This window comes from Paraburkholderia sp. CNPSo 3076 (assembly GCF_026343935.1).
Lineage (GTDB): Bacteria > Pseudomonadota > Gammaproteobacteria > Burkholderiales > Burkholderiaceae > Paraburkholderia > Paraburkholderia nodosa.
Genome location: NZ_JAPMAL010000028.1, coordinates 56,714 through 114,384, shown reverse-complemented (window position 1 = coordinate 114,384; position 57,671 = coordinate 56,714). Strand labels below are relative to the sequence as shown.

Genomic DNA, 57,671 nt, shown 5'->3' with positions numbered 1-57,671 from the left:
CGCACCGCGCCCGCACGCCTCATGCGAACACGCGCAAATGCTCGGGCGCGAATTCGAGTGCGACCGGCTGGCCGGGCGCGAAGCCGTCGAGCGCCTCGGTGCCGAGCGGCACCTTCACGAAGCACTCGTCCTGCTGTGGCAGGCCACAGCGCATGCGCACGTGGTCGCCGAAATAGATGAGGCCGCGCGCTTCTCCGGCCAGCGAATTTGCGCCATTGCCCTTCGAGCCGTTCGCGAGCTTCATGCGCTCGGGGCGAATGCACGCGATGGCCGCGGCCCCCGCCTGCGCACCCGCCACGTTGCGGCCGGTGAGACGCGTGCCGTCGGCGAGATGCATTTCGCAGTACTCGCCATCCACAGCGGCAATGGTGCCGCGCAGCCGGTTGCTGTCGCCGATGAAGTTCGCCACGAACTCGTTGCAGGGCGACTCGTAGAGCCGGTCCACGCTGTCGAGCTGCTGCACGATGCCCTTGTCGAACACGGCCACGCGGTCCGACATCGTGAGCGCCTCGCCCTGATCGTGCGTCACGTAGACGAACGTGACGCCGAGCTTTTCATGCAGCGACTTCAGTTCGTACTGCATGTGTTCGCGCAACTGCTTGTCGAGCGCGCCGAGCGGCTCGTCCATGAGCACGAGCTTGGGCTGGAACACGAGCGCGCGGGCGAGCGCGATGCGCTGCTGCTGGCCGCCCGAAAGCTGCGCGGGATAGCGCTTCGCGAAGCCTTCCATGCGCACCATCTTGAGCGCGTCGTTCACGCGCTGCGCGCGCTCGGCGGTGGGCACCTTGCGCACGCCTAGCGGATAAGCGACATTCTGCTCGACCGTGAGATGCGGAAAGAGCGCGTAATTCTGGAACACCATGCCTATGTCGCGCTTGTGCGGCGGCACATTGTTGAGCAGCTTGCCGTCGAGGCGGATCTCGCCGCCGGTGGGAAACTCGAAGCCGGCGAGCATCATCAGGCAGGTGGTCTTGCCCGAGCCGGACGGGCCGAGCAGCGTCAGAAACTCACCTTGATAAATATCAAGGTCAAGTTGTTTGACGACCAGCGTTTCGCCGTCATAGGTCTTGCGCACGCCGCGAAAGCTGACGATCACATCCGAGGTCTTCATCCGCCCTGTCTCCTTTGCATACTCTTTTTCCCGGCCGGCCCTTCTGACGCGATTAAATAAATCCTGGCGCAGGCGTTAACCGAAACTGACGTGCGAATTACTATAGATGGTCCCGGCTCTATTCAATGGAGCCATTTCATTATTACCGATGGAACCACTTAGCCATGGTGATCCTGTCCGAATGGCTCGCGGCGCAGCTCGACAAGGAAAGCGCCGAGCCCGCCTACCGTCAGCTGCTGCAGCTCATGCAGCAGGCCATCCTGACGGGCCGGCTCGCGCCCGGCACCAAGCTGCCCAGCTCGCGCACGCTCGCGGGCGACCTCGGCGTGGCGCGCAACACCGTGCTGCACGTCTACGACCAGCTGAGCGCCGAGGGTTACGTGATCTCGACCACCGGCAGCGGCACCTATGTCGCGGACACGCGCCCCGACTCGGCCGCCGTGAGCACGCCGACGCCAGCCGCCGCCGCCGACGACGAGGACGACGACGCGAGCGGCGCCTCCCCGCGCGGCGACATGTCGATGCGCGGCCAACGGCTCATCGACGAGGCGGGCGTGTCCGCCAGGCAGTGGGGCGCCTTTATGCCGGGCGTGCCCGACGTGGCCGAGTTTCCGGCGCGCACGTGGAGCCGCTTGCAGGCCCGGTTATGGAAATCGGCGAATCATGGTTTGCTGACCTACGCGCCCGGCGGCGGCTACCGTCCGCTGCGGCGCGCGCTTTCGGACTATCTGCGCGTGGCGCGCTCGGTGCGCTGCACGCCGGACCAGATCATCATCACTACGGGTATTCACCAGTCCATCGATCTCGCCGTGCGGCTGCTCGCCGACCACGGCGACACGGCGTGGGTCGAAGAGCCGTGCTACTGGGGCGCGCGCAGTGTGTTGCAGTCCTCGGGATTGAAGCTCGCGCCCATTCCCGTCGACGACGAAGGGCTCAATCCGCGTGAGCAGGACCTGCGCGACCCGCCGCGTATCGCGCTCGTCACGCCTTCACATCAATACCCGCTCGGTATGGTGATGAGCCTCGCGCGCCGCCGCACGCTGCTCGAATACGCGCGCCAGCACAAGGTGTGGATCATCGAGGACGACTACGACAGCGAGTTCCGCTACGGCAGCCGGCCGCTCGCCTCGCTGCAGGGTCTCGACGAGTCGGACCGCGTGATCTACGTGGGCAGCCTCGGCAAGCTGCTGTTTCCGGGCCTGCGCATCGGCTACATGGTCGTGCCCGAGCGGCTCGCGGCCACGTTCCGCACGGGCGTGGCGGAGCTGTATCGCGAAGGCCAGCTCATGCAGCAGGCCGTGCTCGCCGAATTCATCATGGATGGCTATCTCACTTCGCACGTGCGCCGCATGCGCACGCTCTATGGCGAGCGGCGCCAGCTGCTGATCGACGCGGTCACGCGCCACTTCGGCGATGCGCTGCCCGTCATGGGCGACGAAGCGGGTCTGCACTTCGTGCTCGGCCTGCCCGACCACACCGACGATCGCGCCATCGCTGCGGCCGCCTACGACGCGGGCGTGATCGTGCGCCCGCTCGCGGCCTACTACAGCGTGCGCCAGGACCGCAAAGGATTGCTAACGGGTTACGCGTGCGTGCCGCACGAGGAAATCGCGCCGGCCTTTGCGACGCTCGCGCAGGTCATCGAGGAACATGCGTTTGCGAACCCGAAAAAGCTGCGGCGCGCCGGTTAGACCCAAGCGCGCCGCTGCATCGAATCGCGTCTTTGCATAGAAGCGCGCCGCTTATTTCAGACCGAAATCCACCCGCGTCGTCGCGCCCTTGTCTTCGATGCCCTTGGCGTCCAGCTTCGGCGCCACGATGAACACGCGGCTCGGATCGACCTTGCCTTCGAAGTACTGCTGCACCGCTTGCGCACGGTCCTGAGCGAGGTTGCGCAAGGTGGCGTCGTCAACGGGTGCGTGGTCGGCTAGCGCCTGCTTCATGTCGTCCACGGGCAGCGTCTTCGTGAGGCCGATCATGTTGTGCGGCTTCTTGAAGTCCGCATCCTTATAGGCCTTGGCGAGGTACTTCTCGTACTCCTTGTCGTCCACCTTGACCTGCGAGGTATCCACGCTCTCGCCGTTGCCCACCGTGTCCTTCACCTTCTGAAGCCGCACGAGGCGATCCACGTACTGCTCGCGCAGCGCGGGCGTGTCCACGGCCGGATCGACGCGGCCGATCAGATCGATCTTGATCGAAGGCTTGTCGTCGAGCGCCTTCATGATCGTGTCGAGCTTCTTCTGGTCGGCATCGGTCAGCGTTGCCGTGCCGGCCGCGAATTCGACATAGCCCAGGTCTTCGCCGCCGCCGCCGAATGCGTTGGCGAGCAGCGTGAACGGCGCGGTCACGGCCTTCGCGATGAGGTTGAGCACCGCCTTCCAGATCAGGCCGCCCAGGCTGAACTCGGGGTTCGAGAGCGAGCCCGACACCGGAATGTTCACGTCGATCTCACCCTTGCGGTTCTTGAGCAGCGAGATCGCGAGCCGCACCGGCAGCTTGGTGGCCGTGTCGTTGTCGATGTGATCGCCGAACGTGAGCTGGTCGATGAAGATATGGTTGTTCGCCGTGAGCTGGTCGTTCGCGAGCTGGTAATGCAGATCGACGTTGAGCTTGCCCTTCGTGATCGGATAGCCCGCGTACTTCGCCGAATACGGCGTGAGGTTCGTAAGCTCGATATCGTGCGCGCTCGCCGTGAGGTCGAGCGACGGCTTCTCGATGAGCGGGTTCACCGTGCCCTTGATCGAGAGCGGACCGTTCGCCGCGAGCTTCGCGGAAACGTCCACCGGCGCGGGCGTCGTCGACTGCGTGCCGAACGCGCCCACCGTGCCGTGGATCTGCACGAGATCGGCGGTGTAGTTCGGCTTGATGAAGTTGTCGGTGTAGTTCACGCGGCCGTCCTGCAGCACGAGCTCGCCGAAGTGCAGGCGCACGGGGTTCTTCGGCGCCTGTGCGGCCACGACCGTGGCAGGCGCGGAAGCGGGCGCGGGTGCGGAAGCCGTCTGCACGGGTGCGCTCGCCGCCTGCGGCGTGAGCGGCACGGGCTCGTGCGCGCCTGGCTTGCCGCTCGTGTCCTGCGTAAGCGACTGCGCCGCGCCGGTTTGATGCGCGACCACGTCCTTGAGATTGAGCTTGCCTTGCGCGTCGAGCAGCACGCGGCCATAGAAGCCGGCGAAGGTCACGCGGCTCGCGTCCACGTCGGTGCCGCGCGCGTCGTCGTAGTTCGCCTTCAGGTTCGTGAGCGCGAGCGAGCGCCAGCCCGCGAACGGGCCGGACGTGGCCTTGTCGAGCATGCGCACGTCCACGAGCGCCGCGTCGCCGCGATAGTTCGCCTTGAGCGCCTTGCCCTGCTCGACCGAAAGCTGCCCGTTCATGTTGAGCAGCGCGCTCGCGATCACCGCGTTGAGCTGATTGCCGAAGTAAGGCTCGAACGCGGCGGCGTCGAGCTGGTTTGCGTCGATCTTCAACTGCGCCGTGAGCGGCGTCGGGTTGATCTTGCCGCTCAGCGCGAGTGTGCCCCTACGATTGACGGTCGCCTTCAGGTCGATCGGCAGCGGGTGCCTCAGGTCGTCGCTGATCTGCTGGATCTTCAGGTCGAACGGCGTGATCGCGAGCTTCACCGGGCGCGGCGTCGAGCTGTCCGTGAAATTGATCGTGCCGTTGTTCAGCGTGAAAGCGTCGATTGTGTATCGCCAGGCCGGCCCTTCCTGCACCGACTTTTGGGCCGCGTGAATCGCCGTGCGCTCGGGCGCCGCCTGATGCGTGGAGGCGAGTTGCGCCAGGTCGAGCTTGCCGTCCTTCTGGCGCTCGGCGTTCACCACGAGACCGGTCACGTCCACCGAAGCGATCTGCGCCTTGCGCGCGTTGAGGTCGATCCCGCTCACCTGCACCGTGCCCTGGGCGAGCGCAATGGCAGGCGCCTTCGCGCCGCGCGCCGCGAGCTTGAGCGATTCGAGGCCGAGCGTGCTCTGGCCGACCTGCACGACGGCAGGCTGCTGCGCCCAGTCGGCCTTGAGCGTGGACGTGAGATTGAGCTTGCCGTCCAGAATCTGCGCGCCGCTCAGGTTGTCGATATACGGTTGCGCCTGCGGCAGACTCACGCGCTCGAGCGCGATGTTGGCTTCGGCGTTCTTGCCCGCGAGGCTCACCGTGCCCGACGCCTTGATCGTGCCGCCGTCGTTCGCGTTGGTCGCGAACGTGAACGGCGCGCCCGCTTTGGCGGTCGTCGAGAAATTAGTAAGCGTGGTCGAAAGCTGCGTGAGCTCGACGTTCACCGGCCGCGCCGGCACATCGTCAGCGACGTGCACGGTGCCGTTCGTGAGCGCGAACTGGCGGATCGAAACATCGAGCGGCGCGGGCTTCGCTTCCTCGGCCGCCGCCTGCGCGCTCCGGGCACCCGAGGCGCCCGAGGCCGGCGCGGCGCTCGCGGCCTTGCCGGCGGCCGGCGCATTTTGCGCGGCCGGCGCGCCCATTAACTTCTCGACGCTCAGCATGCCTTGCTTGTCGCGCGCGACCCACACGGTGGGCGCGTCAAGATGGATGTCGTCGAAGCGATAGACATTGCTGAACGGTTCGAGCGAAGCCGCCGCCACGTGCAGGCTGCGCGCGCCGAAGAACGGCGCGTTGGCGTTGTCGGTCGAGTCGAAGTCGTTCAGGTCGGTCGTGCCCGTCACACGCAGCGCGGGCTTCTCGCCCGACATCACGAAATCGAGCTTGAGGTTGGTCGAGAGCTTGCCGCTCTTCACCGTGACGGGCAGCTTCGTCGGCGCGTAGGTGAGGAGCTTCGGCACGTCGAGGTCGGTCAGGCGCAGCTCCACTTCCGACTCGCGCGTCGCGGAAAAGGGCTTGGTCCTGCCGTCGATGGCGAGCGTGCTCGCCCCGTCGATGCGCGCGCGCAGCATTGGCTGAACGAAGATATCGGTCTTGGAAGGCAGCGTGGCGATAAACGGAATGCCGAGCGACCAGCGGTCGATCACGTGCTTTTCGTTGAGCACGCGATCGTCGAAGGTGATCTGGCCGTTCTCGATGCGGATGTTCGAAACCGAAAATTGCGTGGGCTTGCTGCTGGGCTTCGAGGGCGTCGAGAACTTCTCGATGAGGTCCGAGAAGTTGAAGTGCTGCGCGTCGAGCCGCACGATCGTGGCGCGCGGCGAGTCGAGCCGCAGTTCGTCGACGATGGGCGCCGCGCGAAAAATCGACGACCACGACGCCTGCACGACGGCGCGCGAGACATCGAAGAAGTCGCCGTTGCCGCCGCGCTCGCCGATATGCACGCGGTCCGCTTCGAGACGCAGCGTGTACGGATTGAGCGCGATGCGGCCGATCGTGACGGGCCGGTCGAGCTGCTTGCTCAACTGCTGCTCGGCAACGTGGCGAATGATCGGCGGCGCGGCGAAGAAGCCGACCAGGCCGAACACAATCAGAAAGATGACGACGCCCGTGAGGATGCGCCGGGTGCGGGGCGCACGCGCGACCGCGCGCACCGATTGCAAGGAAGAGTTGAGCGACGCTTTGTTGAGGCTTGCCATGCTTGCTTGCGGATGAGGCGGCAACAGGCCCGCCGCGGGATGTGGGTCTGATGTCGGAAATCCGGGGATGCCGACAGCCGGAAGTATAGGTCCGATAGAAGATCGGACGGCGGGAAAACGCCGCCCGCGGCGCAGGTATTGCGCAACAAGAAGTAACAGCGCAAAGGCGATGGCCCGGCGATTGCGGGGGGCCGTCGCGCGTGTTGCGCAATGCATGAAATGCGGGCGGAAAAGCCGGGCGTGGCGCTTGAGCGGGCTTATGCGGCGCAAAAAAAGCGTTGGCGGGACAGCGGCCCGCCAACGCCTGGTTCAGCCCGGTTCAGCGATTACTGCCGCTCGACGGCGGGCGGCTGCCAGCTGCCATCGGTCGCCTGCGGCTTCGCGGCGTAGAGGCGCATCACGAGGCGGAAGTCGCCATGCGGCGCCGGCACCCAGTTCGCGCCGCCGCGCGGCCGCTCGGCGCTCACGTGCACGTCGAGCGAGCCGTCGCGGTTGCGCCGTGCGCCGCTGCGGTCGCCGAACGCCACGCGCACGGGCGCGTCGGCATCGAGCGCGCCGTCGGTCGTATAGGCCGTGATCGACCAGAAGCCGCGCACCGGCGGCAACTGCTTGGCCGTGAAGTGGATCGTGTAGCGGTTCGCGCCGTTGAGCGCATGACCGTCGCTGTCCTGGCTCACGCGGGCGCGCACTTCGTCGCGGGTCGTCGGCAGACCCGGCGACGTGTACGCCGCATAGGCGCGCAGCGAGTAGTCGGGGCCGTAGTTGCCCGCATCGTCGCCCACCCAGAGCCAGCCGTTGCCTGCCAGCAGGTTGGCCGGCGGCGTCGCGGCGCGCGTGCGGCCATCGGCGAGACCCGCCTTGACGACTGCGGCGTCCTTCGCGCCCGTGGGCAACTGCGCCGGGTCGCCCGGGTGCACGCCAATGTCGCCGAGAATCTTGAGCGCGTGCGCGTCGTCCGCCGTGGGCGGATTGTCTTCCAGCGCCTGGGCGAGCCGGTCGAAGAAACCGTTCGCGTCGAGCGCCGCGACCTGGGCGGACGGCGTGCCCGGCGCGACCGGATCGCCGCTCTGCGTGGCGCCGGTCGGCTCGTTGCCGCGGCCGCGGCGAGCGCCGGCCTTGCCGCGCGCGCCGCGCTCGTCCCACCCGGAAAGCGCCGTGACCTGCAGGCCGTGCTGCAGCAGCCGCACAGCCGCGAGGTCGCCGCCGCCGCGCGTCTGGATGCGCGCGAGGAACCACACGTAGCGCGTCGACACATCGACGCGCTTCACGCGCGCGGGCAGCGTGCCCTTCCAGCCGGCCGGAACAAATGCAATCGTTTGCGCTTTCAGACCGCTGACACGTTCGCCGGTCTGCGCGGCGGCTGTCGACCAGACGACGTTCGTCCACATGTCGAGCGCGCGCGCGTCCATGTAGCGGCCGTGCGTATCGGGCAGCGTGACGAGCACCGGCTCGCTCGAAACGTCGAGCCAGCCGCTGGAAGTCAGCGTGTCGAGGTTGGGTTCGGGCGGGCTCGAAGCCCCGACGGGCGGCAGCGACTGCGCGTGGCGCAGCGTGTTCGGCGCGGCCTGGCCGGGCGCGCTGCCGGTGGCGGCTTCGCGCGCCACGTCCATCAGCACGAGCGGATAGCCAAACACATAGGAGTCGGAGACTTCGTCCTTCATCCAGCCGTTGCTCTTCGGCGCAACGTCGCCCGGCGCCGAGGCGCATCCGGCGATCAGGGCAAGACAGGCAAGCGCGGAGCAGCTACGGTACGTAGAGAATGCTCGATGTATTGTTGTCATTTGTTGGTTGTATTCGGTGCGGGCGGTCCATGAAGTGACGTCGACCGGCTGGCCACTCCGCGCGCGGGCCCCCCCAGGGCCGTGGTCAAATGCGCGCGGCAAGGCGCCAATGCCGCCGGTTGGTATCGTATCGCTCGCGCCTGGGCCTGAAAAGCCTGCAGCGTGGAAAATTGCGTTACAGCTCGAGAGCTTGCTCTCAGGACTTCCCTCTGAAACGAAAGGGGCGTAATGTCGCGCCCCTTGACCTTCCCATGATGGGAACGTAGATACTGCCTAACATCGATGACAGCCAGTGCTCGCACCCCATCATGAATGAACCCCTCGTAGCAGAGCGCACCGATACCGCCGTGGCCGAACTCGAGGTCCACGGCATGACGTGCGCCTCGTGCGCCATGCGCGTCGAGAAAGCGCTTGCCAAGGTTCCGGGCGTCACGCGCGCCTCGGTCAACCTCGCCACGGAAAAGGCCACCGTCGAGGCCAGCGGCGGCGTCGTGCCCGCCGCGCTCGTCGCCGCCGTCGAAAAGGCCGGCTATGAAGCCGTGCCCGTCGCCACGGAAGCCGCCACGCTCGCCATCGGCGGGATGACTTGCGCTTCATGCGCGAACCGCGTCGAGAAGGCGCTCGCGCGCGTGCCCGGCGTGGCTGGCGTAAGCGTGAACCTCGCCACCGAACAGGCCACCGTCAACACGCGCTCGCCGCTCACGGGCGAATTGCAGGACCTGCTCGTCGCCGCCGTCAAGAAGGCCGGCTATGAAGCCACGCCGCTCGCCGCCGACGAAGACGCCGCCACCCCGGCGAAAGGTGCCGCCGCCAGCGACGAGGCGCGCCGCGAATGGCGCGCCGTGCTGATTTCGGCGGTGCTCACGGCTCCGCTCGTGCTGCCGATGTTCGGCCACTGGCTCGGCTTCGACTGGATGCTGCCCGCCGCGGCGCAGCTGACGCTGGCGAGCGTCGTGCAGTTCGTGTTCGGCGCGCGCTTCTACCGCGCCGCATGGAAGGCCGTGCGCGCCGGCGCGGGCAACATGGATCTGCTGGTCGCGCTCGGCACTTCGGCCGCGTATGGCGTGAGCGTCTATGCGATGCTCGCGCACCCCGGCGACATGGCCCATCTGTACTTCGAGGCCTCGGCGGTGGTCATCACGCTGGTGCGCTTCGGCAAGTGGCTCGAAGCCCGCGCGAAGCGCCAGACCACCGACGCGATCCGCGCCCTCAACGCGCTGCGGCCGGATCGCGCGCGCATCCGCGTCGATGGCGCAAATGGCGCCAACGCAGAGGAGCGCGAAGTCCCGCTCGCCCAGGTTCGCGTGGGCACCGTGGTGGTCGTGCGCCCCGGCGAGCGCCTCCCCGTGGACGGCGTCGTGCTCGAAGGCCGCAGCCACATCGACGAATCGCTCATCACGGGCGAAAGCCTGCCGGTGCCGAAAGCGCCCGACGATCCCGTCACGGCCGGCTCGATCAACGGCGAAGGCGCGATCGCCGTGCGCACCACGGCCATCGGCGCGGAAACCACGCTCGCGCGCATCATTCGCCTCGTGGAAAGCGCACAGGCCGAAAAGGCGCCGATCCAGCGTCTCGTCGACCGCGTGAGCGCCGTGTTCGTCCCCGCGATTCTCGTGATCGCGGCCATCACGCTGGGCGGCTGGCTGTTCGCGGGCGCGAGCGCCGAAACGGCGATCCTCAATGCCGTGGCCGTGCTCGTGATCGCCTGCCCGTGCGCGCTCGGCCTTGCCACGCCTGCCGCGATCATGGCCGGGACCGGCGTGGCCGCGCGCCACGGCGTGCTCATCAAGGACGCCGAAGCATTGGAGACCGCCCACAACGTGAGCGTGGTCGCCTTCGACAAGACCGGCACGCTCACGCTCGGCCAGCCCTCGCTCACCGCGTTCGAAGCGGCCGAGGGGCTCGCGCGCGGCGAAGCGCTCGCGCTCGCCGCCGCCGTGCAGCGGCACAGCGATCACCCGCTCGCGAAAGCCGTGGTGCAGGCGTATGAAGCACAGGCAAAAGCCCAGGCGCCAGGCGCCTTGGCTGTCGCCGCCCATGCGCGCGCGGTGCCAGGGCGCGGCGTGGAGGCCGAAGTGAACGGCCGGCGCCTCGCAATCGGCAGCGGCCGCTGGCTCGACGAACTGGCGCTCGCCGTACCGCCCACGCTCGCGGCCCGCGCGCGTTCGCTCGAAGAGGCGGGCAATACGGTGTCGTGGCTATTCGAGCCGCACGGCGGCGGCGTCGTCGCCCTGCTCGCTTTCGGCGACACCGTGAAGCCCACGGCGCGCGAAGCCATTGCGCGCCTCGAGGCGATGGGCGTGCGCAGCGTGCTCGTGACTGGCGACAACGCGGGCAGCGCGGCAGCCGTGGCCGCGCAGCTCGGCATCGGCGAAGTCCACGCGCAGGTGCTGCCCGACGACAAGGCGCGCACGATCCGCGACCTCAAGATCAAGAGCGGCGGCATCGTCGCGATGGCCGGCGACGGCATCAACGACGCTCCGGCGCTCGCCGCCGCCGACATCGGCATCGCCATGGCCACGGGCACCGACGTCGCCATGCACGCGGCAGGCATCACGCTCATGCGCGGCGACCCGGCGCTCGTTGCCGCCGCAATCGATATTTCGCGGCGCACGTGGCGCAAGATCCAGCAGAACCTGTTCTGGGCGTTCGTCTACAACCTGATCGGGATTCCGCTCGCCGCCTTCGGCCTGCTCAACCCCATGCTCGCGGGCGCAGCCATGGCGTTTTCCAGCGTGAGCGTCGTGACCAACGCGCTGCTGCTCAGAACGTGGCAGGCCCGCCGCTAACGCAGAAATTCACGGCGCGACGTATCGCGCGAAACATAACGAAAGGGCGCTTCATGCGCCCTTTTCCTTGTGGCGGCGTTATTTTTGGATTCCGAAATATCCCACAATCTGCACACCGAAACGGCTGACCGACCGGTAATCTTTACGTGACTGTAAGGTTTTTCACACCTGCCCCTAAAGGATCGCGCGCGCGCGCCGTAATGCGTCATGCCAGCGCCTCGAAGGCGCAGGTTCCTTCCTCACAAGCTCTATTACGGAACCGATTTCATGCTTTCACGCTTATCAGGCCGCGCGAGCGTCGGCGTACGCCTCGCCTTGCTATCGTGCGTGCTCGTCGCAGCGATATTTGCCGCCTTCACGTGGGCGATCACGCATTCGGCGGCGACCCAGGTCGGCGAACAGGTGCGCACGCGCATTGCCGAAAAGGACCAGTCGGTCGCCTCGTCGATCTCGCTCATCGACGGCGCGCTCGCAGCCGAAGTCGACCGTGCCATGCAGCTCTTCGAGAGCTTCCTGCCCGGCGCCTTCGCGCTCGACGCGACGCAAACGGTCGACATTGGCGGCAAGGCCACGCCGGTCTTCAAGTCCGGCGACCACGTGCTGAACCTGGACTTCACGATCCCCGACCAGTTTCTCGCGCGCAGCGGCGAAATCGCCACCGTTTTCGCGCGCAGCGGCGACGACTTCGTGCGCGTGACCACGTCGCTCAAGAAGCAGGACGGTTCGCGTGCGATCGGCACGCTGCTCGACCGCAAGGGCCCCGCGTATGGCCCGATCATGGCCAACCGCACCTACACCGGCCTCGCGCAGTTATTCGGCAAGCAGTACATCACGCAGTACAAGCCGATTCTCGACGCGAGCGGCCACGTGATCGGCGCGCTTTTCGTCGGCGTGGACGTGGGCGCGCAGATCGACGCGCTCAAGAGCGAGATCGCCAAGCTCAAGATCGGCGAGAGCGGCTATTACTTCGTGATGGACGCGTCGAACGGCCCGACGCGCGGCACCTTCCTCGTCCACCCGAGCGCCGTCGGCAAGCACTACGACGACGCCGACGCGCCCTGGTCGCGCATGCTCGAAGCGCGCGAAGGCACGCTCGACTACACCTCCGCCGACTCGACACGCAGCGAGGGCGACGCGCGCGCGAAGTTCGTCTCGTTCGTGAGCGTGCCGCAGTGGCAATGGCTCGTGGGCGGCGTCGCCGTGCGCGACGAGATCATGGCGGAAGTGAACGCCACGCGCGACCGCTTCGCGGCCATCGGCCTCGTGCTGGTCGCGCTCTTCGCGGCGCTGTCGATCTACGCGGCGCGCCGCCTCGTGAGCCGGCCGCTCGACGCCGCCGCGCAAGCCGCCGGCCAGCTCGCCGCGGGCGACCTCACGGTGCGCATCGGCAACAACAGCCGCAACGGCATCGGACATGGCGATGCAGCGAACGCGCAAGGCACGGCGGCCGCCGACGAGATCGGCCGCCTCACGCGCGCCATCGACGGCATCGGCGTAGGCCTCGCGCAGATCGTCGCGCAGGTGCGCAGCGCCACGGCGCAGATGAGCGAGGACACCTCGCGCATCGCGCAAGGCAGCGGCGAGATCGCTTCGCGTATCGCGAGCCAGGCGAGCAGCCTGGAGGAGACGGCGGCGAGCATGGAAGAGCTCACCTCCACCGTGCAGCAGAACGCCGACCACGCGACGCGCGCCAACACCGTGGTGACGAGCGCAGCCGAAGCCGCGCTCGACGGCGGGCGCGCCGTGAGCCGCGTCGTGGAAACGATGAACGACATCAGCCGCGCGTCGCAGAAGATCGCCGAGATCACTGGCGTGATCGACGGCATCGCATTCCAGACCAACATCCTCGCGCTCAATGCGGCCGTGGAAGCGGCGCGGGCGGGCGAGCACGGCAAGGGCTTCGCGGTGGTCGCGAGCGAAGTGCGCGCGCTCGCGCAGCGCAGCGCGGCGGCCGCGAAGGAAATCTCGGCGCTGATCACCGAATCGTCGTCGACGGTCGAGACGGGCTACCGTATCGCCGGTGAAGCGAGCACGACCATGCGCGGCATCGTTGCGCGCGTCGATGAAGTGCGCTCGATCATCGGCGAGATCAGCACAGCCTCGCGCGAACAGTCGGGCGGCATCGAGCAGGTGAATATCGCGGTTTCGCAGATCGGCGCGGCGACGCAGCAGAACGCCGCGCTCGTGGGCGACGCCGAGCGCGCCGCCGCCGCGCTCAACGAGCATGCGGCAGCGCTCGCCGAACTCGTTTCCGTATTCAAGGTGCGCGAGTAACGCACGTGTAGCACCTTCAGGGCATGATGCGCAGTGCCCAACAAATAAAAAAGGCAGCGTCGCAAGACGCTGCCTTTTTTATTAACGGCGCGAGGCCGCGCTCATTGCCCCTGCGGCTGCGCCGCGGGCGGCGTGTAGCTCGCGCTCGCGCCCGGCGTATCAGGGTCCGCCTCGTCGGGCGTCGGGGTCGGCGCAAGCGCAGGCGCCTGCGCCGGATACGAAGGCTGCGGGGCAAGCGCCGCCGGCGCGCTGGACGGCCCGATGATCGGCGGCAGGCCCATGATCGCGCGCGCGGCGGACTCTGCGGCCGCCGCCGAAGCGGCAGACGGCGCCGATGCCTCCGCAGGTGCCGATGCCCCCGCCGCCGAAGCCACAGCAGGCACAGAGGCCGGTGCCGGCGCGCTCACGCGCGGCGGCGGCGCATGCCGCACCGGCGGGGCCGGAGGCGGCGCTTCGTGCTTGCCGAACAGCTTGTCCATCCACGCGCGCAGCTTCTCGCGGAAGGCTTCGAACGCGCCCGGCGTCACCTCGGTGTCGAAGCGCGCACGCGGATCCACGAGGCGCGAGCGCAACGCACGCTGGAAGAAGTCGCCGACGATCGGCAGCGCGCTGCGCGCGCCCTGCCCCCAGTAGTCGTCGAGCGTCACGCGGCCGTCGTCGAAGCCCACCCACGCGCCCGCCACGAGTTGCGGGTCCATCAGGATGAACCAGCCGTCCGTATTGCCCTGGGTCGTGCCGGTCTTGCCCGCCACGTCGCCACGAATGCCGAAACGTGTGCGGATGGCCGAGCCCGTGCCGCGGTTCACGACGTCGCGCATCGTGTCGAGCAGCGTGCGGTCCGCCTCCGCTGAAAGCGCCCGCTCGGGCGAAGCGCTCTCGAACTGCGCGAGCACGTTGCCCTTGCGGTCCTCGATGCTCGTGACCATGCGCGGTTCGAGATACTCGCCGTCGTTGGCGATGGTGCTGTACGCGGAGACCATCTCCTTCAACGTGACCGGGCTCGTGCCGAGCGCAAGCGACGGCACCGGGTCGAGCTGGCTGTCGCGCACGCCCATCGCGCGCGCGAGCCGCGCAACCTTGTCCGGGCCCACCGTCTGCATGAGCTGCGCGGTGATGCGGTTGCGCGAGAACGCGATCGCGTCGCGCAGTGTCATCGGGCGATTGCTGGGCGGCACGTCGTCGGTCGGCTTCCAGATTTCGCCGCCCGCCAGCGGAATCTCCACCGGCTGGTCGATGAACGTGTCGCTCGGCTTCGCGCCCGCCGCGTAGGCCGCGCCGTACACGAACGGCTTGAACGTCGAGCCGGGCTGACGGCGCGCCTGCTGCACGTGGTCGAACGGCTCGTCGGTAAAGTCGCGGCTGCCCACCCACGCCTTGATCTGCCCGTTGCGCGGGTCGATGGCGAGGAAGCCCGCCTCCACCGCGGTCTTGCTCTTGCAGAGGTTGCGCATGAAGGTGCGGTCGCCAGCGAGCTGCTTGAGCGCGTCGGCGTCGTTCGCGCCCGCGTCGCGTGCGCTCTTGTAGTCCTGCGTTTCGCGCATGAAGGTCGCGAACAGGTCGTTGCCGGCCACGCAGCCGTTGCGCCCGCTCCATGCGCCGTTGGCGATGCCCTGCAGCTGGTTCGTATGCTGGCGCAGCGCGGCGGTTGCCATCTGCTGGAGGCGCGAATCGATCGTGGTGCGCACCACGAGGCCATCCGAATAGATGTTGTAGTCGTTGCGGTCGGCCCACGAAATCAGCCATTTGCGCAGTTGCAGCGCGAAGTGCGGTGCGGGGCCGGGCGGCTCGGTCTGACGCTCGAAGTCGAGGCGCAGCGGCTTCTTCGAGAGCGCGGCGTACTGCGCCTCGCTGAGCTTGCCGTACTTCACCATCTGGCCGAGCACGGTGTTGCGCCGGGCGAGCGCGCGCTCAGGGTTGATCACCGGGTTGTAATAGGCGTTGCCCTTGAGCATGCCGGTGAGCGTCGCGGCTTGCAGAATGTCGAGCTGATCCGCCGAAACGCCGAAGTAGGTGCGCGCCGCCATCTCGATGCCGTAGGCGTTGTAGAGGAACGGCACCGTGTTCAGATACGTCTCGAGAATCTGCTGCTTGCTATACACCGCCTCGATCTTGAACGCCGTGATCGCTTCCTTGATCTTGCGCGTGAGCGTGGGCGCGCGGCCGATTTCATCGGGATAGAGATTGCGCGCGAGCTGCTGCGTAATGGTCGAGCCGCCCTGGCGCTCGCCCGAGAACGTGTGCAATGCCGCGCCCGCCGTGCGCTTGAAGTCGATGCCGTGGTGCTCGTAGAAGCGGTGATCCTCGGTGGAAATCAGCGCATCGACCATGTGCGGCGAGATCTGCGCGAGCGGCACCCATTCGCGGTTCGAGGGCTTGAACTCGGCGAGCACCTTGCCGTCGGCGGACAGAATCTGGGCCGGTTCGTCCACACGCGCCTTGCGGATGTCGCCAATGCCCGGCGTGAACGGAATCAGCACGAGCACGTAGAGCAAGACGAGCGCCGGCAACGCGCCAATGGTCATGAGCACGCCGCGCCGCGTGGGATGCCGCAGATGATGGAGCGCACGCGCCCCCAGCGGGCGAACAAACCCGCCCAGCCGCGCGGCAGCGGGCTTCAGGCGGGACAACGACATCGCGATTCGATCGCGGATCAACGGCACGTAACGCTTCACGCGGCAGGTAGGGTCGGCTGGCAAAGCGTGAATCGTACCAAACTCGCAAGGCCGCTCCTGCTTCCCGCCAGGTGCAAGCCCTCGATCGCCTGAGTCGATGCCTGACTCGATTTATGACAGGGAGATGAAATCATCCTTCCAGATCGAGGAAGAATCCTCTCCAGTCACAGCCGGTTTTTCCGGAGTCTTTCCCTCCCTACACTCCTGTCGCTGTTGCACACGCCACGAAACAACAACGCTACAGGAACCGCGAATGAAGAACCCCCTCTCGCTCACCACCGCTGCCGCCGTGCTCGGCGCACTCGGCACGCTCGCCGCGCCCGCGGCCCACGCGCAAAGCTCGGTCACGCTCTACGGCCTGATCGACGCCGGCATCATGTACACGAATAACGTCGCGAGCGGCAAGTCGGGCGGCGCGCTCTGGCAGGCAACGAGCGGCAACGTGAACGGCAGCCGCTTCGGCGTGCGCGGCAGCGAGGACCTGGGCGGCGGCCTGCATGCGGTCTTCGTGCTCGAAAACGGCTTCAACGTGCAGAACGGCAAGCTGGGCCAGGACGGCCGCATGTTCGGCCGCCAGGCCTACGTGGGCCTCGCGAGCGACCAGTTCGGCTCGCTCACGCTCGGCCGCCAGTACGACTCGCTCGTCGACTTCGTCGCGCCGCTCTCTGCCACGGCGGGCACCTTCGGCGACACGGGCTTCGCGCATCCGTTCGACAACGACAACCTGAACCACTCGCTGCGCATGAGCAACGCCGTCAAGTTCACGAGCAACACGTATAGCGGCCTGAAGTTCGGCGCGTTGTACGCGTTCTCGAACCAGACCGACTTCGCCGTGAACCGCGCCTACAGCTTCGGCGCGAGCTACACCAACGGGCCGCTCGCCATCGCGGCCGGTTATCTGCAGCTGAACGGCACCCAGGGCGCGACGGCGAGCAGCCCGGGCGCGGTGGATCTCGCGGAATCGACGGCCAACGGCAAGGGTGGCTTCGCACTCGGCGCCGACCGCCTGCGTTCGTTCGGCGGCGGCATCAACTACACGTTCGGGCCGGCTACGGCAGGCTTCGTGTTCACGCGTAGCGAGTACGCGGGCACCATCTCGTTCGGCTCGCAGGGCGGCGACATGAGCTTCAACAATTACGAAGTGAACGGGAAGTATCAGTTGAACCCGGCGTGGAGCCTGGGCCTCGCCTACACCTTCACGGATGGCCACGTGAGCAACACGACCACCTTCGGCGCCGATCCGAAGTGGAACCAGGTGGACGCACAGGTCGTGTACCGCCTCTCGAAGCGCACCGACCTCTACGGCGAGGCCATGTACCAGCACGCCTCGGGACACAACTACGTGGCGTTCATCAACACGGCGGGCGGCGCGTCTACGACGGCCAATCAGGTGGTGGGGACGGTAGGCTTGCGCGCCCGCTTCTGATCACGCTTCCGGTCACAACAGGAGCGATAGCGCGATCGATACCCACACGGCAACCGCGCCGCAGAGAAAGGCGCGGCGCGCCATCAGGAAGCGCGACTCGTCGTTGGGTTTCGCGGGCGAGGTGGCGAGCCAGGGCACACTGCCGAGGCACGCGAAGCCCGCGAGCGCGATGCCGACGACCACCCGGTCGCCGATGCGCCAGGCCGAAGGCTCGTGCAGCCCCCAGTAGGCCAGCGCGATCATGCCGATCGAAAACATCGTGGAGGCGGCAGAACTGAGCGCCACCACCGATCCCGTCGGAGATTGCATGGATTGCCTCCCTGCGCGCCTCGCGCTGTCGGGCCATTATCGGCGGGCGGGCGGGACGCGGCAACGCCGCGACCCGTTCATCCCGAAGCGCGCAGCGGCTTACGCGCTCGGCCGCACCATCTGGAACATCTCGCCGATCTGCGCGTAGTCGGCGCGATAGCCCGCGCGCATCACGGGCTGGGCGGCGTGCGTGTCGAACAGGCCGTCCTTCAGGAATTCCTCGCGAATGTGCACACCCACCACCTGCCCCAGCGCGAGCCAGTTGTTCATCGGCGCGCCGTCCAGCGTGTTGAGCCGCACGACCTGCAGCAGCTTGCATTCGAGCGCGGCCGGCGACTCCGCCACGTGCGGCACCGCGACGCTGCGGCCCGGCGCGGCCGTGAGGCCCGCGAGCGCGAATTCGTCAATATCGGCAGCGACCGGCGCGGAGGTGCGGTTCATCTGCGGCGCCAGCGCCTTTGAGGTGAAATTCCAGACGAACTCACCGGTCTCTTCGATGTTGCTGATGCTGTCCTTGCGGCCTTCGCTGCAGAACCCGATGATCGGCGGAAATGTGGCGAACGCGCCGAAGAAGCTGTAGGGCGCGAGATTGAGCGCGCCGCTTTTCGCGCGGCTGGCGATCCAGCCGATCATGCGCGGCGCGACGATCGCCTTGAACGGATCGTGCGGCAGGCCATGGCCTTGGGCGGGATCGTAGAAGTAGGTATTGGACATGATGAGGCGTAGCGATTTCGATGCGGCATCACTATGACACGAGCCGCGCGCGGCTGCCGTCACGCCAGAGGCTTGCAACCGCCCCAAAACGCAGCAAGGCCGGCTCTCTTGCGAGAGCCGGCCTTGCTTGAAGACCTGGCGGTCTGACCGGAGAAACGCGTTGGACGGCACGCGCCGTCCGAAGCGCTTCAGCTTCGATCAGTCACGCGGCATGCCGAACGGCATGTAGTGCGAGCGGCGAACGCGCTCGGCTTCGCGGTGACGCGCTTCGTACGAGTATTCCGAATCCATCGGCAGATACGGCGACGCGAAGAGGTCGCTCACCTTTTGGAACAGGGCAAAGATGAAGCTCATGGCGACTCCCAGTTAGGCTGCAATTCAGGGTTTTCCCTAGGACAGAACGAATTATAGGGTTTTCCCTAGGGCAACGCTAGTGCAGCGCAGCAAAAAAACTGCGACGCGCCGTCGCACGGGGTCGAGCGCATTCGATGCGTTGCAACAAAGCAACGCATCGAGTTTTCGGATACAGGGGCGGGATCGCGGGGCGAAGCCGGTCAGCGCGTGGCTTTCTGGGCGCTTTTCGCGTGAGCCGCACGCGCGGCATGCGCCGCTGCATGGCGTGCGGGGGCGGGCGATGCCTTGGCGGGCGCCGCCCTGGACGACACGCGTGCTGGCGCCGCCGGGGTTTCCGCGGGAGCGGCAGCGGCCGCGGTGGCAGCGGCGGTTTGCGCGGCAACGCGCTGCGACAGCTCGTCGAGCGTCGACTGCTGCTTCAGGATGAACTGCTCGAGGCGGGCCTCGTCGGCGCGGGATTCGTTTGCGAGGCTATCGAGCCGCACCGACTGCGCGATCCCGAAACCGACCGATGCGAGCACCGCCACCGAAGCGGCGGCGACCACCCACTTTTGTTGGCGCGACGAGGCGACCGCCATGCGGCGCTGCTCGGCGAGCGCGCCCTGGAGCGCGTCGAGGCGCTGCGTCAGCGCGTCCGGCTCAGTGGCCGTCTGAGCCGCTTCGGGAGCGAACCCAGTGGGTTCCACGCGCTCAGCAGAGTCGGCGGCAAACGACGGCTCGGCAACAAAGGCTGCGGCTGCCGGGTCCTGCACCGCCCCAATGCCCGGCGCCACCGCTTCGGCCACGGCAGACGCCGCGGCACGTTTCGCCCGCGGCGCGCGGCGCGCAGTCGTTGCACCCGCAACGGGGCTCGCCGCGCCGGCCTCCTCGGCGAGCGCGGCCATCGCTCGAGCAGGCTCGGCGCTTTCGAAGCCGCTCAGCGTTCCCTGGCGCACAGCGGCATCCGCTTCGGCCACGGCGGCGAGGTCCTCGCCGGCAAGCGCGTGCGGAGCATCGGATTCGACAGCAGGCGGGGATTCAGTCACGTTGGACGACGCAGACGTCGCGCGGGGCTGCCACGGCGCGTTGCGTTCGGGATGCGAAGAGCTCAAGGATGCGGTATCTGCGTAATCAGCCATGGGTCAGCGATGCGGTTCGCGTCGCGCGCCGGCCGGTCACGGCCGCTTGGCGACGTCCTCGTGTTCTGGTTCGAACGCGCATTGTCGCACGCCGGAACGCGCCGCCAGGGGCTCTGCCCCGACTTACCCAGCCGGCATCGACCAACGCCTTGCGCAGTCAACCCGGTGCGCCGTCCTCGCGAAATTCCTTCACGTCGGGCAAGCGGCGCAGCGTCGCGCAAATACGCGAGCGCGCTGCGGCAGACTGGAATGTCCCGCGCAGTTTGCGAATGCGTACAATCGCCGGCATTGCTCATTTGAAGTGACGCGCTCCGCCGCACCTTTTCGCCATGAACACACCTACGAGCGCAGCCAGCCTGCGCGAGCATTTCGACCGCGTCGTCCTGCCGATGTGGCGCGGCCCGGGCTTCAATGCCGAACTGCGCCTGCCCTACGAGGCGCTCGATGCGGCCGGCGCGCAGCCGCTGCCCGTCATGCGCTACCGCGCGATGGCATGCGCCCGCCAGCTCTTCGTCTTCTCCCAGGCCGGCGACGCCGCGCACGCGCAAACGCTCTTCGAAACGCTGCGCCACACTTATCGGGACCCGAAGCACGGCGGATGGTTCTATAGCGTCGACGCAGCCGGCGCGCCGCTCGACACCACCAAGGACCTCTACACGCACGCCTTCGTGGTGTTCGCAACCGCGGCCTACGGCCAGCGCTTCGGCGCGGCCGAAGCGCTCGACGTCGCGCGCGAAACGTCCTCGCTGATCGTCGACCGCTTCGCGGCCCGCGACGGCCTGCTGAATGCGGCGCTCGACGTTTCCTTTGCGAGCGTCACCGGCGGCCCGCTGCAGAATCCGCTCATGCACCTCACCGAAGCCTGGCTCGCCGCGAGCGAGGCGACCGGCGACAGCGCGTTCGACACGGCGATCACGCGTCTCGTCGAGGCGCTCGCGCGCGGCTTCCTGCACGCGCCGACGGGCTGTATCGCCGAATTGCCGATCGGCGCGGCGGATAACCGCCTCGAGCCCGGACATCAGTTCGAATGGTTCTGGCTGGCAACGCGCGCGGGCGCCCGGTTGGGCGCGTCGGGACTGGACGAGGCGCTCGCGCGCGCCTTCGCCTTTGCGCAGGAGCACGGCGTGGACCCGGAAACGGGAGCCGTGGCGGCCGCGCTCGACGAGCACGGTCATGTGACTGATGCGACGCAGCGCATCTGGGCGCAGACGGAATACTTGCGCGCGCTCGCCACGCACGGCGACGCCGCGGTGCGCGCCGCGCTCGCGCCGCAGATCGGGCGCTTCGCGCCGCGCTTTCTCACGCCGCAGGGCTGGGTGGAATGCCGCAGCGCAAACGGCGACGTGGCGCGCGCGGACATGCCGTCCACGACGCCGTATCACCTCTTGACCGCCTATCAGGGCATGGGCGTCTGAGGCGCAACCACGCGAAGCGCCGACGCAGGCGGGCGCAAGCCCGCCCACGTGGCGCCCGGACCGCTCAAGTCGCTTAGGCCGCCAGCACCGCCGGCGAAATCTCGAACGCGGCCACGGCCTCGGAAAGCTGGCGCGTCTGCTGATGCAGCGAAGCCGCGGCAGCCGCGGCTTCCTCGACGAGCGCCGCGTTCTGCTGGGTCATCTGGTCCATCTGCGAGACGGCCTGATTCACCTGGTCAATGCCCGAGCTCTGCTCGAGCGACGAGGCGCTGATCCCCGCCATCATCTGCGTAGCCCGCGAGATCGAGTTCGACACCTCGCGCATCGACTCGCCCGCGCGCTCCACCAGTTCCGAGCCGCCGCGGATCTGCGAAACCGACTCGCTGATCAGCGTCTTGATCTCCTTGGCCGACTGCGCGCTGCGCTGCGCGAGTCCACGCACCTCGCCCGCCACGACCGCGAAACCCCGGCCCTGCTCACCCGCGCGCGCCGCTTCCACGGCCGCGTTGAGCGCGAGAATGTTGGTCTGGAACGCGATGCCGTCGATCACGCCGATGATCTCCGCGATCTTGTCCGAGCTTTGCGCAATGCCGCGCATGCGCTCGACTACCTCGCCCACCACGGCGCCGCCGCGCGCAGTCGCGTCGAGCGCCGCCTCCGCCAGCGCGTTCGCCTCGCGCGCGTTGTCGGCTGTGTTGCGCACGGTGCCCGTCAGTTCCTCCATGCTCGCCGCCGTTTGCTCCAGCGACGCCGCCTGCGATTCGGTGCGCGCCGAAAGATCGGCGTTGCCGGTGGCGATCTCGTCGGCGCCCACGTTGATCGAGCCCGCCGTTTCGCGCACGGTGTGGACCGTGCGCGCGAGGCTCGCCTGCATCAGCGCAAGGCCCTGGAACAGCCGGCCGATCTCGTTCTCGCCGCGCGCCGCGATGCGCTCGTCGAGGCGCCCGCGCGCGATGCGTTCGAAATGGCGGCCCGCTTCCTCGAGCGGCTCCACCACGCCGCGGCGCAGCGCGAGGTGCACGCCGGTCGCGAGTGCGATCAGCAGGACCAGGATGAAGATGCCCACGCCCTGGAAGAGCGCGAGACGCGAGTCGATCGAATCGAGCGATGCGCGGCTCGCCGCGGCGCTGAACTGCGCGAAGGCGTGCAGTTCAGCGAGATAGGCGTCCTGGTACGACTGCGTCGGCTGGTCGAGGAAGGCCTGCAGATTGTTGCCGTTGAGGTCGTCGATCAGTTCGCCGAGCGCCTTGCGGTACACCTGGTAGCGCTCGCCGAGCGCGGCGACGCGCGCGCGGTTGTCGTCGTTGATCGGCGGCACGGCCATGAGCGCCGCAAACGTGGTGTCGGCGGCGGCCAGCTGGTCGCGCGCGTGATTGACCATGTCGGTCGGCACCGTGCCGCCGCGGACCATGCGCGTGCCCGCGCGCGAGAGATTGATACGGGCGTCCATCAACTGCTGGGTGATGACGTTGGCGGCGCTCGCCTGCCGCAACGCCACTTTCGAGAGGTCGGCCACGTCGTCGTGCGTGCGTGTAAGCGACCAGTAACCAAGTCCTGCGGTCACGAGCTGCAGTACACAGAACGCGACGAGGACACACAACAGGCCGGATGCGACCTTGATCTTGCTGAACATCGGGGACACCTGGGATGGCAGTGAATGAGTGAGGCTCGAGCATGTGATCGCTCGGGCCCGCACTGCGTTTACGGCCACGCAAACCCGGTTTTTGAGCCCTAAACGGTGAATAAACCGTGAAAAAACGCCCCAAAATGCGTAACGGATCACTTCAGCAATGGTCGCGCGGCCATTCCCTGCATTTCTCGCAACAATAGAATGGCCGACTCGGTTCGATTCACCTTGACTCGACGCTGAGGCTTCCTACAGTGGTTAGGAAACCACTCGGGGATAGACCCAGGGAATGCGACGATGACAGATCTTGTGGACCGCGCGCGCGGCGCTTTGCATGCCCAACCGTTCAGCGTGCTGCTCGGAACCGAACTGACACACGTGGGCGCCGACGAGCTGACCCTGCGTCTGCCCGTCCGCGACGAACTCAAGCAGCAGCATGGCTACGTGCATGGCGGGGTGATCAGCTATCTCGCCGACAACGCGCTGACCTTCGCCGGCGCGCTGGCGCTCGGGCCGCGGGTGGTGACGGGGGAATACAAGATCAACTATCTGCGCCCGGCGCTCAAGGGCACGCTGATGGCGCGGGCGCGCGTGGTGCACGCGGGGCGCCATCAGGCCACCTGCCAGTGCAGCGTGTACGTGATGGAAAACGGCGACGAAAAGCTCGTGGCGCTCGCGCAGGGGACGGTGAACCGGCTCGCGGAAGGCAGCGGGCCGGAAGAGAAAAGTCCGGCGAACTGAGAAGCCCGCGCCGCAAAACAAAGCGCGCGAGGCGAAGCGGGTCTCTCCCGCCTCCCCTCGCGCGCTTTTTCGTGCTTCAAGCGCGCTTACTCTGCCGCGCGCGTTTTCTGCTGCTGCTCGCCCAGGCCCTCGATGCCAAGGCGCACCGTCTGCCCCGCCTTCAGGAACACAGGGTTCGGCTTCACGCCCATGCCCACGCCCGGCGGCGTGCCGGTGGAGATCACGTCGCCCGGCTGCAGGCTCATGCACTCCGAGAGATACGAAACGAGCTTCGCGACCGTGAAGATCATCGTGCGCGTGCTGCCGTTCTGGTAACGATGGCCGTCGACCTCGAGCCACATGGAGAGGTTCTGCGGATCGGCCACTTCGTCGCGCGTGACGAGCCACGGGCCGGTCGGGCCGAAGGTGTCGAAGCCCTTGCCCTTGTCCCACTGCCCGCCGCGCTCGATCTGCCATTCGCGCTCGGACACGTCGTTGATCACGCAGTAGCCCGCCACGTAGTTGAGCGCATCGGCCTCTCTCACGTTCTTCGCGTGCTTGCCAATCACCACGCCCAGCTCCACTTCCCAGTCGGTCTTCTTCGAGCCGCGCGGGATCTCGATGTCGTCATTCGGGCCGACGATGGCGCTCGTCCACTTGTTGAAGACGACCGGCTCGCTCGGCACCGGCATGCCCGACTCGGCGGCGTGATCGGCATAGTTCAGGCCGATACAGACCATCTTGCCGATGTGGCCCACGCAGGGCCCGATACGCGGATTGCCTTCGACGAGCGGCAGCGTTTCCGGATCGATCGTGCGCAGTTGTGCGAGGCCGGCGTCCGAGAGCACGTCGCCCGCAATGTCGGCCACGTTGCCCGAGAGCGCGCGAATGCGGCCTTCGGCGTCGAGCAGGCCCGGTTTCTCGTGGCCCTTCGGGCCATAGCGAAGCAGTTTCATCGTCTGTGTTCCTCGTGTGTCTGTGCGTTGCAGTCGGTCAGAATCGCCTGGGGCGAATGTCGGGGCTAACTAGTTAGACCATCCGCCGTCGATCACATGCGCCTGGCCGGTCGTGAACCCGGATTCGTCAGAGGCGAGGTAAAGCGCGAGCGCCGCGATTTCCTCGGGCTTGCCCACGCGCCCCATCGGCTGGCGCGCGACGAACGCGGCGCGCGCCGCGTCCACGCTCGTGCCCTGCGCCGCCGCCTGCGTGGCGATGCGCTCCTCCAGCGACGGCGACGACACCGTGCCCGGGCAGATCGCGTTGCAGCGGATGCCGCGCGTCACGAAGTCCGCGGCCACGGCCTTCGTCAACCCTATCACAGCGGCCTTCGAGGCGCCGTACACGAAGCGGTTGGGCACGCCCTTCACGCTCGACGCCGCCGACGACATGTTGATGATCGACCCGCCGCCCTTCGCCAGCATGCCCGGCAGGAAGGCGCGGATGGTCCGGTACATCGCCTTCGCGTTCAGATCGAACGCGAAGTCCCAGTCTTCTTCGCTCGCTTCCAGTATCGAGCCCGCGTGCACGAAGCCCGCGCAATTGAACAGCACGTCGATCGCGCCCAGTTCCTGCGCGAGCGCCGTGATGGCCGCGCCGTCGAGCACGTCGAGCTTGCGCGCCTCGACCGGCAGCGCCGCAAGCGCGTCGATGCGCAGGTCCGTGGCGATCACGCGTGCGCCTTCGCGGGCGAACAGTTCGGCGGCCGCGTAGCCGATGCCCTGGCCTGCCGCGGTGATCAAGGCCGTCTTGCCGGCCAGTCTTTGTACCATCTGCCACTCCGGTTGGAAGCGCGGCACGGCGATACCCCGTATTGCAGCAGGCCCCCATGCCGCGATCGAGCGATGAAATCGCGGGAAGAAGTTGGGATGACGCAAACGGCCATTATGGCGACGCAGGCGCGCCTCGTGGCGTTCGGCGGACGTTTTCTAACCGGCTGGATGGTCTCCGAGCCCGGTTTTAAGCCGATAGAAAGCCGCCGCGTTGCCGCCGAATACGGCGGCGCGCTCGTCAGCGGAAAGTGTCTGTGTGAGCTGTTGCGCGCTCGCGTGCCAGCGTACGTAATCGGCATTGAGGTTCAGCACCGGCCAGTCGCTACCCCACATGAGGCGTTGCGGCCCAAACGCGGCAAGCAGATGCGCGACCCACGGCGCGAGCGTGGCGTCGTTCCAGCCAGGCGCGGCTTCGGTCGCGAGCCCGGAAAGCTTGCAGTGCACTTGCGGAAATCGCGCGAACCGCGAGATGGCCTGCGACCATGGGGCGTAACCGTTTTCGCCACCGTCTGCAATTGGCGGCTTCGCGCCATGATCGATCACGACGCGCAGCGCAGGATTGCGCGCGAGAAAGGTCGCAAGCGCATGCGCATGGCGCGTGAAAACGAGTGCGTCGAAGGCTAGATCGTGTGCGATGAGCGCTTCCACGCCTCGCGCGGTATCGGCATTCTCGATCCAGTCGTCGTCGGGCAGGTCTTGGAGCATGGGGCGCACACCGCGTAGCTTCGGCTCGCGCGCGAGTTCGGCGATCAGCGTGGCGACGTGCGGGTCGTCGAGCGGCACCCAGCCCACCACGCCCGCGATCGAGGGCTCGTTGCGCGCAAGATCGAGCAGCCAGCGCGTTTCTTCGACAGTCGGCGCAGCCTGCACGACCACCGTGCGCGCCACGCCGCACGACGCGCGCAGCGGCGCGAGATCAGCGGGTCCGAACGCACGATACAGCGCGGTCATCGAAGGCGTGAGCCAGCCGTAATCGCTGCGCGCGGGATCCCAATAGTGCTGATGGGCGTCGATCCGTTCGATTGTAGCCATGGCTCAAGCCTGCGGCAGCGGCGCGCGCGGATCGATGAGACCCTTGTCGCGCAGCGCGAGCCACAACTCGCGGGGCAAATTCGTCTCGAACGAGGCGACGTTCTCGCGCACCTCCTGCGGGCTGCGCGCGCCGTTGAGCACAGTCGCCACGGCCGGGTGCGCATAGGGAAACTGCAGCGCCGCCGCCGCGAGCGGCGCGTCGTAGGTCCGGCAGATCGTTTCGAGCCGCGCCACGCGTTCGACCACTTCTTGCGGCGCATCGGCATAGTTGAACTTGAGTTCGCCGAGCAGCCCGTGCGCGAGAATGCCCGAATTGAACGCGCCGCCTAGCAGAATGCTCACACCCTTCTTCTCGCACTCAGGCAGCAGGTCGTCGAGCGGCGCCTGTTCGAGCAGCGTATAGCGGCCCGCCAGCAGCGCGCAGTCGATGTCGAATTCCTGCATCGCCTCGCGTATCACTTCGCGCTCGTTCACGCCGAAGCCGATCGCCTTGATCACGCCCGCCTTGCGCAATTCGTCGAGCGCCTTGAAACCGCTGTCGCTCAGTTGCCGCCAGTAATGCTCGTTGCGCTCGCCGTGCGTGTAGCGGCCGATATCGTGCACGAGCAGGATATCGATCTCGACGAGGCCGAGACGCTGCTGGCTGTCTTCGAACGAACGCAGGATGCCGTCGCGCGTGTAGTCGAAGATCGCTTCGAAGGGCAGCGGGTTTTGCCAGCCCTCGCTGCCGTCGTAAGGGTGCGTGCGCGGCACGAAATGGCGGCCCACTTTCGTGGAAATCGCGTACTCACTGCGCGGATAGCGCCGCAGCGCCGCGCCCAGCCGGTGCTCGGCCTTGGTGTGGCCGTAGTGCGGCGCGGTATCGAAAAAGCGGATGCCGGCTTGCCACGCGGCATCGACGGTGGCTTGCGCCTCTTCTTCGGACAGGTCGCGATACAGGCCGCCGAGCGGCGCGGTGCCTAGACCCAATGCGCTAACTTCGAGCGCCGTGCGGCCGATACGGCGCGTATGCGCCACCCTGGGATGCTGTTCTTGCGCCATGGCTCGTCACCTCCTGGAGATGGTTGCTCTCACAACGAAATCATCCGACTGCGCATTTCAGTTCGCGGCTTCGACAATCGGCACGCGCACGCTGGCGGGCAGGCATGCGGGGCCGACTGGCTCGAACGTCTTGTACGTGAGGATAAACTCCTGGTGCCCGAGCATTTCCGACTTCGAACGCTCGCCGCCCGCTACCGCCAGCGTGCGGTCGAACACTTCGCGCCCCACTTCGTCGAGCGACGCGCGCCCTTCCAGAATGCGGCCCGCGTCCACGTCCATGTCGCCGGCGAGGTTGCGGTAGGTCAGCGGATTCGCGCACACCTTGATGACGGGCGCAAGCGCCGAGCCCACCACCGACCCGCGCCCCGTCGTGAACAGGATCACGTGCGCGCCGCAGGCGATCAGCTCCGCGATTTCCGCATTGTCGCTGATATTCGGAAAGCCGAAGCGCGGCTCGCCATCGGGCACCACGTCGAGCAGATAAAGACCACCCGTGGGCGGCACGTCGCCCGGCTTCACGATGCCGACGATCGGCGAGGCGCCGCTTTTCGCATACGCGCCGAGCGACTTCTCTTCCTGCGTGGTGAGGCCGCCGTCCGCGTTGCCGACGGCGAACGAACCGTGGCCGAGAATCGAGTAATAGCGCGCCGCCTTGGCCACGCTCGCCACGATCTCCTCGCCCAGTTCGGGTCTTGCCGCCCGGCTCTTCATGTGGAATTCACAGCCCACCAGTTCGCCGGTTTCCTCGAATATGCAGGCCGAACCCGCTGCGATCAGCTGATCGAAGGCGCGGCCCACGGCCGGGTTGGCGGTGATGCCGCTCGTGCCGTCCGAGCCGCCGCAAATCGTGCCGACCACAAGTTCATCGAGGCGCATCGGCACTTTCTGTTGCGCGGCGAGCTGCGCACGCGCCTCGCGCACCCAGTCGAGACCGTACTGGATCGTGCTGCGCGTGCCGCCCTTTTCCTGGATCGTCAGGACTTCTACCGGACGGCCACTGGCGCGCACCTGCTCCACGAGATAATGCTTGTTCATGCTCTCGCAGCCGAGCGAGACGAACAGCACCGCGCCCACGTTCGGATGCGTGGTGAGCTGCTTCATCATCTTCTCGGCGTAGCTGTTCGGGTAACAGCCCGGAAAGCCGATCAGATGCACTGGCGGCTCTTTTGGCTGCTGCAACGCGTGCGGATCGTCGAAGGCGCCAAAGGGCTCGCGGAACTGCGCGACGATTTCCTGCGCCACATGGTGCGCGCATTCCACGAGATAGGCCACCGCAACCACGTTGCGAATGCCCTTGCGGCCGTCGTTGCGCGGCCAGCCTTCGAGCATCGGCGCGACGGCTTGTGAAGGGGTGACGTTGCTATCGCTCATAACTTGAATCCTGCTCGCGGCACGTGCCGCATCATGGTGGCGTTACTTGTGCGGCACGAACTCGTGCCCCGCGTCGTGCGTATAGGTCGGCAAGTAATCGCTTTCCAGGTTGTGCGTGTGCAGATGCTCGCCGCGCGCCACCGGCTCGTTCACGTGGCCGATGCGCGCGCCATAGCGCAGCACCTTCTCGTCTTGCGCGAGCGCGCGGCGCGCCACCTTGTGGCCGAGTTCGATCGTCTTCGCGAGCGTCACGCGCTCGCCTTCTATCTCCACCGTCTCGCCCGCCGCCAGGCGCGCCGCCGCGATCAGGCAGTTGTCCTCAGGCGCGAGCAGAATGAGGCGGGAGTCGGTATGGGGTGCGTTGCCGTTCACAGATAGTCTCCGCGTTTAGTTCTGTGCCTCGCCGCCCGCGAGCCGCGCCACCATCAGCGAGCCGAGGATGATCGCCCCGTAAATCGCCTGAATCCAGAACGACGGCACCTGGGCGAGCGTGAGCAGGTTCTGTACCACGCCGAGCAGCAGCACGCCCGAGAGCGCGCCGAGCATCGTGCCCTTGCCGCCGTCGAGCGAAATGCCGCCGATCACGGCCGCAGCGAACACCGTGAAGATCATGCCGTTGCCCTGATTCGCGTTGATCGCGCCCACGTAGCCGGTGACGATCAAGCCGCCAATCGCGGCGAGCACGCTGCCGAGCACGAACACGCCCCACGTGATCCGCTCCACACGGATGCCCGCGGCGCGCGCCGCGTCGGGATTGCCGCCGATCGCATAGAGCGCGCGGCCCACGCGGTGATAGCGCAGCATGAACGCGGCAATCGCGAACGCAGCGGCGGCAAGCCACACGGAAACCGGCAGGCCGAGCACGATGGTGGTGGCGAGCGCGAAGAACGACGAAGGCATGTCGAAGAGCGTGCCGCCTTTGGTTGCGCCCACCAGCATGCCGCGCAGCACGATCAGCATCGCGAGCGTGACGATGAAGGCGTTCAGGCGCAGCCGCACGACCAGAAAGCCGTTGATGAAGCCGATCAGCGCGCCCACCGCCACGATGGCGGCGAGTCCTGCGAAAGCGGGCCATTGCAGGCCGAAGCCCGCCGAAGCGGCCGGCATGACGAGCATCGCGCCAACGGCGGGCGCAATACCCACGGTCGATTCGAGCGAAAGATCGAACTTGCCCGTGAGCACGATGAGCGATTCGGCGAGCACCACGAGCGCGAGCGCAGCGGAAGCCCCGAGCACGCTGATGAGATTCGCGCGCGTGAGAAAGCTCGGGCTCACGAAACCGCCGATCACGAGCAGCAGCACCAGTGCGGGCAGCAGCGCGAAATCGCGCAGGCGCGCCAGCTGGATGCGCGGACGCGCACCGCGAGCGCTCGCGGCCGCATCGGCCTGCGCCGCCGCGAACGCGGGCGTCGAAACGCTATTCTTCATGGAGATCGACTCCTTCAATCGATGCGATCAGTTCGTGGTCCTGCCATCCGGCCGCCATTTCGGCGACCACCTCGCCGCGAAACATCACGAGCACGCGGTCGCAGGTGCGCAAGTCGTCGAGTTCACTCGACACCACGAGCACAGCCTTGCCTTCGTCGCGCACGCGATCGACGACCGAGAGCAGCGCTTCCTTCGACTTCACGTCCACGCCGGCCGTGGGGTCGATCAGCACGAGAACGTCAGGATTGCTTGCCAACGCGCGCGCCATCACCACCTTTTGCTGGTTACCGCCCGAAAGCCCCGACACCACATGATCCGGACCTTGCGCGACGATGCCGAGCGCCTCGATCATGCGCTTGCCAAATGCCTGCTTCTTCGCCGGCGGTGCGAAACCGAAACGCCCCAGCAAGCCCGCAATCGTCATGGAAGCGTTCTCGGCCACCGACTGCGTGAGCACGAGCCCTTCATGATGGCGGTCCTTCGGCACGCAGCCCACGCCGCTCGCCAGCGCCGCGGGCACGTCGCCGGGCGTGAGCGGCGCGCCTTTCACGCGAATCTCGCCCGCGCGCTGCGCCGCGAGTCCCGCAATCGCCTCGCCCACGCTCGTGCGGCCGCTGCTCGTCGCGCCCGTGAGGCCCACCACTTCGCCACGCTTGAGCGTGAACGACACGTCGTGATAGTCATGACCCGTAAGGCCGCGCACTTCGAGCGCGAGCGGCGCGTTGGCGGGCAGCGCCGCGCGCGCCGCCGCATCGGCGACGTTCAGGCCGCCGCGCTCGCCCGTCATGGCTTCGATGAGCCGCTCGCGCGGCAACTCGGCCACGCTCGCGCTCACGATATGCCGCGCGTCGCGCAGCACCGTGACGGCCTGGCAAATCTCGTACACCTCCTGCAAATGGTGCGAGATGAACAGGAACGTCACGCCTTCGCGCTGCAATTCGTCGATACGCCGGAAGAGGCGCTTGATTTCCTCGCCGTCGAGCTGCGCGGTCGGTTCGTCGAGGATGATGAAACGCGCGCCATACGACAGCGCCCGCGCGATCTCGACGAGCTGGCGCGCTTCGACCGTGAGGTCGCCCGCGCGGGCGTCCTCGCGCACGTCGATGCGCCAGTGGTCGAGCAGCGCACGCGCGTCGCGGCGCATGGTGGGCCAGTCGATCACCCCGCGCCGCCTGGGCTGGCGATTGATGAAGAGGTTCTCCGCGACCGTGAGATCGCGAATGATGGTCGAATGCTGATACACGCAGGCCACGCGTTCGCGCCAGGCATCGCGGTCGGCGAGCGCGGGCGCACTCTCGCCGTTAAAGCGCACGCTGCCTTCGTCGGGCTTGCGCAGGCCGGTGAGGATCGAAACGAGCGTGGACTTGCCCGCGCCGTTACGGCCCACCAGCGCGTGCGATTCGCCGGCCATCACGCGCAGGCTCACGTCGGCGAGCGCCGCGGTGGAGCCATAACGCTTCGTCACGCCGCTCGCCTCGACCACCGGCAAGCGGGCTCGCATGGCCGCCTCGCGGCTGCCCACCGATAGCGCGCCGCCCCACGGCGGCGCGCTATCTGCCACGGCCCGATCGCTGGTTCGATCGTTCATTTGACGGTGTTGCCCCACAGGTTCTTGTCGTCGACGTTTTGCTTCGTCACGAGCGGCGCCGGCAACTGGTCTTCGAGAATGCCGGACTGCAACTGGATGATGGTGCTGTCGTGATCGGTCTTGCCCGGCTTGAACGTCTTGCCCTCCAGCGCGGCCTTGATGTAGTAGAGGCCGTACTTCGCATAGAGGTCGGCGGGCTGCGATACGGTCGCATCGATCTCGCCCTTGCGGATTGCTTCGAATTCCTGCGGAATGCCGTCATTGGAGACGATCACGATGTGCTTCGGATCGCCCGCGGGAACGAGCAGCTGCTTACGGCGCAGCGTTTGCAGCGTGGGCGAGAGATACACGCCGCCCGCCTGCATGTAGATGCCCTTCACGTCCGGGTTCGCGGTGAGCAGGCTGTCCAGTGCGCTCGCCGCCACGTCGCCCTTCCAGCCAGCCGGAATTTCGAGCAGCGACAGATTCGGATAATTTTTCAGGCACGCGCGGAACGCTTCCGAACGGTCGCGACCGTTCACCGAGGCGAGGTCGCCCATGATCTGCACGACCTTGCCCGACTTCACGTGCTCGCCGATGTATTTGCAGGCCTGCTCGCCGTACGCGCGATTGTCGGCGCGCACGACCATCGCCACGTTGCCCTGGGTGGGCGCGACGTCCACGGCCACGACCTTCACGTCTTTCTGCGCGGCGTTGCCGAGCGCGCGGCTGATCGCCGCCGAATCGATCGGCCCGACCACGATGCCCTTCGCACCCAGATTGATCATGTTGTTCATGTCCGTGATCTGCTGGGCGGGATCGTTGTTCGAGTTCACGGGCGCGAGGATGTCGATGCCGTCCTGCTTCGCATACGCGCCGAGATAGTTGTTGTACGACTGCCAGAACGGCGAGGTGAGGAGCGGCAGGCCAAGGCCGACCTTGCCGAGTTCGGCCGCGTTACTTGCACCCGACGCGCCGAACGCCGCAGCACAGGCCGCGGCGACGCACAGCGTCCTGGTGGCGGCGCGGGCGAAGGCGCCGCGTGCTTGATGAATTCCGGTGGAGCGGCGGGCCTTCGAGAGCCCGGATGCGAACGCCATGTGTGTCTCCTGTCGACGCGCCTCGCGCGCCGATTCTGTCGTTGATGAATCGCATGTGTTTGCCGCGCCCACGTGGAATGCTCGAAGCGCCGGCGACCCGTTGCAACTGCCTCTTCCCTACCTGACGACGCTGGCGTTTATTCACCAGTGAACGTATTATTCATATACGCACATCAAGAGGTCAAGCGATGTGCAGTGCAGCATGGGTCCGTGATTTCCCTGGGGCGATCGAATGGAAAAAAACACGAAGAAGAGCCAGATGGACAACGTGCCCGAAGAAACCGACGAGAAAGACGACGCCGATCGCTATCGCGCGCCCGCGCTGGACAAGGGGCTCGACATCCTCGAACTGCTTGCGGAGCAGCGCGCCGGCCTCACGCGCGCCGAGATCACGAAGGCGCTGGGACGCAACGCGAGCGAGATTTACCGCATGCTCGAGCGGCTGGTGGCGCGGCAATACGTCATCCGTTCGGAAGGCGGCGACCGCTATGCGCTGAGCCTGAAACTTTTCGCGCTCGCCCACCGTCACCCGCCCATGGAGCGGCTGATCTCGGAAGCGCTGCCGCTCATGCAGCGCTTCGCCGACGAAGCCGAACAGTCCTGCCATCTCACCGTGTACGACCGCGGCAACCTGCTCGTGATCGCCCAGGTGGACGGGCCGGGCACATGGGGCATCGCGGTGCGGCTGGGTTCGCGCGTGGGTCTCGTCGATACGAGTTCGGGCCGCACGCTCCTCGCCTGGCAAACGCCGGAGCAGCGCGAGCACATGCTCGCGGAGCATACGAAGGTGAAGGGCGAAGTAACGATCGATCACGCGGCGCTGGAAGCCGCGTGCGAGCAAGTGCGCGAGGCGGGCTTCTCGCGCAAGGACAGTCAGCAGATTTTCGGCGTGACGGACGTGACGTTTCCGGTGCTCGGGCCTTCGGGCCAGGCGATCGCGGCGCTCACCTGCCCGTTCCTCAAGCGTATCGACGACTATGTCGCGCCCTCGCTCGACGAGGCAACGCAAATGCTGAGCGCGACCGTGCAGACCTTGTCGATGTTTCGCGAGGACGGCGTGGCCTGACGCCCGGTGGGGCTCAGTACGAACGTTGCTTGATGCCCCAGCGCCCTGCGTCGAACGTGACGATCCACAGATTCTCGTGGATGGAGAGCCGGCCACGCAAAACGGTTAGAATGGCGGCCCTCTCAAAAAAACCTGTGCGCCTTGTATGGCGAACGCGCATTCGAAACCCATGGCGAAACTCCTGACCGATCAAGAATTCCAGCGCTTTTCCGAGCTTCAGCAGAAACAGGCGAGCTTCACGATCACGCCCGACGAAGCCGACGAGCTGCGCGACATCGTCGCGCGCGCGCAGAAAAAGCGCGACGACCGCGCCGACGCGATGAAGACCGTCGAAACCGCCATCGCGCAATTCGAGATCGCTCCCGAGGAGCTTTTCACGGCCGAGCAGATCGCGGAAGCCGCGCGCAATTTCGGCCTGATTCCGGCCACGCGCAAGGAGCGCGTGCTGCCGCCTTCGCTCATCTTCAACGGCAAGACGCACCAGTGGACCACGCGCGCGCTGCCCGAGGACATCCGCGCGCCGCTGTTCGAGGCGTTCCAGGGCGGCCAGTCGGTCAAGGCGTTCATCGCCACGCCCAAGGACGCCGCGCGCTGCGCCGCGACCATCGCGCGGCTGGAGAAAGAAACCGGCGCGCAGTACGGCGAAGCGTGGCTCGAAGAACTCGCACTTACGCGCGGCCAGATCGACGACGCGCTCGCGAAGCTGGCCGCTTAAGCACCGTCTCGAACCAGGCCGCGTGCTCGCTCAGTCGAGCGGCATGCGAAAACCGACCACGCCCGGGTCTTCCGTGGGCGTGACGGTGAAGCCGCAGGCGCGCGCGAGGCCGATCATCGGCGCGTTCTCGCGCAGCGCCTCGCCGAGCAGCCAGTGCGTGCCCCGCGAGCGGACGTACTCGATGATGCGCGACATCAGCAAGCGGCCAAGGCCGCCGCGCTTGAGATTCGACAGAATCGCGACCGCGAACTCGGCGGTCTCGTTGTCCGGATCGGCCACGGCGCGCACCACGCCCAGCGTGCGCGGCTGGCCGTCCTCGCCCTGCACGACCGCGATGAGCGCCATCTCGCGGTCGTAATCGATTTGCGTCATGCGCGCGAGCTGCGTGTGATCGAAGCTGCGCACCGCCGAGAAGAAGCGCAGGCGCAAGTCGTCGGGCGTCATCGACGCGACGAACGCGGCGTGCATGGCCTCGTCTTCGGGACGGATCGGGCGGATCGTGAGGCGCTCGCCGCGCCAGTCGATGGTTTCTTCCAGCCGCCGCGGATACGGCATGATCGCGAAGCGGCTGCGCTTTTCCGCGAGCTGCAGGCAGGGCGCGACGACCACGACCGCCTCGGGCAGCACCCGCAGCGTCAGACGCAAGCCCACGATTTCCCGCACCTCGCACACGAACTGCGATAGCTCGGTGAGCGCGGCCAGCGTCGGCTCGGGCGCCGTGTAGCGCGCGTAGGGCGAGTGCGCGACGATGTCGCGCGAGAGCACGGGGTTCAGCGGCGGCAGGCTGTACACGCGCAGCGGCGGCGAAAAATCGTCGGGCGACGGCGCGGCGAAACGGAACACCGGGCCGAAGTTGTCGTCGTCGCGAAACTCGACCGACACGTCCACCACCGGCCTCACGCCCGGTTCGTCCTGCGCCTGCGTGACAAGGCCGAACAAGGCCAGCAGTCTGCCCGCCTCCTCCCCTTTCAGTTCCGTGCGCCCGGCCGCCAGCGCCGCGCGCGCTTCGCCCTGCGCGGCCTCGATCGCGGTGGGCCCCTGGGCGGGCATCGTCTCCGGCGTCTGCATCAATAGTTCGCGGCCCAGCCGGTAATCGACCAGACGCGCAAATGCGCGCGCCAGACGCCGCGGCGTGGTGTGCACCGGAATGCCGTGCGCGTGCAGTTCGTCGCGCGTGGTTTCGTCCACGCCGCCGAAGAAGCACGCGAGCATGCCGCGATACGCGAAACGCTGTTGCTCGATCAGCGTGCGCGCCACCGCGTCCACCGGCGCGCTGTGGGTGGGCGCATGCACGACGAACGCCGTGCCGCTCGATCGGTGCGGGGCGAGCGTTTGCAGCGCGAGACCGAAGTGCTCGGGCTTCGCGGTGTCGCCGAGCACGAGCGGATTACCGGCCTGCGCGTGCGGCAGCGCGGCCTCTATGGCCGCGAGCGCTTCGTCGTTCCAGCGTGCGAGCGTGTCGCCGGCTTTCATGAAGGCGTCGCGCGCAAGCGTAGCGACGCCTCGGTCGCTCGCGATGAGCGTGGCCGTGTCGCTCGCGGCCACGCGGCCCACGCCGAGCGTTTCGATTTCGTCGAGCAGATCGTCGAGCGTGTCAACGCGCACGAGGCCCGCGCGCCGGAACGCCGCCGTGTAGAGCGCATCGCCCTTGTCGTCGCGGCCGCTGCGCAGCGCGAGCACGGGTTTGTTGCGCGCCGCCGCGCGCGCCGCCGACATGAACTTGCGCGCCGCGCGGATCGTGTCCACTTCGAGCAGGATCGCGCGCGTGCTCGGGTCGCTCGCGAGATAGTCGAGCACGTCGCCCACGTCGACGTCGGCTTCGTCGCCGAGCGCGATCACGTGCGAAAAGCCCAGGCCGCGCGGCGCGGCCCAACGCAGCACCGCGTTAGTGAGCGCGTTGGACTGCGACACCCAGGCCACGCCGCCCTTGCGCGCAATCGACGCCGCCGCGCCCAGCTGCGCGTTGAGCGCGGGCGTGAGCGCGCCGAGACTGCCGGGGCCGACGATGCGCAGCAGATGCGGGCGCGCCGCCGCCAGTGCATGGCGCAGGTCGGCCTGATCGGCCTCGTCGCGCACCTCGCCGACGATGATCGCCGCGCGCGTGCCCATGCCGCCGAGGCGATGCACCAGCGCGGGCCACGTGGCGGGCCGCGTGCAGATGATGGCAATGCCGGGCGCCTCGGGCAGATCGCCCGCGTCGGCAAGCACGGGTCGGCCATCGAAGGCTTCGAAGTCGCCCGCATGGCGCGGATTCACGGCCCAGAGCGGGCTCGTGAAGCCGCCTTCGATCAGCCGCCGCCACACCATGCTGCCGATGCTGCCGGGGCGCTGCGATGCGCCGATCACGGCCACGGATTTCGGCTGGAACACTGCATCGAGATTGCGTACGGTCACAGGCACTCCTCGTCGGTCGGACAAGCGCTTGCCGCACAGGCGAACGCCGGTTTGTCGTCTTTTACCGTTACGAGAAGAGGATAGGGCAAGCGCGCAGGCGCTGCGCGTTTTTCGCCCGGCGCGTATGAGCGCAGATGCGGCGGTATGGCGTCGCACGCCGCCCTGGGCGTGTGACACCACGATGCACGAGAAGGAACTTCGCTGGTTTGAAAACACGGCGCGGGCGCGCCGTGCGTGTTACATCGACTTGCGGAACGGCGCGCCCGAATGCTCGCGCAGTTCGTTGAACACGATCTTCGGCCAGGCCTTTTGCGCGACCTCGATTTCGGAGACGTGCGAGGCGAGATAGGTCGGCGCGTTCGACGCGTCGTAGGCCATGCGGGCCTCGTACGAATCGGTGAAGCGGCGCAGCTCGACGGGATCGTCGCAGGTCACCCAGCGCGAGAGGCGATAGCGCGCGGGCATCAGGCGCACGGCAACCTTGTACTCGGCCGCGAGGCGGTGCGACACCACTTCGAACTGCAGCTGGCCGACCGCGCCCAGAATCGTTGCGCCGCCGTGGATCGGACGGAACACCTGGATCGCGCCCTCTTCGCCAAGCTGCTTGAGCGCTTCGCCCAGTTGCTTCGCGCGCATCGGATCGACCACTTCGATGGTCTGGAAGATTTCCGGCGCGAAAAACGGCAGACCCGTGAATTGCAGGTCTTCGCCTTCGGTGAGCGTGTCGCCGAGACTCAGCGTGCCGTGGTTAGGAATACCGATGATGTCGCCTGGGTAGGCCTCGGCCACGGTCTCACGACGCTGCGACAGGAAGCTCACCACGTTGTTCGCGCGGAAGGTCTTGTTGTTGCGCGTGACCTTCAACTGCATGCCGCGCTCGAAATGGCCCGAGCACACGCGGATGAACGCTACGCGGTCGCGGTGCGCGAGGTCCATGTTGGCCTGCACCTTGAACACGACGCCCGTGAACTTCGGCTCGTCGGGCGAGACCGCTCGCTGCACGGCCATACGCGGCGACGGCGGCGGCGCGAGATCGACCAGGGCGTCGAGAATTTCCTTCACGCCGAAGTTGTTGATCGCCGAGCCGAACAGCACCGGCGACTGTTCGCCCGCGAGGAAGGCGTCGCGATCGAAGGTGGGCGTCGCGCCCGTGATCAGCTCGACTTCTTCCTTGGTGCGCTTCCAGTGATAGCCAAAGCGCGCTTCGCCATCGGCGTCGCTGATGTTCTGCAGCGTTTCCACCGCGCCGCCCAGCGACTCCTGGCCCGCGCGGAACACGCGCACCTGGTCGCGCTGGATGTCGTACACGCCCTGGAACTCCTTGCCCATGCCGATTGGCCAGGTGAACGGCACGGCGGCCACGCCAAGGTGCTGCTCGATTTCGTCGAGCAGGTCGAGCGGCTCGCGCACTTCGCGGTCGAGCTTGTTGATGAACGTGAGAATGGGCGTCTTGCGGCTGCGGCAGACTTCGAGCAGCTTGAGCGTTTGCGCTTCCACGCCGTTCGCGCCGTCGATCACCATCACGGCCGCGTCGACTGCCGTGAGCACGCGGTAGGTGTCTTCCGAGAAGTCCTCGTGGCCCGGCGTGTCGAGCAGGTTGATGACGGCGTCGCCGTACTCGAACTGCATCACCGAGCTGGCGACCGAAATGCCGCGCTGCTTTTCGATCTCCATCCAGTCGGAGGTCGCGAAGCGGCCGCTCTTCTTGCCCTTCACGGTACCGGCGATCTGGATCGCACCCGAAAACAGCAGCAGCTTTTCGGTGAGCGTGGTCTTGCCCGCGTCCGGGTGAGAAATGACCGCGAACGTGCGGCGGCGTCTGAGTTCGGCTACTGACATGGATAGGGCGGGTATCACGGATGAATTCGGGCAACCGGGCCGCGCGGCGGGGGTTGCGGCGAGCGCGGCGGCACTTGCGGGCGCGTTTTCAGGCAACGCTTACGGCGCGTGCGGCGGCAGTGCGCGGACCGCGACGCACGGCAAATAGCACGAGCGATCGGGAATGTCCCGCGGATGCCCGCGCAAAAAAGCGAAAAGGCGCCGGGACCGAATGATACACGGCATTCGTCCCGCCGACTAAAGCTTTGATGGGGTACGAACGGGTTAGACGTGCAGGTGGGCGCCGCTTTGGCAAAGGTGAGCTTTTACAGGACCTCGATGCGAGTGCACCGTCGACAGCTTCGTGCACCCGCCGCGCTCGCGAGACGCCTCCTATTTTCGCGAAAATTTCCTTTCGCCACAGACGTCCACCCGCTGCGTGAACGTCGTGGTCATGCTCGTTGCGGCATGCTGCTGCACGCCGCGCAGGGCGTGAGGTGAGCTTTTTCGGGAGGCTTGAAGCGGTGCGGCCGTCACGTCGGGGCTGCGCGCCCCTGGTGCGACGGTCCGGCGAGAATTGCCCCGTTATTCCTTGATGAGGAATCGTTCGCGGTTCTTGCCCGCCAGCCAGCCCGGCGCGCGGCCACGGCCGCTCCAGGTCTCGCCGGTTTTCGGGTTCATGTAGCGGGCCGGCAGCGCCTTCTTGCGCGCGGGGCCTGCACGTCGGCTCGTGAAGCCCAGTTCTTCCGCGGTGATATCGTACTCCGCGATTTTTTCCTTGATCTCGGCGATCGCCTGGTCAATTTCCTTTTCACGCGCCGCAGCCACTTCCTTGTGAAGCTTCTCCAGCTGGGCGGTCAGTTGCTTGTAGCTCGGCATGAAACGTCATCTCCAGTTCGGTCAAGAGAGTGCCATTGTGACCGGTTTGGAGCCCGTGCGACGACGAAGGCGCGCTTTTTTACAACGCTGCCGCAAACGTTGGCGTTACCGTTCGCGCTGCTGCAGCGATTCGTGTGACAGACGGCTCTCGAGCGCGCGCAGCGCTTCGTTGAGCCGCTTCACGCGCTGCACCTGCGAAGGTACGAGGTTCGCGCTGGAAACCGACTCGAGCCGGCCGCGCCAATAAGAGAGCGGAATACGGTCGCGCCCCGAGAGCCGCCCGATGATATGTTCGAGATGCTCAATGTCCTTTTCGAGTTGGTGATGATTCATCGCTGCCCCCGGTAATGACAAGTTTTATCGAGCGCGCACAAATAGCGCGCACTCACTTTCGTCGCATCGCCGCTTTTCCGCACGCTGCGGATAATCGGTCAGTTTGGTAATCGCGCCGGCTGATCGTGCTAAGTGCACGCCGCAGCGGATTTATTGCTTTTGTTCGTACCGTCAGACCAGAATAAGGCCAGCGCGCCCGACTATCCGTTGGATACCGCACGGAATTTCAAAGGCCGCTCGTCCACGCTGACGGATGTATCCGCATCCATATCGGAAAGCAGATTAACGGGGGCTATTGCGTCTGTATATTCCTCAATTGTGGAACGCTATGCGGAACGCATTTTGTTGCCGACGGCCTTTCACAATACGAACAACGAGAATGGCGTGAGAACAAACGAATCACAATACGATCGCCTGCTGCACCTTATTTACGACACACTCGATAATCCTTGCGCCTGGAAGGATTTTTGCGCGCAATTGCGCGAAGCGACTGGGGTGGCGTCGATTCATCTGTATGCCTTTGACCGGCAGCGCGATCTTTTTTCCTGGAGCGACGGTTTCGCGCTCGCCGGCGCGGAACCGCTGGAGCGCATTCGGCCGCTGTACCGCGACGATGCGCGCCTTGCATGGCTGCGCGCTTACCCGCCGGGCAAGTGGCTGCATTGCGGCATCGAGCTCGACTGCGCGGACGGCGACTGCGCAGCCGGGTTCGAGCTCTGCCCGCTCGAGGAAGGCCATCGCTGCGCGGCGCTGTGCAAGCTGATCGAACAGAACGGACTCGCCGTCATGCTCGCGTGCCGCGTGGACGCCGAGGCCGGGCCGCTCCCGGGCGAGCACCGCGAACTGCTCGAGCGGCTCACGCCTCACCTCGTGCGCGCGGTGCGCCTGTACCTGCGCCGCTTCGCCTTGAACGCCGACACGCTTGCAAACCGCTCACGTCCGCCAGCCATGCTCGTGAGCGCGCTGGGCGAGGTGCTCCATAGCAACGAGGCCGCACAGCGGCTCCTGAAGGCGACCTCGCTCGTGCGGGTGCGCGGGCGGCGGATCACGCTCGCGGCGCCCCATCACGCGCGCCTGCTCGAGGACATCGCAGTGAGCGAGGCGCGCCTGCGTAACCGCATGAGCGGCGCGCGGGCGGCGGCGGCGCGCTTTCGCGCGTTGCGTATCGTAGGCGCCGCCGACGGCACGCTCGCGCCGGATGCCGCCTCAACGGACCCGCACGGCCAAACCCATAGCGGGCATGGCCGCGCACAGGCCTCGGCGAGCCAGCAGGAGGTGCTCTACGCGTTCTACAACGTGGTGACGGCCGACGACGCCTCGGCCTCCGAATTGCGCGCCTTCGCGGCGCTGACCTTCTATCACCCGCGCTCCGCGCCGCTGGTCGACGAGCGGGTGCTCGCCACGGCCTTCGATCTCTCGCCGGCCGAATGCCGTATAGCGCTCCTGCTCGCGGAAGGTCTCACGCAAAAGGAAATCGCCGCGCACGTCGGCGTGCAGCACGACACCGTGCGCAAACAATTGCAATCGATCTTTCAGAAGACGGCGACGCGCCGCCAGCCCGACCTGCTGCGCCTTTTGCTGAATCTGCCGGCGCGCGGCATGGGCGTCGCCGCCGAGGGCTGAGCGGCGCTCGACAGACTTATTGCGCCTTGCGGCAGGCAAACACGAGCGTGTAGTTGCCGTTGTCGGTCGATGTCGCGACGGTGTCGTAGCCTGCGCTGGCGCAACGGGCACGCGCCTGCTGCGCGCAGGAATCGCGATCGCCCGAGGCCGGGCATTGCACCTGGATCGTCGGTCGGCCGTCCGACAGGAACAGCGGCGGCCCGCTGCTGCACGCAGCCAGCCCTGCGATCAAGGTCAACGCGCACGCCGCGAACGGCAATCTGCGCAAACGGAACAACGACGAACCAGGACGAGTCATTTGGAGCACCCCAACGGGCTTCTAGTTTTTCGACGTTGCGATTGTGCCATGCCGCGAGCCATGTGCGATGCATCGCCGCGAGCGCTGCGTGCACGCGCTCAGGGCGGGGTCGAGAGCGTCTTGTATGGCAGCGCGCCTTGCGGGTCCGAACTCACGCGCACGAAGACCTGCTCGACGTCGGGAATCGCGGCGAGCCTGCGCTCGAGCGCCGCACTGTCGAAGCCTGGACCCGCGCAGCCTTCCGCATAGACGAAACGGCGCTGCACCGTGATCCAGATGCTCGTGCCCGCAAACAGGGCATCGCCCTGCAGTCGCTGGCGAATGGCCGCTGCTATGTCCGCATCGTAAAGATATGAGTTCGGCTTCGAGCACTTGTGCGCGAGCCAGCAGGTCGTGCCCCGCTCGACGCGATAGTGGGCGTCGTCGTCGGCTTCGGCTTTCGTCATCCGCGGGCCGAGCGGCTGCGGGCAGCCTCCGATTGCGTTCGACAGCGCGAAGAACGGGTCGTTGTACCAGTTCTTGCGCGGGACGTCCGGCGCGTTCGCAGCGTGCTCTGCGTTTGAGGCGGGCGCGGAAGCGCCGGCTTGCGATTGCGCGAGCGCTGCGCCCGCCCGAAAGCCCGCAAAAACGCCCACGCAAACAAGCGCCGCCGCTAGCCGCGCTGTCTGGATCGCCCGCGCACGCCACGCGCTTTGCCCGCCCTTATCGATTGCACCCATCGACTGTCACCTCACCGGCTCACTCCGGCCCGCTCTTCTGCGCAACGATAGGACCGCGCGGCCACGCTCGCAATAACGAGATAAATCCTTTCGTTACAATCGCTGCGACGCACCACGGCCTCGACGCAGGAAAAGACGCGTCTAAAGCCATCGCCCACGCAGCAAGCCGAATCGCGCAACACGATCGATCCGCAGGAGACTCCATGTCGTTTGTTATCGTTCTCGCCGCCCTCGCGTTCCTCATGCTTGCCGCGTACCGCGGCTACAGCGTGATTCTGTTCGCGCCCATCGCCGCGCTCGCCGCGGTCCTCCTCACCGAACCCGCCGCTGTCGCACCCGTCTTTTCGGGCATCTTCATGGAAAAGATGGTGGGCTTCGTGAAGCTCTACTTTCCCGTGTTCCTGCTCGGCGCGGTATTTGGCAAGGTGATCGAACTATCGGGATTTTCCGAAGCGATCGTGCACGCCGCCATCCGCTATATCGGCCGCTCGCGCGCCAACGCCGTGATCGTCGCCGTGTGCGCGCTGCTGACTTACGGCGGCGTTTCGCTCTTCGTGGTGGTGTTCGCCGTCTACCCGTTCGCCGCCGAACTGTATCGCCAGAGCAATATTCCCAAGCGCCTCATGCCGGGTGCCATTGCGCTCGGTGCATTTTCGTTCACGATGGATTCGCTGCCCGGCACGCCGCAAATCCAGAACATCATTCCCACCACGTTCTTCAAGACCACTGCGTGGGCCGCGCCCGCGCTTGGCGTAATCGGTTCGCTTTTCATCATCGTGGTGGGCCTCTCGTACCTCGAATGGCGCCGCCGCAGCGCGATGTCGAAAGGCGAAGGCTACGGCACCTCGCTCGTGAACGAGCCGGAACACGTGAAGACCGAACACCTGCCCAACCCGGCGCTCGCCGTCGCGCCGCTCGTGCTGGTGGGCGTGGCGAACTTCCTGCTCACGCACTGGATTCCCGTCTGGTACGGCGACACCGTGACCGTGCCGCCCGAAGTGCTGCCCGGCATTCATACGCCGGTCACGGCCACCGTCAAGCAAGTCGTGGCGATCTGGGCGGTTCAGGGTGCGCTGCTCGCGGGCATCGTGCTCGTGATCGTCACGGCGTTCGGCCGCGTGAAAGACCGCTTTGCAAACGGCACGAAGGCGGCCGTGGCCGGGGCGCTGCTGGCCTCGATGAATACCGCCTCTGAATACGGCTTCGGCGGTGTGATTGCGGCGCTGCCCGGGTTCATCGTCGTGAGCGATGCGCTCAAGAGCATTCCGAATCCGCTCGTGAACGCCGCCATTTCGGTGAGCGCGCTTGCGGGTATCACGGGGTCGGCTTCGGGCGGCATGAGCATCGCGCTCGCGGCCATGTCGGACCTCTTCATCAAGAACGCGCAGGCGGCGCATATTCCGATGGAAGTGCTGCACCGCGTGGTGGCCATGGCGAGCGGCGGCATGGACACGCTGCCGCACAATGGCGCGGTCATCACGCTGCTCGCGGTCACGGGGCTCACGCACCGCGAGTCGTATCGGGACATTTTCGCGGTGACGGTGATCAAGACGCTGGCCGTCTTCTTCGTGATCGCCGTGTACTATGCGACGGGCATTGTTTGACGTCGGGTGCTCGCAGCGGCGCCACCCTCTGCAACAAGCCTGTCAACGCACTGTCCTGGCAATCCTGGCCCGCTGCAATTCTGCGCGATCGCTAGCTGCCCTGGTCGCAGCTAGCTGGCTGCCACTGTAAGTCCTCGCTATTCGTGACTCAGTGGGGCAGACCAACTCCCAGGTTCACAAGCGCAAGCTCACAAAGGCCCGAATTCATTCGGAATAGTCCTCCGGATTCTCCCTGGCCGCACTCAGATAAAGAATCATCACGAGAGGAATTCGGGGCTCTGCCGTGGCGTCGGTTCGTCGTCCCGTCACCTCGCCCGCGACTTCGGTCGTATACTCCGCGACCACTTCGCCAAAGGTATTGCGCTGGATTGCCACTTTCTGGTCCGCCTTGACCTTCTCATTCAGCTTGACCAGCAGTTCGACGAATCCACCGTGCGTCGACATGACCGTGTGGCCGCTGTTGCCGACGAAGGTCCCGACGTCTCGCCCAGTGCGCCCCATCGGACCAGATAGGATGTTGTAGCGCTTGAGCACGTTCATCGTGCCCTCGACGAACGAGGGAATCATGTCGAAGTCGAAAACGCGCGCGGAACCGATCTCGGGCGTGATGGCGGGAATCCCCACATTGACGAATGCGTTTGCAAGCAGCGTGGGATAGGCGGGATTGTCGAAGATCTGCTTGATCGGAAAAAGCTCCGCCATGGCTCGCGGCTCCGGCAATTCCATTCTGACCAGATTAAAGGACGTCAAATCCATGCCGGTCGTGCCCGTATGAAAATCGATTGCGTAGTCGGTGTTCGGCCTCAACAGCCGGTTGAACAGCAGTCCCGCATGCCGGCTCGGCGCGCTGGCGCCATTCTCGTTGCCCGGCCATTCGCGGTTGATGTCGATGAGGCCGCTACCAAGTGCGGTATTGGGCCATCGGCGCTCCATGGCTTCGAGCGCGGGGCGCGATACGTCAAGAACCGCCAGCACGGTGCCTGACATTTGCGCGGGATCGAGCTGACTTATCACGCTGTGTATCGTGTGCACGGGGCTCATTTCGTCGCCATGCACCCCGCTGGTCAGCGCGACGCGCTTGCCCGGCTTCGCACCGTGGACCACGATCACCGACACATACCAGTTCTGCCCCGTCGGCATTTGCACGCCCTCAAAGTAGAACTTGTATGTCTTGCCGCGCTCAAGGTCGTCGACGTCGAGCGCGCTAATGACTTTCTTTCCCTGGATCACATCGCCGGTGTACACCGTCCCCTTTCGGCCACTGGTGGCCGGTGCATTCGCGGCCTGGGCATTCGCCGCCCCACTTTGCGTGGCCAATGCGGACGTCGCGCCGACCAGCGCAACCGCCTTCTTCATGAAGGCGCGACGAGCGATAACATCATCCGATTCGTTTTGCATGGTAAGAAGGTCCTGAGGTTGGGGTGGAGATCAATCAACGGCACCTCACAGGTTACCGGTTACCGGGAGAGGCATTGCTTTTCCTGTGCGCATCGAATGCGACCACGCTGGCCATTTCCCGGGATCGTTGACCACCGAGTACGATGTACGGGCTTGGAGCAGGTAAGAGGTCGGCTTTAAGATGGACGTAGCCACGGATGGTGTGATCCAGGCATCCGGAGAAGACGCGCGACGCACCGTCCAGAAAGTCTTGAATGGGGCCAATTTGAGTGGCTTGGACCGGACATTGTCGAGGGCATTCGCCGCATCAAGTCGACGACACAAAATCAACGCCGTCCGGCGTCAACCTCTGCGCTTACAAGGTCGCCGGGCCGTTGAAGATCGGGCAATCCGGCGAAGCGGCTTGAGTCATCGTTCAATCATCGAAGACAGCGCCAACACCAGGGCTTTCCAAACGTCCGCTTGTGGGTCGGCTTGTTTTAGTCGGGTATTGCGCCCTCTGGGCGGTTCGTGCCGCTGCCGCGTAAGGAGACTGTCGGCGAGTTCCGAACATTCGTTAACGTCCGCTATCGCGGTCGACACAAGTTTGCCAGTTCGCAACCTCAACGCAGATGCCTTATCGAACCCGTATCTCATTCGTTGACGACCAGCTACTTCGGCCAGGTATCCTGTTCGGCCCGTTTGACGCAGGCGGCCAAAACAGCGCTCCCGCCTTTTGCACGTCTCCGAGGGGACGTCGACAGGCATCTCCCTCGATGCGCGAAGCTCACTTCCAGCCACGTCGCTGGCGAGGCCAATAGCTGGAGAAAAACTGCACTGGTCACATATTCCGCACGAACCATGTCCGCTTCGCACTAGCCAGCAAGCCGCTATAAACCGTCCAGGAAATGACGAACGTCGCTGGCGCGGAGAGCGACACAAGAAAGCCCGAGCCATTGTTCAAGACGAATCCGACGAAGGCCCCGGCAAACCAGGATATCAAACCGCCGGGATTGAACTGGGGTACGTGAGAGTCGCGGCATTCGATATCGGCGCCGATGAGTCGTTCATAGCGCGCCGACGTGATGTGAGCCAGCGCGACGCCAACCCATGCGACGACGAAGACACCCTGCCACGCAAGCGCCTGGAGGATCTTCGAGAAAATATCGGCCATCATCAGCGCGTAGACCACAGCACCAACAACCAGCGCCCACACGAACTTCGGCGCACGCAATCCTGCAACCTTCTGGAAGAAGGCCTGCATGTTGATGGTTGCGAGATAGTAGTTAGCAGTATTGATGCGTGATTGGGTGACCCAGACGAACATCAAGCCCCAGATGCCCATCAACTTCAACAGCGCCAGTACAACCGAAACTTCGGAGAGCGTGCCGAGACCCGGAATCGTACTCACGAGATAAATGCCCGCAGCGCCATTGACGAGGAACGTGACGAGATAGAACGGAATACCGAAATTAAACCGGCCGTGGTATCCAGCATCTTCCTTGCGGCCGAAGCGGGCGTAGTCGAACGTGAACATCATCAATACCCATACGCCCATGTAGTAAACAAAGCACTGCCACCAGCCATCTACGGGTATCGTGCCCTTGGGACCGAAATCGAGCCACGATGCGTTATAGCCGTATTCCCAGGTCGCAAGTCCCACGGCCGCAAGGAGTCCTAGCAGATAGAACGGCAGCAGCACGCCATTGAACTTGTCCAGCCAGTGTTGCACGCTACCGAATACCAGCGGCACGCTATAGCAGACTACAATCAGCGCGGCCCATTTGTATGGCAGCGCGGGAAACAGATGATTGGCCGCGACTGCGATGACCGAACCTTCGAATACGGCGTAGTAAATGGCCGTTGCGAAGAAAATCAGCGTCGCGAGCGCGGCGCCGATGCTTCCAAACAGAACGCGTGAGAACAGCGCAACGGACAAACCGGTGCGAATGGCGTATCGACTGATGATCGAGTTGATGACGCCATACGATACGACCGATAGCGCCATGCCGATCAATGCGTTGCGCGCTCCGTAAGTCAGTGCAAGCGTCGCGCCAACCACAATGTAAAACACTGCGCTACATACTGCCCACCACGCCATCGTTAGCGAAAAGGGCGCCATTCTTGCGCTATCGGGAATGGCGACCGTCGATAGATCGACGGCTTCCTCCGCGCTTTCCTGAGCCAGGTTGGCCATGATCTGCTCCTCGAGTCTGCATTTAACGAACGGCGTCCGTACCGCGGTGCGATGCAACTCACGGGGCTGCCTTGACGCCGGGCGGGCAGCCGATGTTGCGAAGAACGTGCGAGCGCTCCCGCCGTGCGGCTGGAAGCCACACGGAACGCGGGTCGCGAAAGGAAAAGGCAGGGAGCGGCGCTGCTGCCGGTCTCCCCTTAGCTTCGAACGGGCTAGCGCGCTAGTGCTTCGCGTAGCAGGGCAAGTCGATGTCGATACTCGCGTCGTGCAGCGAGTGCCTCATTCATGGTCACGCTCACGAAGCGCGCCCGGTGGTTAGGCTGCATCTGGCCGATCAGATCCATATCGGCACTGATCACCGTACCGATCGTGGCATATCCGCCCCCTGACACCGCGTCACGATGCAGAATGATCGGCTCAAGCCCGGCCGGCACCTGGATCGAGCCAATCGGATAGCAGGCATCGACGATATTCGACGGATCGGCGCCTGCACCGAAGGGTTGTTCTCGGTCCATGAAATGGAGCGGACGCCCGTTCTTGTATCGATAACCAATGCGGTCCGCTTCGGGCGCGACGGTCCACTCATCATCGAAGAACGTTTGCGCCGACTCGCTGGTGAGGCGGTAGTGATAAAGGCCCGTTAGCACACGCAGTTCGACCGTTGTGTCGAGCTTTGCACGCAAGGCGGCGGGCAGTTCGACACCCTCACTCAGCTTTGCGTTGCTGGCGCCCATCTTGAGACGGTCTCCCTTTTGCAGCCGACGACCCTCGAGGCCGCCGATAGCGCCGAGCGTGTAGGTCGACCTGCTGCCCAACACCGCCGGAACGTCAATACCACCGGCGATTGCCAGGTACGCGCGTGCGCCACGCTTCACATAGTCGAACGAGAGCTTGCTTCCGGCGCGAATCCGCAGGGCCGTGTTGGACGGATAGGCGACACCGTCGATTTTCGGAGTCATCTCCGCACCCGTTAGCGCGATCAGCGTTTCCGAGTGGAACAGCAGTTCAGGGCCCAGCAGCGTGAATTCGAGCGCGGCCGCATCTTCGACATTGCCTACGAGCAGGTTCGCCGCACGAGACGAATACTGGTCGAGCGATCCGGAAGGGGGAATACCAACGTGGTAGTAGCCCTGGCGTCCCGTGTCCTGCACCGACGTGGCTAGTCCCGGCTTCAGAACCTCGATCACATTGAGCGTATCAGTTGGCATTCAGCACCTCGACGAGGGAACGGTTGTATTCGTCAGGATTGCGCAGGAAGGCATCAAGCGAGAATTTCACGGGGCGTACACGTAGCGAGAAGGTGCCCGCCTCGACGGCGGCAACGGCTTCGTCATAGGCTGCACGATCGATCGGTTTGAACTTCACGATGTCGCCAGGCTGGAAAAACACCATGAAGTCACGCAGATAATCGAGCCGTTGCGCCGGGTCAAAAATCGGCGCTGGGGTCACGCCGAACATCTGGTATCCGCCCGCGCCGCGCACAGAGTAAATACAGCCGAAGCAACCGCCATGGCCGACCGTCAACTTCGGCGTGTCAGTGCGCGGCCGCAGGTATTTCGGCACCTGAAGCTGACGCTCGCGCTCGACCATCTGGTACATGAACGGCAGCCCCGCGACAAAGCCAACCATCGAAACGAACCACGGCGAGCCGGCATGTGCCGCAATGAATTCATCGACGTCGCGTTTGCCGTTTATGCGCGCCGCGTACTCGAGGTCCGTCGAGGAAGGGTCCTGGTGACGCTCACGAAAACGCATGAGCGTCTCGTGCGTCCAGGGATCGTTATAGAGCACCGGGACTTCGACAATGCGCGTATCGATGTCGAGCGCGGCTTCGCCGACTTCGGCCTCGATGCTCCGCAGCAGCGCGACGAGCGCATCAGGGGCAATGACGTCCGGGTCATAGCGCACCTGGTACGAGGCATTCGCCGGGCAGATTTCGGTCACGCCCGCCACGTTGCGGCGCTGGAGTTCGCGCGTAATCGCCGTGCCCTGGAAAAACGCTTCGAGCGACATCTCCTCGCTGATCTCGGCAAATACGAATTCGTCGCCGCCAAAGGTATAGCGTATGGTCATGATGCCTCCCGTGCGCCAGACGGCACTGCAACGGCGCGTTCTCCCGCCACGAGCGATGCGGCCTCGCTACTTTCGCGCCACGCCGTCATCCAAGTCTCGAGATAATTGGTGTGATAGTGGGCCGCGCGCACGTCGTCGTCTGCAACGAGCGCACGGTGCAGCGGCGCCGTGGTTTTCAGGCCACCAATATGCAACTCCCGCAACGCGCGTGCGAGGCGTTCGATGGCGGCCGCCCGGCTTTCGTCGTGCACGATCAGCTTGGCGAGCAGCGAATCGTAGAACGGCGGCACGACGTAGCCGGGGTACAGCAGCGAATCGACTCGCACACCGGGGCCGGTCGGCCAGACCAGCTCGTCTACGCGCCCTGGATTCGGGCGGAAGTCCTGCATCGGGTCTTCCGCGTTGATGCGGCATTCAAGCGCCGCGCCGCGCAGCACGATGTCGCTCTGGCTGAAGCGCAACGGCTCACCATCTGCAATGCGCAGCATTTCGCGCACGAGATCGACGCCCGTAATCGCCTCTGTGACCGGGTGCTCGACCTGAATACGCGTGTTCATTTCGATGAAGTAAAACTCGCCGCGCGTTTCGTCGAAGAGATATTCGAGTGTGCCAGCGCTTCGATATCCGACCTGCTTTGCGAGGCGCGCCGCCGACGCGCAAAGCTCCGCGCGCAACTTCGGTGTGAGAGACGGCGAGGGCGCTTCTTCGAGAATTTTTTGACGTCGCCGTTGCAAGGAGCACTCGCGCTCGAACAGGTGGATGACGTCATTGCCGTCGCCCAGTACCTGCACCTCGATGTGCCGGGCGCGTGCGATGAATCGCTCGAGATAGACGCCGCCATCGCCGAACGCTGCCTGGGCTTCGCGCTGCGCAAGCGGCAATTCCGCGTCGAGTTGGGCGGCGTCATATGCAACGCGAATGCCACGGCCGCCGCCACCCGCTGCCGCCTTGATCATGATGGGGTAGCCGATGCGCGCAGCGACCTCCCGGGCTTCGTCGCGCGTGCTTACGATACCGGCGCTGCCGGGCACCGTGGGCACGTGAGCGCGCTGCGCCGTCTCGCGCGCGCGTGCCTTGTCGCCCATCGTTGCGATTACCTGCGACGTCGGCCCGACGAAGACCAGGCCGGCCGCCTCCACCTGCGCCGCGAAGTCCGCGTTTTCGGACAGGAAACCATAGCCCGGATGAACCGCATCTGCTCCGCATTGCCTTGCGGCAGCGAGAACCGCCGCGGGATTCAAATAGCTCTTTGCCGCATGCGAAGAACCGATATGCACCGCTTCGTCCGCCATGCGGGCGGCCAGGCTGTCTCGGTCCGCGTCGCTCACCACGACCGCAGCACGCATGCCAAGCTCCTGCGCCGCGCGAATCACGCGCACCGCGATCTCGCCGCGATTCGCAACCAGAACGGTTCGAATTCGTCTGGGGCGGTAGAACGTCGTCGTTGAATCTTGCACGTTCATGAGTTCACTCCTCGATACGCATCAGCACCTGTCCAGCGTCCACAGGCTCTCCGTCCTCGACGAGAAGCTCGGTTACGCGGCCCGAGACGCTGCTCTCGATTTCGGTGAATTGTTTCATCACTTCGACGAGGCCGATGATCGTGCCGGCCTCAACGGCGGAGTCGACGGCGACGTAGGACTGCGCCTCTGGCGAGGGGCGCCGGTAGAACGTGCCCGGCAGGGGGCTGACGATATCGTGCAGTGCCATCATGTCTCTCCTTGAATTGATTTAGATCTTTGTCGTCGCCGCCTGCGGCCCGGTAATTCGAATCCCTTCCCGAACGAGCCGCTCGCGAGTCTGCTGGACGAGCTCCAGTGCGCCGGGCGTGTCGCTGTGGATGCAAACGGAGTCGAAGTCGATGTCGATATCGTCTCCATCGACCGTCCGCACTTTGCTTTCCGTACACGCTCGCAGGACCTTATCGGCGACCTGTTCGGGATCGAGACGACCGACGCGACGGATGAATACGATCGAACCACTGCGGTCGTAGTCGCGATCGGCGTAAAACTCCCGGACGACCGGTTGCCCGATCTCGCGCGCGATGCGGTACGTCGCAGACGACTCCATGCAGAAGAGCAACAGATTGGGATCGAGTTGTTGCAGCGTTTCAACGAAGAGCCGCGAGAATGCCTCGTCGCGCGCTGCGTGCATGTAGAGCGCACCGTGCGGTTTCACGTGCTGCAGCCGGATGCCATGCAGGCGTGCGAACTCACGCAGCGCGCCAAGTTGATAAAGGATGTCGTTGACCAGCGCCTGAGGCGTTTCAGCGATGTTTCGACGGCCGAAACCGACCAGATCGCGAAATCCCGGATGCGCACCGATACCCACGCCAGCCTCCTGCGCCATCTGTACCGTCCGCGCCATGATGTTGGGATCGCCGGCGTGAAAGCCGGTGGCGATATTCGCCGAGCTGATGAGCGGCATGATCTGTTCGTCGACACCATCGCCGATTCGCCACGGTCCGAAGCCTTCTCCCATATCGGAGTTCAGGTCGACGCACTGCTTCTTCATACTGTTTCCCCTCCAGATTTGAGCGGTCGGGCGTCTCCACGCGCACGCCAACCAATGTGAAATGGAGGTTATACGGACAGGGTTAGCCAAAAAAGTTTTATTTTTGTATGCGTTGGTATCGATTTTTTCGATAGCATCCGCGTGATGACCTCACTCTGACGTCCAGCGGTTTGACTTCGAAGATGGCGCTTACCCTCAGACAACTAAAGTATTTCGTCGCGACTGCCGAGCTTGGACAGCTTTCCCAAGCGGCGATTCATCTGACCATATCTCAGTCCGCAGTGACGAGTGCAATCAAGGAGCTGGAAGAGAGTTTGGGCACTCAGCTCTTCGTGCGTAACGCCGCAGGCGTCACGTTGACCGACACCGGCCGTCGCTTTCTCAATCACGCGTACACCATTCTCGCGTCGGTGGATGAGGCCATGCGGATTCCCAACCTCGAGAGCACGCTCACCGGCACGCTTGCTATCGCGGCGAGCTATACGGTGTTGGGATATTTCCTGCCGCATCACATACAACGGCTGAATGCGCTGTACCCCCGCCTGACCATTCAATTGCATGAGTTGAATCGCGACGCCATCGAAGAGGGCTTGATTAGCGGGCAATACGACATGGCCGTGCTCCTCACGTCGAACGTGTCGAACCCCGAGCTTGCTCTGGAGCCCATGATTCATTCCGTGCGCCGGCTATGGGTTGCCGCCCACCATCCGCTGCTAAGGCGAGAGAGCGTGACCTTTTCCGAAGTGGCAGACGAGCCCTTTGTGATGTTGACGGTAGACGAGGCTGCGCAAACGGCGATGCGCTACTGGAACGAGACGCCATGGCGGCCGAATGTGATACTCCGGACTTCGTCGGTTGAAGCTGTTCGCAGCATGGTGGCGAATGGGTCTGGCGTCGCCATTCTGTCCGATATGGTCTATCGTCCGTGGTCGCTCGAAGGTCGACGCATCGAGACGATCGTGCTGCTCGATCCTGTACCCGCGATGAGCGTTGGTCTGGCATGGCGCAAGAACATGGAACTGAGCCCGGCCATGCATGCGGTGAGAGAATATTTCCGCCATACGTTCATGGAGCCGAGGGCTACCGGATAAAATGCCGGACATCCTGACCTAGCCCGTTCACAGCAGCTGATCCAGCCGCTGCGAGCCCTACCGTCCCCTGTCATACGTGCGCCATCGTACATTCCCGACCTCGCAATCCGGGGCGCAGAAGCTATATTTGTAGATCTGACGTTCGGCACGCGCACCGCACGCGATGCCGCATCGGCTGAGGTAACGCACCGGGACGATACTCAGGATTGCGAACAAACGTTCCGTATGTTGCGACTGGATTGCGTGTGAGGAGCCAGCGATGTCCAAAACGATAGTCTTTTGCGCAGACGGCACGTGGAACGGCCCCGACGATCCGGCAGGAAAAGGCGATGGCGGCGCGCCTGACGCCGTGGCAGGGTGTCAGCCGGCACTGACCAACGTATGCAAGCTTTTCGCGTGGCTCGATGGAAACATGCTGCCCGAAGGAACCGACTGGGGTGGCGTCGAGATGGAAAAGGCCCTTGCAGACGCAAACGGCAAACCCGTACAAATCGCGAAGTATATTCACGGGGTCGGAAATTCCCAGCAACTGGTCGATAAAGTCGCCGGCGGCGCGTTTGGCGTCGGTGTCGTCGCCCGCATCGCGCGTGGCTATACGTATATTTCGCGCAATTTCGAACCGGGCGACAGCATCGTGATCGTCGGATTCAGCCGCGGCGCGTACACCGCGCGAGCCCTTGCGGGACTAATTGCAGGACAGGGTCTGCTGCGGCCGGATCTCGCTGCCATCGACGATCAGAATCGTTACGACACCGCGGTGGCGGCGTGGTATCGATGGAGACACGGCCACGATACGACGTTCCAGAAGATCGCAGACGGCGTGGTGGAGTTCTTGACGATCCATCGCGCCTTCTCCGAACCGAAGCCTTTGGACGCCAACTCGTTCGTGGACGCAAAAGTCACTGCAGTCGCGGTTTGGGATACGGTGGGTTCGCTCGGTATTCCACTCTACTATGAGGGTTCCGCCATCGATCTGTTCCGGTTCTGCGATCTGACGCTCAACCCGGACATTGGCCTCGGCGTGCACGCCGTCTCGCTCGACGAGCAACGCAGGCCGTTCGAGCCGACGCTGTGGAATCCCAACCCGAACGTGACGCAAGCGCTCTTTCCAGGCGGTCATTGCGATGTCGGCGGCGGCTATGCCGATCACGGCCTCTCCGACGGCCCCCTGGTCTGGATCGCGGACAGGTTGCAGCAGACTGACGTGGGTTTGAAGTTCGCCCTTCATCCCCCCGTTGCCGTCCAATCCAATCCCTTGGGGCCGCGACACCGGGAATGGGTTGCGGATCCTGTCTGGCTGGCAGCGGGAGTGGGCGCGCGGGCCTTCCCGGCAGGCATGGTCGTCAACGACAGCATACGGCAGCGTATGAACGATCAACCCGAAGATCTTTTTGGCGCTGCCGGCCAGCAGCCTGTGTACTCACCGGGTAACTTGCCCGCACGCTAAGCGGAACTGCTTCGGCAGGGCGAACGATCGAAGCGCGCCCTACACTTCCAGCCATTCCTGGCGGACGCGCGCATCGGCCTTCAACTGCTGCGGCGTCCCCTCGAACACGATCTGGCCGTGCCCCATGACGTACACGCGCTGCGAGATATCGAGCGCAATGGCCTGCTTCTGCTCGACGAGCAGAACCGAAATGCCGCGCGCCTTCAGCGTCTTCAGATACTCGCCCACCTGCGCGACGACGAGCGGCGCGAGCCCTTCGGTCGGCTCGTCGATGATGATGAGGTCGGGGTCGCCCATGAGCGTGCGGCACAGCGTCAGCATCTGCTGCTCGCCGCCTGACAGCAGGCCCGCGGGCGTGTCCTCGCGCTCCTTCAGGCGCGGGAACATCCGGTACATGTCGTCGAACTGCCAGCGCGGCTTCTGGCGCGAGCGGTTGCGCTTTTCGCCGAGCATCAGGTTCTGCTGCACGGTGAGCGTCGGGAAGATATCGCGGTTCTCCGGCACGTAGCCGATGCCCCGGTGCGCAACCTCGAAGGTGCGCAGCCCGCGCACTTCTTCGCCGCGCAGCAGAATCTGCCCCTCGCACCGCACCAGCCCCATGATGGCTTTGGCCAGCGTCGAGCGGCCCACGCCGTTGCGCCCGAGCAAGGCGACGATCTCGCCCTCGCCCACCTGCATCTCGACGCCGTGCAGGATATGGCTCTTGCCGTAGTACGCGTGCAGGTCGCGCACCTGGAGCATGGAATTGGCGGTCGCCATCAATGTGCACCTGCGGGTTCGTCCAGCGTGGTGCCCAGATAGGCTTCCTTCACGCGGCGGTTGTTACGGATGGCTTGCGGCGTGTCCGTGGCGATCACCTCGCCGTACACGAGCACCGAAATGCGGTCGGCGAGGCCAAAGACGACACTCATGTCGTGCTCGACCATCACCAGCGTCTTGCCGACGGTGACCCGGCGAATCAGCTCCACTGCATGATCCGACTCCGAGCGGCTCATGCCCGCCGTGGGTTCGTCGAGCAGGATCACCTCGGCGCCGCCCGCAATCGTGATGCCGATTTCGAGCGCCCGCTGCTCGGCGTAAGTCAGCAGCCCTGCAAGGGTGTCGTGGCGGCCCTGCAGGCCGATCAGTTCGAGCACTGCTTCGGCGCGTTCGCGCGCGTCGCGCAATTGCTCGAGGCGATGCCAGAACGAATACCGGTAGCCGAGCGACCACAACACGGAGCAGCGCAAATTCTCGAACACCGAAAGGCGGTGAAAAATGTTCGTCACCTGAAAGCTGCGCGAGAGCCCCATGCGGTTGATCTTGTACGGCGGCAGCCCGCCGATCTCGACGCCGTTGAGTTTGACCGTGCCGGAACTCGGCGCCATGCGCCCCGAAATCAGGTTGAACGTCGTCGACTTGCCGGCGCCGTTGGGACCGATCAGCGCGTGACGTTCGCCCTTCGCGATATTCAGGTCCACACCGCGAATGATCTCGGTGCGCCCGAAATTCTTGCGCACGTCACGCAATTCCAGTGCGGCCGTCATACGTTGCTCCCTGCGATTTCCCGTTGCACGCCATCCCACGCGTCGCGCACCCGCGCAGCCGCGAGGCGTCCCGCCTGTGCGCCCAGCGCCCACAGCACCGCGGCGACGGTCCAGGGCTTCCACGACGCGGCATCGAAGTTCAGGCCGAAGAACGCCATGGCCGTGCCGTTGTCGCTATCGATCTGCACCTTGTAGACGAGTTCGACCGTCAGCACGAGCGCAGCAAGCAAAATCAGCGCGGCGCCCAACGCCGCCGCATAGGACGGCAGCATGCGGTGCAGCTTGCGCGCCGCGATGAGAGGGACCTGCTTCATCAGCAGGCTCGACACGCCGCCCGGCACGTACATCACCACCAGCACGAAGAAAAGGCCGAGGTATAGCAACCATGCCGGCGTGAGATTGGACAACGCGACCGCAAACAGCACGAACAAAATAGAGCCGATGATCGGCCCGAAGAAGTACGCGCCGCCGCCGATGAACGTCGCGAGCAGCACGCCGCCGGACTGCGCGGCGCCGACGTTCTCCGCGGTCACGATCTCGAAGTCGATCACCGAGAGGCCGCCCGCAATGCCGGCGAAGAACGCCGAAAGGACCATCACGAAAAAGCGCACGCGCTGCGTGTTGTACCCGACGAATTCCACACGCTCGGGGTTGTCACGCACGGCGTTGGCGATACGACCGAGCGGTGTCTGCGTCCATGCGTACATGGCGATCATCGACACGAGACACCACACTGCGATCAGGTAGTACACCTGGATCGCCGGGCCGTAAGTGATGCCCAGCACCGCATGGCCAACCGTGCGATTGGTCGGCACCCCGCCCTCGCCGCCGAAAAACCCGGGAAACATCAGCGA

Annotated in this window: 45 protein-coding genes and 2 pseudogenes (1 of these 47 cut by a window edge); 13 read left to right on the top strand and 34 right to left on the bottom strand. The window is 65.6% G+C overall.

Going from position 1 to position 57,671, the window contains the following annotated elements; genetic code table 11:
* Positions 1-19: 19 nt before the first annotated feature.
* Complete coding sequence (locus M3A49_RS29715; protein WP_266232190.1) at positions 20-1,111, bottom strand: ABC transporter ATP-binding protein; 1,092 nt, start codon at positions 1,109-1,111, stop codon at positions 20-22.
* A 164-nt stretch (positions 1,112-1,275) separates the two neighbouring features.
* Here M3A49_RS29715 and M3A49_RS42775 point away from each other — a divergent pair.
* Positions 1,276-1,558 (top strand): annotated as a pseudogene (locus tag M3A49_RS42775) (GntR family transcriptional regulator); the annotation flags it as partial.
* A gap of 65 nt (positions 1,559-1,623) precedes the next feature.
* A pseudogene (locus tag M3A49_RS29710) lies at positions 1,624-2,802 on the top strand (PLP-dependent aminotransferase family protein); the annotation flags it as partial.
* 51 nt (positions 2,803-2,853) lie between these two features.
* On the opposite strand, the gene M3A49_RS29705 reads toward M3A49_RS29710, so the two are convergent.
* Both M3A49_RS29705 and M3A49_RS29700 read right to left on the bottom strand, forming a co-directional pair.
* Positions 2,854-6,636 (bottom strand): DUF748 domain-containing protein, encoded by a 3,783-nt coding sequence (locus M3A49_RS29705; protein ID WP_266232188.1) that lies wholly within the window; start codon positions 6,634-6,636, stop codon positions 2,854-2,856.
* A gap of 326 nt (positions 6,637-6,962) precedes the next feature.
* Positions 6,963-8,417 (bottom strand): DUF1254 domain-containing protein, encoded by a 1,455-nt coding sequence (locus M3A49_RS29700; RefSeq protein ID WP_266232187.1) that lies wholly within the window; start codon positions 8,415-8,417, stop codon positions 6,963-6,965.
* Between the two features lie 308 nt (positions 8,418-8,725).
* Here M3A49_RS29700 and M3A49_RS29695 point away from each other — a divergent pair, with 308 nt between their 5' ends.
* On the top strand, positions 8,726-11,206 hold the full coding sequence (locus M3A49_RS29695) for a heavy metal translocating P-type ATPase (protein WP_266232186.1): 2,481 nt from the start codon (positions 8,726-8,728) through the stop codon (positions 11,204-11,206).
* Between the two features lie 267 nt (positions 11,207-11,473).
* The gene (locus tag M3A49_RS29690; RefSeq protein ID WP_266232185.1) at positions 11,474-13,480 is read left to right on the top strand and encodes a methyl-accepting chemotaxis protein; all 2,007 of its coding nucleotides are present in this window, start codon (positions 11,474-11,476) and stop codon (positions 13,478-13,480) included.
* 101 nt (positions 13,481-13,581) lie between these two features.
* Here the strand turns inward: M3A49_RS29690 and M3A49_RS29685 are convergent, their stop codons facing one another.
* Positions 13,582-16,113: a penicillin-binding protein 1A gene (locus M3A49_RS29685; protein ID WP_266232184.1), complete on the bottom strand. Its 2,532-nt coding sequence runs from the start codon at positions 16,111-16,113 to the stop codon at positions 13,582-13,584.
* 292 nt (positions 16,114-16,405) lie between these two features.
* Between M3A49_RS29685 and M3A49_RS29680 the strand changes: the two genes are divergently transcribed.
* Entirely contained in the window at positions 16,406-17,578 is a 1,173-nt protein-coding gene (locus M3A49_RS29680; RefSeq protein WP_266232183.1) for a porin, read from the top strand.
* Between the two features lie 12 nt (positions 17,579-17,590).
* Here the strand turns inward: M3A49_RS29680 and M3A49_RS29675 are convergent, their stop codons facing one another.
* From M3A49_RS29675 to M3A49_RS29660, 4 genes are all read right to left on the bottom strand, one after another.
* Positions 17,591-17,887 carry a hypothetical protein gene (locus tag M3A49_RS29675; RefSeq protein WP_254356430.1) on the bottom strand — a complete coding sequence of 99 codons (297 nt, stop codon included), beginning with the start codon at positions 17,885-17,887 and terminating at the stop codon, positions 17,591-17,593.
* Between the two features lie 99 nt (positions 17,888-17,986).
* Positions 17,987-18,601 carry a flavin reductase family protein gene (locus M3A49_RS29670; protein ID WP_266232182.1) on the bottom strand — a complete coding sequence of 205 codons (615 nt, stop codon included), beginning with the start codon at positions 18,599-18,601 and terminating at the stop codon, positions 17,987-17,989.
* Positions 18,602-18,799: 198 nt separating this feature from the next.
* Positions 18,800-18,955 carry a hypothetical protein gene (locus M3A49_RS29665; protein WP_165822904.1) on the bottom strand — a complete coding sequence of 52 codons (156 nt, stop codon included), beginning with the start codon at positions 18,953-18,955 and terminating at the stop codon, positions 18,800-18,802.
* A 200-nt stretch (positions 18,956-19,155) separates the two neighbouring features.
* On the bottom strand, positions 19,156-19,980 hold the full coding sequence (locus M3A49_RS29660) for a hypothetical protein (protein WP_266232181.1): 825 nt from the start codon (positions 19,978-19,980) through the stop codon (positions 19,156-19,158).
* A 422-nt stretch (positions 19,981-20,402) separates the two neighbouring features.
* On the opposite strand from M3A49_RS29660, the gene M3A49_RS29655 reads away from it, so the two are divergent.
* A complete protein-coding gene (locus M3A49_RS29655; protein WP_266232180.1) occupies positions 20,403-21,488 on the top strand; it encodes an AGE family epimerase/isomerase in 1,086 nt (361 codons plus the stop codon).
* A gap of 73 nt (positions 21,489-21,561) precedes the next feature.
* Here M3A49_RS29655 and M3A49_RS29650 read toward each other — a convergent pair whose 3' ends face one another.
* On the bottom strand, positions 21,562-23,121 hold the full coding sequence (locus M3A49_RS29650) for a methyl-accepting chemotaxis protein (protein ID WP_266232179.1): 1,560 nt from the start codon (positions 23,119-23,121) through the stop codon (positions 21,562-21,564).
* Positions 23,122-23,412: 291 nt separating this feature from the next.
* On the opposite strand from M3A49_RS29650, the gene M3A49_RS29645 reads away from it, so the two are divergent.
* A complete protein-coding gene (locus M3A49_RS29645) occupies positions 23,413-23,856 on the top strand; it encodes a PaaI family thioesterase (protein WP_254356425.1) in 444 nt (147 codons plus the stop codon).
* Positions 23,857-23,942: 86 nt separating this feature from the next.
* Here M3A49_RS29645 and M3A49_RS29640 read toward each other — a convergent pair whose 3' ends face one another.
* From M3A49_RS29640 to M3A49_RS29600, 9 genes are all read right to left on the bottom strand, one after another.
* Positions 23,943-24,791, bottom strand: coding sequence for an ureidoglycolate lyase (locus tag M3A49_RS29640; protein WP_266232178.1), 849 nt, complete (start codon positions 24,789-24,791; stop codon positions 23,943-23,945).
* A 69-nt stretch (positions 24,792-24,860) separates the two neighbouring features.
* On the bottom strand, positions 24,861-25,604 hold the full coding sequence (locus tag M3A49_RS29635; RefSeq protein ID WP_028202869.1) for an SDR family oxidoreductase: 744 nt from the start codon (positions 25,602-25,604) through the stop codon (positions 24,861-24,863).
* Positions 25,605-25,760: 156 nt separating this feature from the next.
* A complete protein-coding gene (locus M3A49_RS29630; protein WP_266232177.1) occupies positions 25,761-26,636 on the bottom strand; it encodes an amidohydrolase family protein in 876 nt (291 codons plus the stop codon).
* Between the two features lie 3 nt (positions 26,637-26,639).
* Entirely contained in the window at positions 26,640-27,677 is a 1,038-nt protein-coding gene (locus M3A49_RS29625) for an aldo/keto reductase (protein WP_266232176.1), read from the bottom strand.
* Between the two features lie 57 nt (positions 27,678-27,734).
* Positions 27,735-29,048, bottom strand: a complete 1,314-nt coding sequence (locus M3A49_RS29620) for a UxaA family hydrolase (protein WP_266232175.1) — start codon at positions 29,046-29,048, stop codon at positions 27,735-27,737.
* A 42-nt stretch (positions 29,049-29,090) separates the two neighbouring features.
* On the bottom strand, positions 29,091-29,420 hold the full coding sequence (locus tag M3A49_RS29615; RefSeq protein WP_028202865.1) for a UxaA family hydrolase: 330 nt from the start codon (positions 29,418-29,420) through the stop codon (positions 29,091-29,093).
* A 15-nt stretch (positions 29,421-29,435) separates the two neighbouring features.
* Entirely contained in the window at positions 29,436-30,476 is a 1,041-nt protein-coding gene (locus tag M3A49_RS29610) for an ABC transporter permease (protein WP_028202864.1), read from the bottom strand.
* Complete coding sequence (locus tag M3A49_RS29605) at positions 30,466-31,977, bottom strand: sugar ABC transporter ATP-binding protein (protein ID WP_266232202.1); 1,512 nt, start codon at positions 31,975-31,977, stop codon at positions 30,466-30,468. The genes M3A49_RS29610 and M3A49_RS29605 overlap by 11 nt, the downstream gene beginning before the upstream one ends.
* Positions 31,978-32,060: 83 nt before the next feature.
* Complete coding sequence (locus M3A49_RS29600) at positions 32,061-33,143, bottom strand: sugar ABC transporter substrate-binding protein (RefSeq protein ID WP_266232174.1); 1,083 nt, start codon at positions 33,141-33,143, stop codon at positions 32,061-32,063.
* Positions 33,144-33,375: 232 nt separating this feature from the next.
* On the opposite strand from M3A49_RS29600, the gene M3A49_RS29595 reads away from it, so the two are divergent.
* Entirely contained in the window at positions 33,376-34,209 is an 834-nt protein-coding gene (locus M3A49_RS29595) for an IclR family transcriptional regulator (protein ID WP_266232173.1), read from the top strand.
* A 169-nt stretch (positions 34,210-34,378) separates the two neighbouring features.
* Positions 34,379-34,924, top strand: coding sequence for a hypothetical protein (locus M3A49_RS29590; protein ID WP_266232172.1), 546 nt, complete (start codon positions 34,379-34,381; stop codon positions 34,922-34,924).
* A gap of 30 nt (positions 34,925-34,954) precedes the next feature.
* Here M3A49_RS29590 and M3A49_RS29585 read toward each other — a convergent pair whose 3' ends face one another.
* The 4 genes from M3A49_RS29585 to M3A49_RS29570 form a co-directional block, all read right to left on the bottom strand.
* Positions 34,955-37,318, bottom strand: a complete 2,364-nt coding sequence (locus tag M3A49_RS29585; RefSeq protein WP_266232171.1) for a GNAT family N-acetyltransferase — start codon at positions 37,316-37,318, stop codon at positions 34,955-34,957.
* Positions 37,319-37,555: 237 nt separating this feature from the next.
* On the bottom strand, positions 37,556-39,157 hold the full coding sequence (locus M3A49_RS29580) for a peptide chain release factor 3 (RefSeq protein ID WP_254356416.1): 1,602 nt from the start codon (positions 39,155-39,157) through the stop codon (positions 37,556-37,558).
* A 564-nt stretch (positions 39,158-39,721) separates the two neighbouring features.
* On the bottom strand, positions 39,722-40,015 hold the full coding sequence (locus M3A49_RS29575; RefSeq protein ID WP_069261447.1) for an H-NS family nucleoid-associated regulatory protein: 294 nt from the start codon (positions 40,013-40,015) through the stop codon (positions 39,722-39,724).
* Between the two features lie 105 nt (positions 40,016-40,120).
* Entirely contained in the window at positions 40,121-40,348 is a 228-nt protein-coding gene (locus M3A49_RS29570; RefSeq protein WP_028202856.1) for a hypothetical protein, read from the bottom strand.
* 384 nt (positions 40,349-40,732) lie between these two features.
* Between M3A49_RS29570 and M3A49_RS29565 the strand changes: the two genes are divergently transcribed.
* Entirely contained in the window at positions 40,733-41,971 is a 1,239-nt protein-coding gene (locus tag M3A49_RS29565) for a helix-turn-helix domain-containing protein (RefSeq protein WP_266232169.1), read from the top strand.
* Positions 41,972-41,987: 16 nt separating this feature from the next.
* Here the strand turns inward: M3A49_RS29565 and M3A49_RS29560 are convergent, their stop codons facing one another.
* Positions 41,988-42,209, bottom strand: coding sequence for a hypothetical protein (locus M3A49_RS29560; protein ID WP_323183347.1), 222 nt, complete (start codon positions 42,207-42,209; stop codon positions 41,988-41,990).
* Positions 42,210-42,367: 158 nt separating this feature from the next.
* Positions 42,368-42,988 carry a BON domain-containing protein gene (locus M3A49_RS29555; RefSeq protein ID WP_266232167.1) on the bottom strand — a complete coding sequence of 207 codons (621 nt, stop codon included), beginning with the start codon at positions 42,986-42,988 and terminating at the stop codon, positions 42,368-42,370.
* 203 nt (positions 42,989-43,191) lie between these two features.
* Here M3A49_RS29555 and M3A49_RS29550 point away from each other — a divergent pair, with 203 nt between their 5' ends.
* Entirely contained in the window at positions 43,192-44,592 is a 1,401-nt protein-coding gene (locus tag M3A49_RS29550) for a GntP family permease (protein ID WP_028202852.1), read from the top strand.
* Between the two features lie 204 nt (positions 44,593-44,796).
* Here M3A49_RS29550 and M3A49_RS29545 read toward each other — a convergent pair whose 3' ends face one another.
* The 7 genes from M3A49_RS29545 to M3A49_RS29515 all read right to left on the bottom strand — a co-directional run bounded on the left by M3A49_RS29545 (position 44,797) and on the right by M3A49_RS29515 (position 52,753).
* The gene (locus M3A49_RS29545; protein WP_266232166.1) at positions 44,797-45,990 is read right to left on the bottom strand and encodes a succinylglutamate desuccinylase/aspartoacylase family protein; all 1,194 of its coding nucleotides are present in this window, start codon (positions 45,988-45,990) and stop codon (positions 44,797-44,799) included.
* Positions 45,991-46,810: 820 nt separating this feature from the next.
* Positions 46,811-48,166, bottom strand: a complete 1,356-nt coding sequence (locus tag M3A49_RS29540) for a purine-cytosine permease family protein (RefSeq protein WP_266232165.1) — start codon at positions 48,164-48,166, stop codon at positions 46,811-46,813.
* 212 nt (positions 48,167-48,378) lie between these two features.
* Positions 48,379-49,374, bottom strand: a complete 996-nt coding sequence (locus M3A49_RS29535) for a biotin-dependent carboxyltransferase family protein (protein WP_266232164.1) — start codon at positions 49,372-49,374, stop codon at positions 48,379-48,381.
* Positions 49,364-50,239: a 5-oxoprolinase subunit B family protein gene (locus M3A49_RS29530; RefSeq protein ID WP_266232163.1), complete on the bottom strand. Its 876-nt coding sequence runs from the start codon at positions 50,237-50,239 to the stop codon at positions 49,364-49,366. The genes M3A49_RS29535 and M3A49_RS29530 overlap by 11 nt, the downstream gene beginning before the upstream one ends.
* Positions 50,236-51,702 carry an acetyl-CoA carboxylase biotin carboxylase subunit gene (locus M3A49_RS29525; protein WP_266232162.1) on the bottom strand — a complete coding sequence of 489 codons (1,467 nt, stop codon included), beginning with the start codon at positions 51,700-51,702 and terminating at the stop codon, positions 50,236-50,238. Before M3A49_RS29525 ends, M3A49_RS29530 begins: the two co-directional genes overlap by 4 nt.
* Positions 51,703-51,706: 4 nt before the next feature.
* Positions 51,707-51,949: an acetyl-CoA carboxylase gene (locus M3A49_RS29520; RefSeq protein ID WP_254356450.1), complete on the bottom strand. Its 243-nt coding sequence runs from the start codon at positions 51,947-51,949 to the stop codon at positions 51,707-51,709.
* 21 nt (positions 51,950-51,970) lie between these two features.
* Positions 51,971-52,753, bottom strand: a complete 783-nt coding sequence (locus M3A49_RS29515) for a 5-oxoprolinase subunit PxpA (RefSeq protein WP_266232161.1) — start codon at positions 52,751-52,753, stop codon at positions 51,971-51,973.
* A 182-nt stretch (positions 52,754-52,935) separates the two neighbouring features.
* Here M3A49_RS29515 and M3A49_RS29510 point away from each other — a divergent pair, with 182 nt between their 5' ends.
* Together M3A49_RS29510 and M3A49_RS29505 are read left to right on the top strand one after the other, a co-directional pair.
* A complete protein-coding gene (locus tag M3A49_RS29510) occupies positions 52,936-53,844 on the top strand; it encodes a LysR family transcriptional regulator (protein WP_028202843.1) in 909 nt (302 codons plus the stop codon).
* A 259-nt stretch (positions 53,845-54,103) separates the two neighbouring features.
* On the top strand, positions 54,104-55,291 hold the full coding sequence (locus M3A49_RS29505; RefSeq protein ID WP_266232160.1) for a DUF2235 domain-containing protein: 1,188 nt from the start codon (positions 54,104-54,106) through the stop codon (positions 55,289-55,291).
* Between the two features lie 39 nt (positions 55,292-55,330).
* On the opposite strand, the gene M3A49_RS29500 is transcribed toward M3A49_RS29505, so the two are convergent.
* The 3 genes in view from M3A49_RS29500 to M3A49_RS29490 are tightly spaced (each overlapping or abutting the next) and all read right to left on the bottom strand, a layout consistent with a single transcriptional unit that may run on beyond the window.
* The gene (locus tag M3A49_RS29500; protein ID WP_266232159.1) at positions 55,331-56,050 is read right to left on the bottom strand and encodes an ABC transporter ATP-binding protein; all 720 of its coding nucleotides are present in this window, start codon (positions 56,048-56,050) and stop codon (positions 55,331-55,333) included.
* A complete protein-coding gene (locus M3A49_RS29495; protein WP_266232158.1) occupies positions 56,050-56,817 on the bottom strand; it encodes an ABC transporter ATP-binding protein in 768 nt (255 codons plus the stop codon). The genes M3A49_RS29500 and M3A49_RS29495 overlap by 1 nt, the downstream gene beginning before the upstream one ends.
* Positions 56,814-57,671 carry the 3' portion of a branched-chain amino acid ABC transporter permease gene (locus tag M3A49_RS29490; RefSeq protein ID WP_266232201.1) on the bottom strand. It continues 417 nt past the right edge of the window, so only the last 858 of its 1,275 coding nucleotides appear in the window; its start codon lies beyond the right edge, outside the window — the gene reads right to left on this strand; its stop codon occupies positions 56,814-56,816. Before M3A49_RS29490 ends, M3A49_RS29495 begins: the two co-directional genes overlap by 4 nt.

Coding starts and splice junctions, on each gene's coding strand:
- M3A49_RS29715 (WP_266232190.1), bottom strand. CDS start 1,111: ATGAAGACCTCGGATGTGATCGTCAGCTTTCGCGGCGTGCGCAAGACC.
- M3A49_RS29705 (WP_266232188.1), bottom strand. CDS start 6,636: ATGGCAAGCCTCAACAAAGCGTCGCTCAACTCTTCCTTGCAATCGGTG.
- M3A49_RS29700 (WP_266232187.1), bottom strand. CDS start 8,417: ATGACAACAATACATCGAGCATTCTCTACGTACCGTAGCTGCTCCGCG.
- M3A49_RS29695 (WP_266232186.1), top strand. CDS start 8,726: ATGAATGAACCCCTCGTAGCAGAGCGCACCGATACCGCCGTGGCCGAA.
- M3A49_RS29690 (WP_266232185.1), top strand. CDS start 11,474: ATGCTTTCACGCTTATCAGGCCGCGCGAGCGTCGGCGTACGCCTCGCC.
- M3A49_RS29685 (WP_266232184.1), bottom strand. CDS start 16,113: ATGTCGTTGTCCCGCCTGAAGCCCGCTGCCGCGCGGCTGGGCGGGTTT.
- M3A49_RS29680 (WP_266232183.1), top strand. CDS start 16,406: ATGAAGAACCCCCTCTCGCTCACCACCGCTGCCGCCGTGCTCGGCGCA.
- M3A49_RS29675 (WP_254356430.1), bottom strand. CDS start 17,887: ATGCAATCTCCGACGGGATCGGTGGTGGCGCTCAGTTCTGCCGCCTCC.
- M3A49_RS29670 (WP_266232182.1), bottom strand. CDS start 18,601: ATGTCCAATACCTACTTCTACGATCCCGCCCAAGGCCATGGCCTGCCG.
- M3A49_RS29665 (WP_165822904.1), bottom strand. CDS start 18,955: ATGAGCTTCATCTTTGCCCTGTTCCAAAAGGTGAGCGACCTCTTCGCG.
- M3A49_RS29655 (WP_266232180.1), top strand. CDS start 20,403: ATGAACACACCTACGAGCGCAGCCAGCCTGCGCGAGCATTTCGACCGC.
- M3A49_RS29650 (WP_266232179.1), bottom strand. CDS start 23,121: ATGTTCAGCAAGATCAAGGTCGCATCCGGCCTGTTGTGTGTCCTCGTC.
- M3A49_RS29645 (WP_254356425.1), top strand. CDS start 23,413: ATGACAGATCTTGTGGACCGCGCGCGCGGCGCTTTGCATGCCCAACCG.
- M3A49_RS29640 (WP_266232178.1), bottom strand. CDS start 24,791: ATGAAACTGCTTCGCTATGGCCCGAAGGGCCACGAGAAACCGGGCCTG.
- M3A49_RS29635 (WP_028202869.1), bottom strand. CDS start 25,604: ATGGTACAAAGACTGGCCGGCAAGACGGCCTTGATCACCGCGGCAGGC.
- M3A49_RS29630 (WP_266232177.1), bottom strand. CDS start 26,636: ATGGCTACAATCGAACGGATCGACGCCCATCAGCACTATTGGGATCCC.
- M3A49_RS29625 (WP_266232176.1), bottom strand. CDS start 27,677: ATGGCGCAAGAACAGCATCCCAGGGTGGCGCATACGCGCCGTATCGGC.
- M3A49_RS29620 (WP_266232175.1), bottom strand. CDS start 29,048: ATGAGCGATAGCAACGTCACCCCTTCACAAGCCGTCGCGCCGATGCTC.
- M3A49_RS29610 (WP_028202864.1), bottom strand. CDS start 30,476: ATGAAGAATAGCGTTTCGACGCCCGCGTTCGCGGCGGCGCAGGCCGAT.
- M3A49_RS29605 (WP_266232202.1), bottom strand. CDS start 31,977: ATGCGAGCCCGCTTGCCGGTGGTCGAGGCGAGCGGCGTGACGAAGCGT.
- M3A49_RS29600 (WP_266232174.1), bottom strand. CDS start 33,143: ATGGCGTTCGCATCCGGGCTCTCGAAGGCCCGCCGCTCCACCGGAATT.
- M3A49_RS29595 (WP_266232173.1), top strand. CDS start 33,376: ATGGAAAAAAACACGAAGAAGAGCCAGATGGACAACGTGCCCGAAGAA.
- M3A49_RS29590 (WP_266232172.1), top strand. CDS start 34,379: ATGGCGAAACTCCTGACCGATCAAGAATTCCAGCGCTTTTCCGAGCTT.
- M3A49_RS29580 (WP_254356416.1), bottom strand. CDS start 39,157: ATGTCAGTAGCCGAACTCAGACGCCGCCGCACGTTCGCGGTCATTTCT.
- M3A49_RS29575 (WP_069261447.1), bottom strand. CDS start 40,015: ATGCCGAGCTACAAGCAACTGACCGCCCAGCTGGAGAAGCTTCACAAG.
- M3A49_RS29570 (WP_028202856.1), bottom strand. CDS start 40,348: ATGAATCATCACCAACTCGAAAAGGACATTGAGCATCTCGAACATATC.
- M3A49_RS29555 (WP_266232167.1), bottom strand. CDS start 42,988: ATGGGTGCAATCGATAAGGGCGGGCAAAGCGCGTGGCGTGCGCGGGCG.
- M3A49_RS29550 (WP_028202852.1), top strand. CDS start 43,192: ATGTCGTTTGTTATCGTTCTCGCCGCCCTCGCGTTCCTCATGCTTGCC.
- M3A49_RS29545 (WP_266232166.1), bottom strand. CDS start 45,990: ATGCAAAACGAATCGGATGATGTTATCGCTCGTCGCGCCTTCATGAAG.
- M3A49_RS29540 (WP_266232165.1), bottom strand. CDS start 48,166: ATGGCCAACCTGGCTCAGGAAAGCGCGGAGGAAGCCGTCGATCTATCG.
- M3A49_RS29535 (WP_266232164.1), bottom strand. CDS start 49,374: ATGCCAACTGATACGCTCAATGTGATCGAGGTTCTGAAGCCGGGACTA.
- M3A49_RS29530 (WP_266232163.1), bottom strand. CDS start 50,239: ATGACCATACGCTATACCTTTGGCGGCGACGAATTCGTATTTGCCGAG.
- M3A49_RS29525 (WP_266232162.1), bottom strand. CDS start 51,702: ATGAACGTGCAAGATTCAACGACGACGTTCTACCGCCCCAGACGAATT.
- M3A49_RS29520 (WP_254356450.1), bottom strand. CDS start 51,949: ATGGCACTGCACGATATCGTCAGCCCCCTGCCGGGCACGTTCTACCGG.
- M3A49_RS29515 (WP_266232161.1), bottom strand. CDS start 52,753: ATGAAGAAGCAGTGCGTCGACCTGAACTCCGATATGGGAGAAGGCTTC.
- M3A49_RS29510 (WP_028202843.1), top strand. CDS start 52,936: ATGGCGCTTACCCTCAGACAACTAAAGTATTTCGTCGCGACTGCCGAG.
- M3A49_RS29505 (WP_266232160.1), top strand. CDS start 54,104: ATGTCCAAAACGATAGTCTTTTGCGCAGACGGCACGTGGAACGGCCCC.
- M3A49_RS29500 (WP_266232159.1), bottom strand. CDS start 56,050: ATGGCGACCGCCAATTCCATGCTCCAGGTGCGCGACCTGCACGCGTAC.
- M3A49_RS29495 (WP_266232158.1), bottom strand. CDS start 56,817: ATGACGGCCGCACTGGAATTGCGTGACGTGCGCAAGAATTTCGGGCGC.